Raw genomic sequence first — 57,671 nt, forward strand, 5'->3', positions numbered from 1 at the left:
AATCATTTTTGCAGCGAGGTGCCGGATACAATCGATGCCTATATTAAAGCTCAGTCAGAGGAAGTTCAGCTGCTTTTAAACCAGGTTCGTAATACGATCCGGACTGCATTGCCGGGTTCAGAGGAACGTATATCGTGGAAGATGCCAACTTACTGGAGCGGACATAATCTCATTCATTTTGCCGCATTTAAGAAACATATAGGAGTGTATCCCGGTGAGAATGCAATGGTCCATTTTGCAGGACGGCTGACGGAGTATAAAACAAGTAAAGGTGCGATACAGCTTCCTTATGACAGACAGCTTCCGCTGGAATTGATCGCAGAAATTGCGAAATGGTGTTATGAAACGGAGTGTTAATCTTCTTTAAAAATAATTGAATTATTCAACTAAATGAACTACAATAAGATAAATAATTCAATTAAGGAGGTTTCACATGCAGCAAAAAGATAATACGAAAAAAATACTAAAAAATTTTAAAGGTGACGGCATACCTAAAATTGATATGCATGCACATTTTTTACCCCAGGCTTACAGAGAAGCTCTGTTAACGAGAGGAGAGAAAAATCCGGATGGGTATCCAACTCCGGAATGGAATCCAGAAGCGCATTTAGAAGCAATGAAACATTTGGGTATTTCTACATCGATGTTATCTGTTTCCGTTCCCCATATAAATTTTGGAGATAAAAATGCAGCTAAAATATTGGCTAGAAAAGTAAACGAAGACGGAGCGGGGCTTGTAAAAAAATATCCTGAACAATTTGGTTTACTCGCATCTTTACCAATACCAGATATTAAGGACAGCATAGAAGAAATTCAGTATGCATTGGACGAGCTGCATGCGGATGGCTTTTCTTTGCCTACAAATGCGCTGGGTGTTTATCTGGGGGATCCTTGTTTAGATCCTATACTTGAAGAATTAAATAAAAATAAAGCAGTGGCTGTGCTGCACCCGTGCAGGCCCGGCTGTGTCACTGAACATGTTCTTGAAGACGTTCCGCTTCCAATACTGGAATATTTTTTTGATACTACCCGCACCGTAACCAATATGATTTTAAAAGGAACATTGAACCGTTTTCCTGATATTAAATTTGTCATCCCTCATGCGGGTGCATTTTTATCGGTATTTGCAGATAGATTTAATGCTGCAATGAAACTTTTACCTTCTTTATTTGCCAGTTATACTAAAAAAGAGATTGATGTATATGCTGCATTAAAAGGATTATATTATGATATAGCAGGAGTATGTCTGCCGGTGCAATTATCTGCACTTCTGCAAATTGCTGAAGTTGACCATTTATTCTATGGCAGTGACTATTCTTATACACCAGAGTTTGGCTGTGCTGCACTGGCTGATGCATTAGATAAAACGCATCTGATTACTGATGAACAGCGCTGCGCTATTTATTATGGTAATGCGCTAAAGCTGTTTCCGCGTTTAAATTGAACTGGCTGTTCTTTTAGGAGCGGCCTTTTTGTATCCCCTGGTCTGGTAAAATAGTAAAAAAATGAAGCTTGACGTATAATGGTAACAATGCTAATATATGAATGAACAAATTATTATTCATTCATATATTGCTGATTAAAGAAAGGACTTAATGAAAAAGGTTACCGCATTTATAGGAAGTGCCCAGAAAAAGGCTACTTACGAAGCAGTCCGTGAATTTGAGAGAAATTTGAAATCGCATGCGGAGATTGAATTTGAATATGTCGTTTTAAAGGATTATCGAATTGAGTTTTGCAGGGGCTGCAAGCTGTGTTTCAATAAAGGAAAAGAATTATGCCCTATACAGGATGACCGTGATCTGTTGATTGATAAGATGATCCATTCTGACGGGGTAATATTTGCCACTCCCAATTATGCTTTTCAAGTTTCGGCATCCATGAAGAATTTATTGGACCGGACAGCTTTCTTATTGCATCGGCCCTGCTTTTTTGGAAAGGCATTTACATCCATTGTTACTCAGGGAATTTACGGGGGAAACTCTATTATAAAGTACCTTGGAAATATTGGTGAGAATTTGGGGTATAGTACTGCAAAAGGCTGCGTATTAAAGACTTTGGAGCCGGTCACAAAAAATGTACAAAAAAAGAATTCATTTGAAATAAAAAAAGCCGCCGCAAGATTTAACCGGGTGCTGATGCGTCAAACAGCTCCATCTCCATCTTTTTTCAGGCTGCTGATGTTTAGAATCTCAAGAACAAGCATGAAAGAAATGTTAAACGATGATTATTATGACTATCGGCACTACAGGACAAATGGCTGGTTTGAATCGGATTATTATTACGATGTATCCCTGAATCCCATTAAAAAGCTGATGGGTCGGTTATTTGATTACATAGGACATCGAATGGCAGGGGTGGATTAAAAATCAGTTGTTATTTGACACAGGATATTCTGGAGGGCTGTATATTGAAAGATACGAAAATAATTTTATTTAATTGCGGAAAGGAGCTGTTCAGCCGAAACGGGTTTAAGGACACTAATATTTCGGATATTACGAAAATTGCGGAAATAGGAACAGGTACATTTTATAATTATTATTCCTCAAAAGAAGAGCTTTTCATGGAAATATATCTGGAAGAAAATGAGAAGCTTAAGAAAAAAATAATGAAATCAGTTAATATGGATCAGGATCCCGGGAGTGTGGTTAAGCAGTTGATGCTATTAAATTTAAAAGGTATGAAATCAAATCCGATTCTGAAAGAGTGGTATAACAAGGAGGCATCTGTTAAAATAGAGAAGTATTTCCGTGAACAGAAAGGACTGGACCGACTTGACTTTATGTATCGGGATTTTTATGAGATCATAAAAAAATGGCAGGCAGACGGGAAAATAAGGAATGATATTGACAGTGGTATGATTATGGCCATTTTTACATCAATCATTACGATCGAGATCCATAAGGAGGAAATAGGACTTGAGTATTTTCCGAAAATCTTGGATTACCTGACGGATTTTACGATGAAAGGTTTAGCAACTGGTGTGTCACAAAGCAGTGAATGAAACGGAGAACGGTGAAGATTTAATTATATGGGAGGTATAAAGAATGAGTACATTAATCGCATATGCAACGAAATATGGATTTACTAAAACCTGTGCTGAGATTCTCGCAAAAAAACTGGGTGAAAATGTTGATATCTGTGATTTGAGCAGGAATCATCCTGAACTGATGAAATATGATAAAGTCATCATAGGCGGTTCGATCTATGCAGGAAAGATAAGAAAACCGGTAATGCGTTTTTGCTCAGACAATCTTAGTACTCTTAAAGTGAAAAAACTGGGGCTTTTTATATGTGGAATGGCGAAGGAAGATGATGTACAAAAGCAGCTTGACTCCGCTTTCCCCAGGGAACTGTTGGAAGTGTGTGCTGCAAAAGGGTTCTTTGGAGGGGAATGCAATTATGACAAAATGAATTTCCTGGAGAAGTTTATTATGAAGAAGATAACAAGATCTGAACAGAGCCAGTCGCGGGTTGCTGAAGATAACATAACACGCTTTGCCGGTCTGATGAGGTAAGTCAAACTTATGAAACGCATTGCCATCATATCCGATACTCATGGCATCCTGAGAGAGCAGGTTATGTCTGAACTGGATGCAGCCGATTGCATAATCCATGCCGGAGATATCAATACCCCGTCAATCGCTGATACTGTCCGAACGATGGGAGAGACCTATATGGTACGCGGCAATAACGATATGGATTGGGCGAAAGATCTGCCGGCCAGTATTTCCGCCACAATTGAAGGTGTGAGATTCTTTATCGTTCATAACAGGAAAGATATCCCCAAACGTCTGCCCGGAGTGGACGTAGTGATCTATGGGCATTCTCACAAATATTCCTCTGAAGTTATAGATGGCGTGTTATATCTTAATCCTGGCAGCTGCGGTAAGCGGCGTTTTAATATGGAGATCACGATGAGCCGGATGACTGTGGATGCGGGGGAATATCAATATGAAAAGGTGATTATTCTCCATGACAGTCCATTAAAATAAATGATACGACTGGAACCACTTACAAAAGAGGAGAAGCAACATGAGTATATTGGATAAATTCAGGAAAAAAGAAAATAGTTCATTGAAACAGGATTTAACAAAGCAGGAGCACCCTGGTTCTGTTTTTGTCATACATTTGCTGATGAAAGAAAAGTGTGAAATGCCATCGAAAGAAAAGATGACTGCTGTCATGGAAAAGCATTTGGGAGAATTGGATTGTTTCTGCCATGACACGAAGGTCGCTGGATTTGCTCCAAAGAAATATAAGGTGGAGTTTAAAGAAGGAAGCATGCCGCCGCAGCTGATGGTCATGGAATGCATGAAAACAGATGGTTATCAGATTGATGAGATTGCAAAGAGCCAGATGTGGGATTGTGAAAACAGCGCGGAGATTTTGTCTGAATGCAGCTATCATGTAGTTGCAACGGATATGCTAGCCGGAGCCATGGCGAATTATAAGGACAGGGCGGATATGCTGATGAATTTTATGGAGGCACTGGTTGAACTATATCCGGAATGTGCTGCCGTGCAGTTCCAGACTTCCGGAAAGATGTTTACCAGGGATAAAATAATAAACCATCAGATTCCATTGGAAGACCGGTTTATCTACTTTGCTGTCAATGTCCGCTTTTTCAATATTGAGGGTACGGAAGATATGCTGGTGGATACACTTGGCATGAGTACTCTTTACCTGCCGGATCTGCAGTATCATTATCACGGAATGGATCCCAACTGGGTCGTCAACCATGCCTATAATCTGCTGAGTTATATGTATGCCAACGATGCGCCAGTCAAAAGCGGGGAAACGGTGGATGGGATAGCAGACGGGCACATGGAACAAACAATACAGTGGAAATGTCAGTATGAAAATGCTTTGATCCAGCCCGCCAGAGAGGTACTCGACATATGTATGAATGAGTATGCTTCCGGAAATCGGGAAATTTAAGGGAATCGGAGGAACAGGCTGTGAACAAAGAAGAACAGGTTATGTCGGAACTTTGGGATTTATTTAATAAGAAGATGTGGCTTGACAGCTTCAAAATGAAAACCAGACTGAAAGGGTATAATCCTTCAGAAGTACATTGTATCGAATACATTGGTGGGAATGAAGATTCCAATGTGACAAAACTTGCTGAGGCGTTTTATATGACAAGAAGCGCAATCAGTAAGCTGACAAAGAAGCTCATTGAGAAAGGTCTTATTGAAAGTTATCAGAAACCAGACAACAGGAAAGAGGTATATTTCAGACTTACAAAACCGGGAGATAAGATATACAAAGTCCATGAGGAACTGCATAGAGAATATAAAGAGCGGGATAAAGCAGTATTTGATGAAATAACAGAAGAACAGTATGACAGTATGCTTGGTTTTGCGGTAAAGTTTAATCAACATTTAGATGCAGAGATAAAAAAGCTGGGTGTAGATATTACATCTGGCTGGTGTGATAAATTATAACGGATGAGAGGCAGCCCCAATTAATAATAAGAGGCTGCTTTTTATTTTGTAAAATATTGTTGACAAGGACACAAAAAAATACTATGATAACAGTATGAGTCCTGGGACACAAAAACACAAATAATAGGAGGAAACCATATGAATATTATGGGAATCATTGCAAGTGAGCGAAGAGAAGGCAATACTGCCTTTATAGTAAATAAATTGCTGGAGGGCGCAAGAGAACATGGGGCACAAACCCAGTCTTTTAGTTTTAGCGACCTTGATATAAAACCATGCAGAGGCTGTTGGGCCTGCCATAAGAGTGATCAGGGTTGCGTTATCAGGGATGATATGCAGAAAATTTATAATGCAATGGAGAACACAGATGTTATCATTTTAGGCTTGCCGATTTACATGGGCCAGATGAGTGCTCAGGGAAAGATAGTTATCGACAGGCTGTTTGCACAGCTTTCACCTCGGTTCTCTCCCTTCTTTAAAGAAAATGCTGTCAAAAAACAAATAGTTCTTTCCTTTAATCAGGGCAATCCCAATGCGGATCTGTTTAAGCCGTATATAGATTATACCAGTCAGATGTTTAAAACTCTCGAATTTGATGTGAAAGAGATTCCCGTTGTCACTGGTCTTCGTAGTGGTTCCATATACGACAGAAAAGACTTGAGCAGGGACTTAAAAAGATTTGGTTCCGGTTTAGTTGTTCCTGATAAAAACCCGGCAGCATAATGGTCAGCGCTGCCGGGCGGATACTTAAATGATGCTTATGTTGCGTTAATCTGCATACATTACCTCCGGTGAAATTTTTGGAGGTATTCTTTCATTGTATTATTTACCAATTTGTCATACAATGATGTTAAATGCAAAAGGATCTGATTAAAATCTGGGAGGTAGTGTATGAGACTTGAAAAAGCAACACCAGAATCACAGGGAATCCATTCCTGTGGAATTCTGGAATTTTTAAACAAGGTAAACGAACAGGGATTAGAGCTTCATTCATTTATGCTGCTTAAGAACGGAAAAAATATTGCTGACTGATGGTGGAAACCGTATGGGCCACAGTACCGGCACCAGCTGTTTTCTTTAAGCAAAAGCTTTACATCCATGGCGATCGGTCTGGCAGTTGAGGAGGGCCTGCTGACGACAGATACCCTGATTGCTGATATTTTTACAGCTGAAATGAAAGAGCTGGGGGAAAAGGTTGATGAGAAAATTAAGAGAATGACCGTGAAAAACCTACTGACAATGGGAACAGGGATGACATATGAGAACTGGAACTGGGGTGATGAGAAGTATAATAACATTCTGGGTTTTTTAAGCTCCCATGTGAAGAATGAGCCGGGAAGCGCGTTTTTTTACAATACCATGGCTACCTATATGTGCTCTGCGATTATTACAAGATTAACCGGTCAGAAGCTTGTGGACTATCTTATGCCCAGGCTGTTTGTGCCGCTGGGGATTGACCCCGTCTGGGAAGAAGATAATTCAGGCATCAGCTATGGAGGCTTTGGACTGAATATCAAAACAGAGGATATCGCGGTTTTTGGGCAGATGCTTCTGCAAAAAGGAGAATACAATGGACGGCAGCTGGTACCTGCAGCATGGATAGAGGAAGCGACGTCCAAACAGATTGACAATGGAGACGAGCAAGATAACGATTGGGCCCAGGGTTATGGATACCAGTTCTGGAGATGTGTACCCGAAGGAGTATACCGCGGAGATGGTATGTATGGACAATACTGCATCGTTATGCCTGAATACAACTGTGTTCTTGCTGTAACAAGCAATGCAGATATGGGTAAATTTATGAGACTGATCTGGAGTGACCTTCTTCCGGCACTTGGCGGGGAAGCGGCTCTTCCACAAAGTGATGATTACAAGAAACTGGTTGAGTTTGGTACCAGCCAGACACATCTGAAGGTGAACGAAAATGCGGAATCCTATCCCGTATTCCGGGCGGCCTACCAGCTTTCTTCTGATACTGCAGCGGAGAAAGATTTCAAAATAGAAAAGATCAGATTTGATTTTGAAAATGGCGAATGTCTGATGGCCCTATATAACGGGGAAAACTCCCAACCCTTATATGTGGTCCGTTTTACAGAGAAAAAGTGGGTGGAGAATACGAAGCCGTTCTGGGAAGAAGAATGCTTTTATAGAGCAGTCTGCTATGGGGAGTGGAGTCATGATGAGTTTTCCGCCTGCATCTGGCATTTTGAGACCCCACTGAATACAAAGCTTAAGTTTACGTTCAGTGAGGAAAGGAACAGGCTGGTTTTGCAATTAACTGCACAGCAGGAAATGACACTTAACTATGTTAAAATATAAATAAATTAAGGTTCATTTTTACCCTCTTTGTTTTTAGCCGTAACCTCGCGGAATATACTGTCTGAATCGCTTTTTTGTGTTTTCTGGCAGCCTGTCATTAATTGGTTTTTCTGTGATATTTCCGCCATTATGGTAATAAAATCTTCCTTTGTCAGAGGTTTTTTATCATCCTTTAGTTCGTAGCCTATTTGACCGCTTACCTCTATGGTGGCTGTTTTTACATCTTTTATAGAGCTTACACCGTTTTGACGCATACGTGTTTCAAGCCTGTCAACCGTAAGCCGTAATTTTTTTAGATTTTTCAGAATGATCTCTCCATTTTCAATAACAATCACAGCTTTTCCTGAAAAGAGAGATTCGAAGATGTCAAACTTTATTTCCAGATATTCCGAAATAACCATAAGCATGGTGAATATGAATGCAATCAGCAATGTGCCCCAGATTTCATCTTCAGCGATCGGCTGTATTAAAAGAGAACCGATGCCAACCATGACAATGGTCTGAGTGATTGTCATTTGTGAGATGGATTTACGCCCTCCCAGTCGCAGTATAAATTTACCTGCGAGAAAAATAACAATTGTTTTCCATATTAAACTATAATCCATCACAAGATCTCCTCTGCGAATTTTTAAGTTATTGCTTATTATTAATTCATTTGGACATTATTATGTAACAGCTATTTAATTAGGGGAATGAGGAACCCCGGAAATTTTCAGCAATGAAAGGAACAATAATGGACGGAACAGTAAGAAAAGATATTAAAATCGGTGACCACGTTATGGTGGTGCAAAAACAGGATCAGAGAACAGGCAAGCTGACAGAAGGTGTGGTCCAGAGAATACTAACTAATTCTCCAAATCATCCAAGAGGCATTAAAGTGATGCTGGAGGGAGGAATTGTAGGGAGAGTACAGGGAGGGATGGACCGGAAATAGGAGGGTTCAATGATAAAATTAAGCAGGGAAGAGAAGTCATGGATACTGGTTGACTGCGGTAATTCGGCTTATTCCATGGCTGTCACCACCGCGTTACTGCCAATAATGTTTGGAATGTTTGACAATGTGAAACGCAGCATGGACCTGGGATACTTTAACTCTATTGCCAGTATACTGGTGGCGGCTTTAAGTCCTGTTTTAGGTGCTGCCGCCGATTATAAAGACAAAAAGAAGCGTTTTTTTGTATTTTTTACCTGTCTGGGTATTCTTTCGACAGCGTCGCTGGCATTTATACCTCCGTCCAGCGGGCAATGGCAGCTTTTAATTCTGTTTTTTATCTTATCAGCAATTGGATTTGCAGGATCCAATATTTTTTACGATGCATTTATTGTGGATGTTACCAGTGATGAAAGAATGGATAAGATATCTTCCCTTGGCTTTGCATTCGGATATATATCCAGTGTGATTCCCTTTGGCATTAGTCTGGTGCTTATATTTCTTCTGGGAATGGAAAAATCAATTGGATATCAGATTGGATTTATCATTACTGCTTTATGGTGGGGACTCTTTACCATCCCCATGATAAGAAATGTAAAACAGGTACATTATGTAGAACCCCATCAGGATATGGTAAAGAATAGTTTTAAAAGGCTGGCAGAAACATTTAAACAGATGAAACAGTATAAAACAGTTTTCTGCTTTCTGGGTGCATATTTTTTTTACATTGATGGTGTGGATACTATAATTAAGATGGTGATTCCATATGCCACCGCTGTTATGGGAAATGATGCGCTGGATACTTTCTCGCTGCTGGCAATTTTACTGATTATACAGATAATCGCATTTCCCTGTGCTATTTTCTATGGAAATATGGCGAAACGTTATTCTGCAAGAACCATGATTATCGTAGGGATATTTACTTATATTATTTCCTGCATTGCTGCATTTTTTGTATCATCCGTATGGCATATTTTCATACTTGGTGCCATGATTGGTTCTGCGCAGGGCGGGATTCAGGCGCTGAGCCGGTCTTATTTTGCAAAGATTATTCCAAAGGATAAATCCAATGAATTTTTTGGATTTTACAATATATTTGGTAAATTCTCTGCTATTATGGGACCAACGCTGATGTCCCTTACTACAGCAGTTACCGGCAATGCAAGGTGGAGTATTCTGGGAATTATTCCACTGTTTTTAGTGGGATTCCTGATTTTTGTAAGACTACCGATAGAAACAAAATTAAGGTAAAGGATGGTGAAATAGAAAATGAACAAGGGAAAAGCAAAGCATTTAATCGTGATCTCTTATGATGCATTTTCTGAAGATAACTGGGAAAAAGCAAGCCGGCTTCCTAATCTTTCCCGGTTAATAGAAAACGGGGCTTCCAGCACAAAATTAAAAAGTGTGTATCCGACCCTCACCTATGTCGTACATACCACCATGGTGACCGGAGTTTATCCGGATAAGCACGGAATCTATCACAATAACCCGCTCCAGCCATTTGTTGACGAAGAAGATCAGGCGTGGTTCTGGTTTAAAAAAGATATCAGGGTGCCTGCTGTGTATGAGGCACTAAAGAAGCATAGGATGAAATCAGCCGGAATTCTGTGGCCTGTTACCGGTAAAGCAGCCATTCGCTATAATATGCCGGAGATAAAGGCAATCGGACAGGAAAATCAGGCTCTGAAAATATTGAAAAATGGAAATCCGTTTTTTTGTATGGGGCTTGAGTTTAAATACGGAAAAATAAGAAAAGGGATTGAACAGCCTTATCTGGATGATTTTACAGTCATGTGTGGAAAAGATACCATATTAAGTAAAAAACCGGAGCTATTGATGATTCATTTTATTGATCTGGACGATGCAAAGCATCACCATGGGACAGACAGTACTGAGATTGACAAGGTTTTGATCCGCATGGATGAAAGAATCGGTAAGATGATGGAAGCAGTTACTGAGGCAGGCATTTCAGAGGAAACGGTTTTCATGGTACTGGGTGACCATGGTCAGAAAAATGTCAGATATAAGGTGAGACTGAATCAATTACTGAGAGAAGACGGCCTTATTTACGAAGAAAATGGGAGCATGCAATGGAGAGCGTATCTGCAATCCACAGGCGGGTCTGCCTATTTGCACGTAAAGGAGAATGATGAGGAGGTAAAGCAGCGCGCACTTCGGATTCTTCAAAAAGCGGCAGAGGAGGAAAACTTAGGTATTGAGAAAATCTATACCGGAGAAGAACTGGAACGGTTCCATGCCTTCCCGGTTTCCGGCTGTATGCTGGAAGCAAAACTGGGTTATAGTTTTGATGACAGCATTGCGGGCCCCCTTGTAACGGATTTAAAGGAAGAGAATAAAACGTATGCGACCCATGGATATTCTCCGGAAAAGCCAGAGTATGGATGCTGTTTTGTGGTATCAGGAAAAGGGATTAAAAAAGGATACCAGCTGGGAGAAATCCATATGGTAGATGTTGCTCCAACAATTGCGGCCATCCTTGGTGTTGAGTTTGGGCCTTGTGATGGCAGAGTGCTGGAAGAGATGTTTCTCAATACGTGAGGAAATCCAGGACTGTATTGACAGTTATGCTGAAATGGAATATAGAAAATCACAAAAAATCTTAGAAAAAGCCCCCAAAGATCCGATAAACATAATAAGAGATGCAGCAGGCTGGTTGCTGACAGTCTCTGAAAAATTCAGAACAGGGGGCATTTCTATGAGTAAAAACAAGTTTTTAAAAATTCTTTTCAGCGCTTTATTAATTATGACAATGGCATTTACAGCAACCACTTCTGCATATGCTGCAACAGGAACTAAGAAGGTAACTTCTTCCGGTAAAATGAGCATCGTGTTAAATAAGGGACAAACCGGTAATTCCAGTGAAGTTACATTCCGGGTTTCCGGTCTGCCTGCAAATGCTGTAATTACAAAGCTTGAGGTAAATCCGGGTTCGCTGAAAAGCTATTCAGGAGCCATGCTGACCAATTACCTTACTTTGTCTAGCAGCAACAGGAGCTCAGCAGAGAAGGTGAGCTGGAACGGTAAGGAAAATACAACATTGACAACTAGTGGGTTCTTAGCATCAAAAGCCAATGGAACGTATACAATTTCATTTAACTGCACTTGCTTAAGCGGTGCAATCTCTCACGGAATGATACTGGATATTGGTTCTAAGACATACTCTAATCCATACATTACAATATATTGGGACGACTCTTTTTAATTTCCTGTTATCGAAATAAACAGACATTAAAAGGAAAGATTTTCATATGACCAGCCCATATGGAAGTCTTTCATCAGATAAAAAAGATAAGGAGTACATAAGATGCGAATAGGAAATGAACAATCCTTAGCACAGAGCCGTCCGCTCACAGGAACACAGAAGCGGGGGAATGTGCCGTCACCAGATTATACCGATTTTCATTTTAACACAAAAACAGCTCCGGCAATGAGCGATGAAAAATATAAGACGGCTATAATCGAACAGGCAAAAAAGGATCAGGCAGCCGGAAAGTTCCAGTCAGATTCAGCTGGGTTTCGAAATCTGGTAAAAAGCTATGTATCTGCTGTTTCCCCCGATCGGAAAAGTATTATTTCAGAGGGATTAAAAGCAATATATAAAAATATCAGACAGGAGCCTAAAACCTTTAATTTGCTGGATTATATGTTCGGTTCCGTTAAATACAGCAGGGAAGCAAATGATGTATCTTACGCTGAATTTTACGACAGCAATGGAGAAATGGTAGCTTCTTACTCCAACGGCAGATGGATTTCCTATGGAACGAAAGCCGAAAATGCCCGTGAATCTGAGCTTTGGGGGATATATAATCAGGCATGGAATAGTGCTGCGAAAGCAAGTCAGGGGGCAGCGAATGGCAGTTCTGCGGCTTCCATTGATATTAAAGGTTGATTTTTATATATTATTTATAAATACACGGGAAAGGAATTCAGGCTGCTGAGTTTTGTACAGCATTAGAATTCCTTTTTGATTTGATTATTTAAGCTTGAGAGAGGGGGAACATGTATGACTGCAGATATAAATGTAAATTGGGGCATTAATGGAGAGCCGGTTGCCACTACACCAACAACATGGGAAGTGGCAGGAAAATATATTCTAAAACTGGTAAACACACAGAACTCTGCACTAAGTAATATAAGGCTTACTGCGGCACTTCATACTCATGGGGTTCCTGTGCCACATATTCTGAAAGCAATAGATGGCAGAGATTTTATAGTGGCAGAAGAGGGGTGCTATCTGTTAATGGAGAAGCTGGCTGGCGTCCATATTAAAGATGTGTTTAAACAGGATTACGCAGCCATTGCTTATGAGACAGGCATCATTGCTGCGAAAATCCACAGTGCACTTATGACAGTTACCAATAAACGGACAGATCTCACATTTTTTAATGAGGAACTGCAGGGCTGGGTTAGCAGTGGACTCTCCGACAGCATTTTGTTGACAAAAGAAGAATGGTCTGGACCAATAGAAGCATTATGCTGCATTTACCCCCGTTTACCGAAGCAGCAGATTCATCGGGATCTGCATTATGGTAATTTGCTGTTTGAAGGAACAACATTAACCGGTGTTCTGGATTTTGACTTAGGTAAGCAGGATGCCCGTTTATTTGACATAGCGTATTTTCTGTTAGGACAATTATCAGGTCAGAAGGATCTTATGGCAATTAAGGATAAATGGCTTATATTTATCAGTCAGTTTCTCGATGGTTATGAAACTATCATTGTTTTAGAAGAAGAGGAAAAGAATGCGCTGCCGCTTATGATGCAGTGCATTGAACTTTTATTTGTAGTCTTTTGGCAGCAGCAGGAGAATCAGGAAACTGCGCAAGAGACAGTAGGAATTTATAAATTTATCGGCATTTGTCAGGCATTGAATCAATCGCCAGAAGTATGAAAGTGGATGACTATGAGGCAGTCGGAATAGATTTGTGTTGAATTTTGTTTAAATAAATGATATTATATGCCAGGTGCGTTTTCGCATATATAATACGAAAGGATTTTTACAAATAATGTCAACCAAAACAGCTTCATCAATTCAGTCAACACCAACAGCTCCATCAACTCCCTCTTCTATTGCCAATCCGGCTCCTCTCGGACTTTTAGGATTTGGAATGACTACCTGCCTGCTGAATATTCACAATGCAGGATTTATTCCTTTATCCATTGTGATCGTTGCAATGGGATTCGGATTAGGTGGTGCCGCTCAGATCATAGCTGGTATTATGGAATTCAGGAAAAATAACACGTTTGGTGCAACAGCATTTACAGCCTATGGTTTCTTCTGGTGGTCTTTGATCTTAATCTGGATTAATCCGTTTAAAGGAATCCAGGCTGCTGACCCCATAAGCATGGGATTTTACCTCGGTCTCTGGTGTGTGTTCACCCTTTTCATGTTTATCGGAACTTTAAAACATAATCGTACCAGCCAGGTGGTTTTTGGCTCTCTAACTGTTTTATTCTTCCTGCTGTCACTGGCTGACTTTACCGGAGCAGAATCCATCCATACGATTGCCGGATATGTGGGAATGTTCTGCGGAGCGTCCGCTATCTATAATTCTATGGGACAGATTCTGAACCAGGAATTTAAAAAAACTATTTTACCTTTATAATTACCTGATAAACGGAGAATTTTCAATAAAGGTTTGTGGGCAGGCTGCGAATCAAAGCAGCAACAGACCACAATGCGTACACATCTATGAGACAGTATATTCCATAGATGTGTTTTTTTATATCATGGGAAGACATTGACAAACACCGGTTTCATAATGCTTCATATAATATTTAGAGTATATTCTCAGGAGAGAAATGATGAGTTATAATGAATATGGCGGTTATGTTCCCTATAATTATGGTTATACAAATCCATATATGTCTGTCATGAATGCATCAATGATGCAGGGCGAGCAGCAAACTGCTGATATATTCACTTTTCCGCAAAACCTGCCGAATGCACTTGCTTTGATTCAGCAGGCACTTGCAGGTGAAACTGAAGACAGACTGTTTTATACATGGCTAATTGAAAATGCTTCATCAAATGAAGACAAACAGATATTATCTGGAATTCGTGACGATGAGATTGGGCACTATGCTTTATTTAAGCAGCTGTTTGTCGAAATTACCGGAGCGATGCCCAGGCAGGTCCAGGGAGAACAGTTTGTTTTGCCGGAAAGTTATTGTGCCGGCTTGTCCCGAGCTCTGTTGGGAGAACAGAATGCTGTGGAGAAATATCGTAAAATTCTATACGCTATGCAGTTTCGTGAGCATATTAATATGATGATCGAAATTATAACAGACGAACTTAGACATGGGATTTTATATAATTATCTTTATTCAAAAAATGGTTGTGAAGGTTAGAAAAACTTCTAATGGGGCGGCTGATTTTCCTGTATGTAACTTAAAAGAAAGTCAGTCGCCCTTATTATTTGTCTCCGGCATGCTGCTATGAATTGACCGCAGACAGCAGGGCATATATAATTAATGATGACTTTTTAAATACCTATGGAAAAATGAGGTGGAATAATGACGATTTATGTAGATGCAGATGCATGTCCGGTAGTTCGTTTTGTTGAAAAAGCGGCAAAGGAGCATAAAATAAATGTGTGTCTTCTATGTGATACCAATCATGTGCTGCAATCTGATTACAGCGAGATCAGGGTTATTGGCGCGGGAGCAGATGCTGTGGATTTTGCATTAATCAATTTATGCAGATCAGGTGATATCGTGGTAACACAGGATTATGGAGTAGCGGCGATGGCGCTGGGAAAAGGCGCATATGGTATTCACCAGTCAGGAAAGTGGTATACCAATGATAATATCAATCAGCTTCTTATGGAACGTCACATTGCAAAAACAGCAAGAAGAGCAAAATCTAAAAATCATCTCAGGGGACCTGGAAAAAGAACAAAAGAAGATGATGAACGTTTTGAAGAATCCTTTCGAAAGTTAATTATATACGCAGCTGGAAAAGTGTGACTGGTTCTTGCATATCATTTTTAACGGGAGTAAAATAATTGGAAATATATAAATCATTATAAGGGGGAATTTAGTGATGAGAGGTGGCGTGACAGGGGTATGTCTGACTTTTATGCTGGCATTAACAGGCTGCATGGGAGTACAGACGGATAACGCTGGTCAGACGGCGGTAAGTACGTCTGCTGATTCCAACAATAATATTAGCAGTACATCAGTGGAGGATATTCTTGGGAGACTGACACTTGATCAAAAGGCAGCTCAGATGGTACAGGGAGCAGTGTACAATATACCGGAAAATATGATGAAGAAAAACTGCTATGGAAGTATCCTGTCCACATTTGGTGAGAATTCCTTAAATTCATCGGAATGGAAGGATATGATTCTGAAATATCAAAAAGAGGCCATGAGCTCAGAGGCAGGTGTACCTTATATCTACGGGAATGATGCGGTTCATGGCGTGGCTACCTGTGAAGGAACTGTTATATATCCGCATAATATAGGAATCGGTGCTGCCAACGATAAGGAGTTAACCTACCAGATGGGATTAGCAGTAGCAGATGAAGCAAAACTGACAGGTATGCTCTGGAGCTTTTCTCCGTGCTTATCTGCGGCTCAGGACCCCAGATGGGGGCGAACCTATGAGAGCTATTCCTCTGAAACAGGTATGGTTACAGAGCTTGGAGCATCCTTTACCAAGGGGTTAATCGATGGGGGAATTCTCCCCTGTGCAAAGCATTTTTTTGCGGACGGTAATGTTTTGTATGGGACAGGTGAAAAATCAGATGGAGAAAAACGATTGATTGACCGTGGCGATGCCACGCTTTCGGATGGAGAAATTCAGGATTTATTAAAGGTCTATCAGGCGCAAATCGATGCTGGTGTTAAGACCATCATGATCAGTCACAGCAGTGTAAATGGTATTAAGATGCATGCCAATGAAAAATATATATCCATGTTAAAAAATGATATGGGCTTTAAAGGTTTTATCGTAAGTGACTGGGATTCCATACATAATATACCAGGTGACAATCTAAAAGATCAGACGATTACTGCAGTCAATGCAGGTATTGATATGCTGATGGAAGATTGCAAATTTGAGGATTGCCGGAAATATATCGTTGAAGCGGTAAAGGAAGGCAAGATTCCGATGGACCGTGTGGATGATGCTGTCAGCCGGATTCTTACGGTGAAAAAGGAAATGGGGATTTTAGATGATCCAATGATGGAGAAGGTAACATCTGCAGAGAACAGTGTCGGTTCGCAGAAATACAGGGATTTAGCGAGGACATTGGTAGAGGAGAGCCTTGTATTATTAAAGAATGACAATGCCATACTGCCAATTAAGAAAGGAACAAAGCTATTTGTTACAGGGCCTGCCGCAAATGACGTGGGGGTACAGTGCGGGGGCTGGACTGTCACCTGGCTTGGCAGTTCGGATGTAGAAAACCAAGGTCACAAATGGATCCCGGAAGGAAAAACCATATTGGATGGTTTAAATGAACTTGCAAATGAATATGATCTTACGATTATCACTGATCCGGAAAAAGCAGCGGATGCCGATATGACCTTATTGTGTCTGGGAGAAAAGACTTACGCCGAATGGAAGGGTGACAGTGCGGATATCAGCATCACCGGCAGTCTCGGTCTCTCCGGCAACACGAAAGCGGTTGATCTGGCCAAAAGCCTGGGGCATCCGACCGTAGCCTTAATTGTAGCCGGCAGAAATGTTATCATAAGCGATTATATGGAACAATGGGACGGTATAGTAATGTGCTATCTGCCAGGAAGTGAAGGAGATGGCATAGCCAATGTTCTGACTGGAAAGAAAATATTTAAAGGAACCCTGCCTATGCCATATTATACAAGGGTTGAGGATATCAGAACAGACCAAGTCCTGTTTCCGGTGGGATATGGGTTAAAGTATTAAATACAGAAAAAAGCTCTCCATGAAGTCGATTGTAAATATATTACGAATCAGGAGAGCTTTACCGGTTTTATACTTCCTGCCTGGTAAAACGCTGTCCCATATCATAGGCATTGAGACAGTCCTTTGGAAACTGGTTTTCTCTGACCAATGCTTTATGGTGCTTGTCGAAAACCGTCACAACGTATTTATCATAGTCGTCAAACTGGTAAGTATCGTGGGAAAACAGTGATTCACTATGACCGAAGACCTTTTTGAGGAAATCTTCGTTATCGTTTAATGTTGAACGAAAACCGCGTTCCTCCATTTGTGCGGCAGACACGTTCATGGTATAGATAAGTCCGATCTTAATTTTTCGTTCAAACAGGCTTTTGTAGCCTTCCGTATATGTTATAAAAGGGAAAACCATGCGCTCCAAAAAGGCATGCATTTGTCCGGTAACATCATGAAGATAAATAGGGGAACCCAGTATAATGGCATCGGCCTCTTTGATTTTTTGAAGAATGGGACTTAATTCATCCTTCCAGGCACATGTTCCATAACTCGGTCCATCCTTTCTCTTACAGGCAAAACAGCTGGTACAGCCCTTATAGTTTAAATCATACAAATGAATAAGCTCTGTTTCAGCACCATTTGCCTGTGCTCCCTCCAATGCTTTTTTTAGCAGAGCAGCAGTGTTGTGATTTTTCCGGGGACTCCCGTTGATTGCGATCACTTTCATAGTTACATCCTCCTACTTGATTTTTACAGATAAATTATATATCCTTATACTCAATGAGAAAAGTATGCACATTGTTGTTAGTTACTAACTTTTTTGTTAGCTGGGAGGAATCGATGTCGGATTTTGAGAGAAATTACAGCAGCTGCCCGATGTACTACACCATGTCAGCTGTAGAAGGAAAATGGAAATGGATAATATTATGGAGGATTTATGAGTCAGGAATTATACGGTATAATAAATTGCGGGGAGAACTGCACCCAATTGCCCATAAAACATTAAGCACACAGCTGAAAGAACTGGAAGCCAGCAGCTTAATCCACAGGGAGCAATACAATGAAGTACCGCCCCGTGTGGAATATTCTCTGACAGAAGAAGGACGCACCCTGATTCCAATACTGGAACTGATGTATCAATGGGGTCAGGAGCATATGAAATAAAGGTATGGAAGAATTTCAGAGCATCTGAATGATAGCTTCCAATTCTTCAGATAAAACTTTTGCAAGCTCAAAATCAGTATTTTTTAAAGCAAGTTCAATTTTTGTTTCGACTGCCTTTTTCTTTTGTTCTAATTCTAAATAGTCTTTATCGAAATGTCTGGCGTATGTCATTTGTCTGAATTTACGCATGCTCATTTTTCTGATTGTCTTATCATCAATAATTAAGACATAGTCCGCACAGTTTACGATAGAATAAAAATCGTGGGATATCATCAGAACTGCACCCTTGTAATCCACAATCGCTTTTTCCAGTGCTATTTGTGAATAGGTGTCTAAATGACTGGTTGGTTCATCAAGAAGCAGCAAATCTGCTTTGCCTGCAGAGATTTTTGCTAACTGAAGTATATTTTTTTCGCCACCGGACAGAGCTCCTATTTTCTGATGAAGGATTGATTCATCAAATGTGTAGTTTGAGAGATAGGAGCTGATTTCATCGTACGTTTTGAAACCCAGACCGAAAAATTCCTCCAGTACTGTTTGGGACTCGTTTAACATTTCACCCTGAAGCTGGGATAAAAAGGCTGTTTTAACATTTTCCTTTATCTCTATGGAGTCTTGGTTATTTTTAAAGATATCACGGAGTAATGTGGTTTTGCCGGTTCCGTTGGGACCGATCAGGGCAACTTTTTCTTTGGATTTAATCTCAAAGTTAACGTTTTCTAAAAGCATTTCATCAAATGCCGCACTGTAATCTCTGACTTTTAAAACAGTTTCATTATCCAGTTCACTGGCAGTTGTGAAGTGGACTTCCGGCTGTTTGATATCCACAAATGGAGCCTGAATTCTTCGGGCTATTAACCGTTCCTGGATTTTCTTTCGTGCTTTTAAGGATTTTCCTCTGGCTGCTTCCGTATGTGTGGTTGCCAGTGATCTTAGATTGTTGATTATGATCTCATTTCTCTTAATCTCTTCCGTATCAGCAACAGCCAGTTCCTGTAATTCAATTTTCTTTTGAAGTAAAGAGAAGTTATAATCAATGAACCGTCCGTCAAATTCCTGGAGCAGTTTATTTTCCAGATGAATGATTTTGTCAAAACAGTGATTTAATAAATACCGGTTGTGTGTGATCACCAGCATGGTTCCTTTGTGTGAATTAATCAGATTTTTAAGAGAATTCAGATTCTCAAAATCCAGGAACACATCGGGTTCGTCCATAATAATTAAGTCAGGCTGGGTCAGCATTTCCTTTATTACCTGTACCAGCTTAAATTCTCCGCCGCTGAGCTGGGAGACTGGCAGATCTCCCTGTTTGCCTAAGTCTGCCAGACTTAACTGCTTATTCATGTTGCTTTCAAAATTATCTCCGTCAATTGCCTGAAAGGCATCCAGGGCCTGCTGGTATTTTTCCAGAAGGGTATCGATGTCTGATGAAGTCTCCATCTCAGTACAGATGGATGTTATTTCATTCTGCAGTTTCATAAATTCCTCACCAATATATTGGGAGACGGTTATTTCCTTTGTATGATCCAGCTGAGAGAACTGGCTTACATATCCAATTCTGCAATGGGGAGATATCTCCAGTTTTCCCTCAAACATATATTTTTCAGGATCCATAAGGATATCGACCAGCGTACTTTTTCCGCTGCCGCTTGTGCCGATAAAGGCACAATGCTGGCCTTCTTCTAAAGTGAACGAAATGTTATGATACAAATCCTTCTGTGGAAATGAGTAGGATAGATTTTCAATTTTTATCATGTAATTCCTCCATGTGTGAATTTACCTTTGGTAGCATACCATCTTTTGTTAATTATTTCAATTAATTCATACCAATGGTTTTATATACTCTTTTCCCCATTCGCACATTGCGAGCACTATGGGAATAAGGCTTTCACCTTTCTGCGTCAGACAGTATTCAACTTTGGGCGGAACCTGTGGATATTCTTTCCGTGCAATCACATCCTCTTTCTCCAGTTCCTTTAGCTGTGTACTCAGCATTTTATGAGTAATACCGGATATATTTCTTTTTAAAACTCCGTATCTGACTGGTGACGTACAGGCCAGAAGGTATATGATTTTTAATTTCCATTTACCGCTTACAATGGATAGTGTGTATTCAAATGGCTCTTTATTGCTGACAAAACATATTTTTTCAGTCATTGACTACTCCCCTTTTCGTGAGTATGCTACAAAAAAGTGCATACTTTCTTTATTTCATAAACTCATTATAATAGGAGCTGATGATAACATCAAGTATAAGGAAAGAGGTTGAAAATATGGTTATTGATGGACATTCCCATGTAACTTTACCAATTGAGGAGCATATTAGTTCGATGAATAAGGCAGGAATTGATAAAACGGTCTTATTTTCTACAACATTTCATCCGGAGACATCTGTAAATTTTGACGAGGTCAGTACTTCAATTAAATTTTTGAATGATTTACTGGCTGGTAAAAAAGGCTCCATGATAGAAGCAAGGAAAAAGGCCGCATCAGAGCTTGCATCAGCAATTGCACGATATCCGGACAGATACATCGGTTTTGGTGCTGTTCCTATTGGATTAGACTTACAGGAAACTTTGCAATATGTGAGTGATGTGATCTGTAAGAACAGTTTGACCGGAATGGGAGAATTTACCCCAGGCAGCGGTCAGATTCATTTAATGAAGAATATTTTTTGCGCTTCTCAGGAATTTAATAACCTGCCGGTCTGGATTCATGCATTTTTTCCACTGACAATTCAGGATATTAATGAAATCGCAGCACTGGCCCTTGGTTATCCGGAGACTCCGGTCATTCTGGGACATCTGGGCGGCTGCAACTGGCTAGAAACCATAAAGCTGGTAAAGGATGTACCTAATTTGTACCTGGATACGTCTGCTTACTACTCCACATTTGTTTTATGGACTGTTATTAACGAAGTACCAAGCAAATGCCTTTTCGGTGTGGACCGTCCATTTGGCGATTTGCAGATATCAAAAGATACAATTTTGCGTTTGGCAAATACGGCGGAAATTTCTGATGCGGTTTTAGGCGGAAATATAGCCAGGCTTTTGCACATTACAGAATAAATTATTATATATACTTTGATATTTGCTGTATCTGTTATATACTGTTTGAGGTGATATAATAAAAATGTGTTATCACCTACCACGATTATATCCAATTTAATACGAATTGAGAGTATATTGAATGAAAAAAACAGAAAGACAGAATGGAATCATTCATTTGTTAAGAATGCGAAGTAAAATGACGGCCAGAGAACTGGCTGATTATTTTGATGTAAGTGAGCGGACCGTATACAGAGATATTGATGCGCTCAGCCAGCTTCATGTTCCCATTATTTCCTATGAGGGGCTGGGCGGCGGATACGAAATAGATTCTTCCTATTTTCTGCCAAGTATTAAACTTAGCGAGCAGGAAATATTAATGCTTTTGATGGTGCTGAAAGCAGGGGAGGAGTTTCGAATTCCCAATATGGCCACTGATTATAACCTGTTAAGCAGTAAGTTACTTAATGTTTTGCCGGACGAAGAAAGGCAAAAGGCTGCTCAGGTCATATCACACATAAATTTTGACATATTGCGGATTATACCCGGAGGGTATACAGATGATGTTTTAAAAACCATATTGGAGGCATTGTGGAGATCCCGCGATCTGCAATTAAGTTATTATCATCCACAGCGGAACACCACAGAGTCCAGGCGCTTTTCACCTGTAGAACTGCAGTTTGGAGATGGAGGATGGTACATAATCGGCTATTGCCACTTAAGAGAAGAAAAGCGAACCTTCAGACTTGACCGGATTGTGTCACTTACATGTATGGATGAGGAAAACCTCTATATAAACAGGGAGCTGTCCCTGCCAGAGCACGACAAGTTCCGCTGGAATACATATGAACTGATCGTTGATTCCGCTCTTTACAGGATTATCAGGGATGATGTTTATCTCCAGGATGCGCAGGTACAATCCATAGAAAACAAAATGCATCTGACTGTCAGGACTCCTTATAAAGATGAAATATGTAAATTAGTTTTATGCCATCCTGAGCAGGTGACCGCTTTAAAGCCAGAAGAATTCATTGAGGAAATAAAAAAAATAACCACTAATATCTGCAATAAATATTTAAAACTCTGACAGCCTTATGTCAGAGTTTCTTTGTTATGATGATGGAACGTAACAAATGGACACTCACATAAGGCTTTCGCAGGTGGAGGATATTTAGATGAATAAAGTACTTTTAGTAATAGGCAGGATATTTTTATGGATCTTTTTGGCTATCGTTTCATTAACTGTAATTTCAGGAATTTGCCAGGCGCTCATCATGGTATGAGCTATAAGAAATCAACCATTATAATCAGCCAAACGGTTGATTTTTTTATTTATAAAATCCCGTATGATATCCATAGCAAACAAATAAGGAGAGATAGAATCTATGGATAATCTAATGACAGTCAGCAATTTAAAAAAGAGTTTTAAAGAAAATATTGTCCTGAAAGGAATCAGTTTTGAAATACGCAGGGGTGAAGTGTTGTGTATATTGGGCCCAAACGGTGCAGGAAAGAGTACCACTATTAATATTCTCACCGCTGTACTGGGAAGTGATGAGGGGGATATCCGCTTTAAAGGCACAAAAATCAGTAAAATACTTCGTACCTATAAACAGTCAATCGGCATTGTTCCCCAGGATATAGCATTATATGAAGAATTAAGTGCAGAACGGAATTTAAGGTTTTTTGCTTCTCTTTACGGACTTTACGGCAGCAGGCTGAATGAAGCGGTAGAGGAGGCACTTACGTTTGCCGGTTTAAAAGACCGAAGAAATGATAAAGTGAAGACCTTTTCAGGCGGAATGAAGAGACGTCTTAATATTGCATGTGCAATAGCCCATCACCCGAAGCTGGTCATCATGGATGAGCCTACGGTGGGTATTGATCCCCAGAGCCGCAATCATATTCTTTCTTCCATTAAGAAACTGCAAAATCAGGGCATGACAGTTATTTATACCACTCATTACATGGAAGAGGTGGAAGTGATATCAACCCGGATTATTATAATGGACCATGGCGCTATTCTGGCAGAAGGAACCAAGGAAAGCTTAAAGGAGGATATTCAGAATGAAAAGAGGTATATCATAGAGGTTGAGGAAAATGGCACCATCGGGCACGATGAATTTTTTGCGGTGGAAGGTGTTAAGTCTGTAAAAATAGATGGTAAGACCTTTGAAATCACATCACTGAAAGGCATAGAAAATCTTGACCGTATCATCTCCCTGTTAAGCGATCATGGCGAAAAAATACGGAATATTACAAGCGAGGCTGCAAGCCTTGAGACTGTTTTCTTAAAATTAACAGGACGCAAGCTGCGTGACTGAGAAAGGAGAGTAGGATATGCGTCGTTTTATGACAATTTTTAAAATGGATTTCAGCAATTTGTTTAAAAATCCGGTTCTTGTAGGATATAATTCAGCATTTGCAGGTTTATTGATATTGATCCTGGGTTACTTGTGCGGAGGGGATTATGCTGACAGTAACACTGCATATCAGTATTATACAGTTTCTCTTATCATCTATGGTATGTTAAACGGAGCCATGACTGCCTCCAACTGTTTTATGGAGCGCGATATTAAACGGGCAAATCTTCGGATTATTTATTCCCCGGCCGGAGGTTTTTCAGTTTATTTTTCGAAAATGACCGCGTCGTTTCTTTTTAATTATATCCTGCATTCGCTGCTGCTTGTAATTTTGTGCCCGCTGCTTCATGTCAGCCTGGGGAGCAATCCGGTCTTCTTTATTCTTTTAATGGCACCGGTAGAATTTGCGGCAGCAGCTCTTGGAATCTTCTTCTGCTGTGTGTTCCACTGTGAAGAAACCACCAGTACATTGCTTAGTACGGTGATTAGTCTGCTTTGTGTTTTGGGCGGAACCTTCTTTTCCCTTGATGGAATGGGCAGTCTGATGGCCTTTGCCACAAAGATATCACCTGTAAAATGGCTGAATGAAGCTTTCTTTACTCTGTCCTGTGACAACAGTTACCAGTATTTCTGGCCGGTATTTATCACTGCGTCGGTGCTTTCTGTGCTGCTGACATTGGGATGTGGATTATTTTTCAGAACGGAGGATTATATATGAGGACCTTTAGAACCACCATTACTAATATTTATGAGCGGACCATTCCCCGCATTGTTACGTTGATTTTATTAACAGCATTTACCCTTGCCTCCATGGTGCTTGCAGTTCATTTGACGGAGGTGCAGCAGGTAAAAGGCCGGATTGTTCTGGTAACAGACAAATCTGCTGAAACTTTACCTCAAAGCCCGGCAAGACTTAATATCGTAGTATCTCCGGAAAAACCGCCTCACTCAGCACTGGTAGAGCAAAAATATGATGCTTATGTGACAATCGGTAAAAACGGTGATTATCAGATCGAGACACTTCGCAGTGACAGTTATAAAAATATGGTGCTGACACTGCTTAAAAACCCGGATGCCATTCTTAAAGATAGTAAAACAGCCCGGGGCGTTGGCGCAAATATCATAGGTTTCATGATGATGTTTCTTCTCATGGAGGTTTTCGCCAATCTGTTTGCCTTTGCAGATGATAAGGAGCAGGGACAATTGCGGCGGATTACGGCAGCGCCGGTTTCTTTTAGCGGTTATCTTGCAGCTCATTGCGTCTACTGCCTGTCCATGTTTCTGCCGGAATATATCCTGCTTATTATTTTAAAATACTGTGGATTTGATATTGGCTTCACACTTTTACAGTATGCTGGTCTGCTTGCAGTAATGGGATTATTCGGCATTTCGTTTGCACTGGTGTTAAATACACTGATTAATAAACCGGATAATGCGTCCATGCTGGGCAGATCTGTCATCGTTTTAACATCAATGCTTGCAGGCAGCTTCTACTTATTCACCAAAAAAAATATGCTGCTGGATCTGATCATTAAGGTACTGCCGCAAAAACAGTTCATGAATTTTGTTGAGTACATGGAACGGGGAGAAGCATGGCAGCACAGCTTCAGCATTATTTATGTAATTGCACTTTCCATAGTACTGTTTCTAGTTTCCTGCTCCGTTTTACGAATGAAATATATGAAAAGGGTATGAAAGTGATACATTTCTTGTCAAAGCCGGCTCCCTGCATTACAATGATAGTAATAAATAAACGACAGGTGAATAAACGATGGAGCATTCCTCAGATATATTACTTCTTACGACTAAATTAAAAATACCGGCACCCCGCAAAAATTATATTGTGCGCCATGGATTGTTTGAACAGCTTTCCAGGTGCAGGGATATGAGTATTATCTTTCTGAGCGGTGGTGCGGGTACTGGCAAAACAACACTTCTCTCATCATTTATTCATGAGAAGGAACTTAAAAATGTATGCTGGCTGTCACTGGATTTTACAAATACCAATGTGTATACCTTCTGGCTCTATTTCACTGCGTCAGTCAGCCCCCTTTTACAGGATGATGGAAGTCTTTTCAATCTGATGAGAACCAGTCCGGACACAAAATATATGGAGAATCTGCTGATTACGCTGATTAACCGGTTATGGGGAGACGAAGAGTATTACATGGTGTTAGATGATGTTCATTGCATCCATGATGAGGCTCTCATACGAACCTTTGAGTTTTTTATTGAGTCAATGCCTTCCAACTTTCACTTTTTTATGCTTTCACGGGAAGACCCGCCTGTATATTTAGGCCCGATGGCAGTATCCGGCCGTTTGCTGTTTGTTGATGGAAAACAGATGCAGCTGACGGAAGAAGAGGGGCTGGCCTTTCTTAAAGATACAATGAAGCTGGCGGGCAGTGAGGAAGAACTGAATCAGTTAAACCACTTTGCGGAAGGATGGATTGGAGGCCTGCAGCTTGCGGCGGCGGCGAAAGCGGCGGGAAAGTATTCCGGCCAGCTGCTGCGTGCCGGGGGCGGGATTGCTTCCCAATACCTGACCCGTGAAATTATTGATGCTCTCACGGAAAAAGAACAGGATTTTCTGATAAAAACGGGATATCTTTCTTATTTTGATGCGGACATCTGCAATAAGCTGTTCCAGGGTTTTACAAAACCGGAATTCGATCAGATGATGGAGCGGTTCATGGAAAAAAATCTGTTTCTTATCTGCCTGGACGAACAAAACGGAATATACCGTTATCACAATATATTATCGGAATATTTAAAGCAGCAGTTTAGCTGCCTCCCTGAAGAGCAAAAAGCAGAATGCTACAGAATAACAGCAGGAGCATTTGAAGAAAAAGGGGATTTTGAGGAAGCCTTACAGGAGTATTGTGAGGCTGGCAATTATAAAGAGGTTCTGCGTGTGGCGAAAGCAATGGAAGGCAGGATAGAAGCGTGGAATTATCTTGATAAGGTTCCGATTGAGCTTTTATTTCAGGATACGGATCTGGCGGCCCAGTGCTTTATTTATAATCTGGGAAATCTGAATATGGAACGTTGCCGGGTTATTTATGAAAAGTTTAAGGAATTGTATGAAGATTCAGATTTGTTTAGTATTGTTGACTTCGCTCAGATCTATTTTACCAATGAGAATGGGATTTTGCCTCAATATCCTGCGCTGACAGATAAACAGATTGATCAAGTTCCATACGGACCTGTGGTGAAAGCGGTGTTACTGATTGAAAATGCTGGCGCATTATTGGAAAAGATGCAATATGAGGAAGCGGAAAACTGCATCATAAAGGGGATTAAAATTGCTTCCGGTTTAAATCCTTTTATCAGTTTTTTCGCTTATAATCAGTTAGGTCAGGTTTACGAAGAATTGGGACGGTTAAATGACAGCTTTTCCTGTTATGCCAAATCAAAAGAAGTACTGAAACCGATTAATGGATTAATGGGTATAGAAACCAATTATTACTTCGGTCTGGCCGGAGTTTATATGCGCAGAATGGAGCTTCAGCAGGCGGAGGATGTGCTGGAGCAATCCAGACAGCTGTTGGAGGAACGTCATATTCATGTGGATATCACAGACATGACGCTGGCATACCATCTGGCTGAAATGAAGTTTCTTCGCGGCGATAACGACACAGCGGTCTCTTATGTGGAAGGAATTTTGTCTGAGTATCCTAATTATAGTGTACTCACTCTGGGACGTCTGCTCTATGAGCTTGTCTGCATTGACAGACTTTCAGAAAGTCTTTCTGATAAATTCCTAAAAGAGCTGGAAGCTGCGAAGAAATATAACCAGCAGCCCTTTATGAAACTGCTGCATGCACGGATTCTGTTTAAGCTTGGCAGTACGGCAGAGGCATTGAAAGAGACCGAAGACATACTGATCTCATCCCGTCTGCAGCATAATAAGCTTCGTCTTGTAGAAGCCGGCATTTTGAAAATATATATGCTTTCTCATGTGCCGGTGAAGGTTGCCGTCAAGCGGGAAATCAGCAATCTGCTGGTTGAAGCGATTCATTATGCGCAGGAAGACCGAATTCTTATGCCATTTTATCTTGATCGTGTTACATTGCTGCCTATACTGAAGGAATTGTATCAAAAATCAGCTGGCAGTCAGTTAATGAGTGCTGCGGAAACAGCATTTTTAGGTGAAACCATTGTAATTTGCGGGGGTGAAACTGTTAAGGAGAGTAAGCCGGAGATATTGTCAGCCCGTGAATATGAGGTATTAAGCCAGTTGTCTCTGGGGATTACCAATCGGGAGATTGCGGATAAGCTTTGCATATCCCAGGCTACGGTGAAAACCCATGTACTCAGTATTTTTGGTAAACTTGGAGTATCATCCAGGATGCTGGCTGTGGAAAAGGCCAGGAAAGAAGGTCTTATATAAAATCACCTAATTAGTACTTGCAAAAATAATTTTTCTACTGTAGAATAAATACATCATTTTGAGAGGAAACAGACTATGAAGCCATTTTACATGAACAGCTTAAGACGCAGAGAAAGACGTAAGCTCTTGTAACTGATGCAAAGATATTCGCATGGTTACAGGATTGATACGTCTTGTTTCTGTGCGGGGATGTTCATAGTTTATAACAGAACCGTAATCGATTCAGCATATGCTGATCTGTTTCGGTTCTTTTTTTATTCTCTTATAGAAAATGAAGAAAAATGGAGGTAATAATATGAAGGATGAAATCTGTAAATGGATTGCAAAGAGTCTGGTAAATATAAGCGAACAGGAGGTGACAAAGTTTATGGAAGTTCCTCCGGAGGAGAAAATGGGAGATTTTGCACTTCCATGCTTTTCTTTCGCAAAAGTATTGCATAAGAATCCTGTTAAAATAGCAGAGGAACTGAATTCAGCAATGATAGAAGTACAGGAAGCACTGGGGATTGAAAAATCAGAGGCAGTAAACGGGTACTTAAATATATTTATGAATCGGGAAAAATACGTGAAGCACTGGATCGATAAAATGAGGAAACCTGATTTTGGACTGGAAAAGACAGGGGCAGGGAAAACGATATGCATGGATTATTCCTCTCCCAATATAGCAAAATATTTTCATGTGGGTCATTTGCGTACGACTGTCATTGGTAATTCGTTGTACAGGATTTACGAAAAATTAGGATTTCATGTTGTACGTATCAATCATTTGGGGGATTGGGGGACCCAGTTTGGTAAGCTGATTGTTGCTTATAAAAAATGGAGCGATGAAGAAACAGTGAAAGAAAAGGGGATTGAGGAGTTGCTCCGGATCTATGTGAAATTTAATACAGAAGCAGAAAAAGAACCTGAATTGATGACACAAGCCAGGAGCTGGTTTGTAAAGATGGAGCAGAATGATGAAGAGGCACTGGGGATATGGAACTGGTTTAAAGAGATCAGTTTAAAGGAATATTCCCGTGTGTATAATCTGCTGGGAATCACATTTGATTCTTATGCCGGGGAGAGCTTTTACCGGGATAAGGTACCGGCTTTAGTAGAAGAATTGAAAAGCAAAGGGCTGTTAAAGAAGAGTCAGGGAGCAGATATCATTGATCTGTCAGAATATGATATGCCGCCATGTCTCATAACCAAAAGTGATGGCAGTTCGATCTATCATTCCAGGGATATTGCCGCCGTTTTATATCGGAAAGAAACTTATGATTTTAACCAGTGTGTATACGTGACCGGACTTGAGCAAAGCTTGCATTTTAAACAGGTATTTAAGGCAATAGAAGTAATGGGATATCAATGGGCGGATAATTTAATTCATGTTCCTTACGGATTAGTAAGTCTGAAAGGAGAAAAGTTATCTACCCGCAATGGCAATATTGTTTATGCTGAGGATATTTTAAATGAAGCTATTGAGCGTGCATTACATGCAATTCAGGATAAAAATCCTGATTTAAGGAATAAAGAAGAAACAGCGAAAATAGTAGGGGTTGGTGCAGTTGTTTTTCATGATTTATTTAATCAACGGATAAAAAATGTTGATTTTTCATGGGATGCTGTATTAAGTTTTGATGGAACCACCGGTCCTTACGTCCAATATACCTATGCACGCGCAAAAAGCATAATGAGAAAAAATAATAAGAAGGTCGATTATGAAAATATTGATTTTCATGTACTGACCGAAGATATGGGATATGCACTGATTAAGGCACTGTCCGGTTATGAGGAAGCTATAGAAAAAGCGGCAGAGCGTTATGAACCGTCTGTTATTGCAAGATATTTAGTTACTGTTGCCGCTGCATTTAATAAATTTTACCACGAGTGTCCTATTTTACACGCTGAAGAGAATATAAAGCGGGCCAGAATTATTCTTACAGATCTGGCTCAGAACGTAATTTTGGATGCCTGCGGCCTGCTTGGTATGTCCTGTCCGGAAGAAATGTAAGAGTAAAGATCACAGATCTCAAATAACGTGGTATAATCAGGAAAATGGATTTATAGAAATATAGGAAGACTTCTGGAAGCATATATTATGAGGTGATGGCAATGAGCGATTCTCATATCCGGTATAAAGTTGAATCATGGGACAGCCTACAGCATTTATTTAAAGTGAAAAAGATAAATGATCATACATTACATTTTCTGGCAGCGTTTGAAAGTAAGTTAGATTATAGTCGCCTGTGGAAATCTCTTGCTGTGGCAGCTGAGGCTTTCCCTTTGCTCAAATGTCGTTTTAACGAAGACGGAAGACGGCCATACTGGGAGAGCTGCAGTTATACTGAGGATGAAATGCTGACTTTGATTGAGACGGAAGATGTTAATAGTGCTGTGAACCAATTCCTTGTTTCCGAGGTTGATGAGTTAACCGGACCTCAGATAAAACTGGGTGTGATCCGGAATACACAGGCAGATACTCTTGTAATATTAATGAATCATATGCTGTGTGATGCTGCCGGGTTCAAAGATTATCTGTATCTGCTTAGCAGCATCTATAACAATATAGAGAAAGATTCTGATTTTCATCCTCCAGTCTCAGGAAGCCGGAGATTATCTCAGATCAATCAGATGTTTTCCCTGAAAGACAGAATGAAAATTCTGTTTAGTAAGAATGACATGTCTGCACATGACCCGGCCAGGCTTCAGCTGGAAGGAGATTTAAATAATCCCTTTATAGAGATCAGAAGCATCCCGGAAGAAATTTTTTTGAAACTGAAGGAATATGCCAGGAGGCATAATGCAACGATAAACGATATGATACTTTCCGCATATATCCGAACCCTTTATGAAACTTTTGGTTATGCTTTTCCAATTCCCAGCACGGTTGATTTAAGAAAGTATTTACCTGGTCATAAAGCAGAGGGTATCTGTAATCTGTGTACCAATCTTACCTGCGACATAGGACCAGATATTGGAATATCGTTTGAAGAAACCCTTGAAAAAGTCAGGGATAGCATGAATAAGGAAAAATCCAGTAACGCCTGTATGAAAAGCATAACTATGCTTGAGAAAGTGTTTGATGTATTGCCTTACAGGCTGGCCGAAAGCATTGTGAATAAAAGCTTTAATAATGCACCCATTGCCTTTACTAATATTGGGATAATAGAAAAAAAACGGTTTTATTTTGATGAGTTGAAAATTAAAAATGCATATATGACCGGTTCCGTGAAATACAGCCCTTATTTTCAGCTTGCCGTTTCTACTTTTGACAATAAACCTGCCCTGAGTGTCAATCTTTTTGGGTCAAAGGCTGATCAGGATAAGATATCTGTTTTTCTGGATAAAGTTGTTTTGGAACTGTATGGAGTGTGAAGGGAATACAGGGAAGGAAAGGGCACCATAGAATGACTTGACAAAAGCGTATAGTAACCATATACTTGTGGTATGGATAAATTTATAAATGACAAACATAAAATTGCATATGATTCGCTGCATTACGCATCTGCCTTGTTCGAACTGGATAAGAAGACTCGTTACTACGGAACAGATGTGCCGATTTTTCACTCTGAGATACATGTAATAATGGCTATTGCCGAGAATCCCGGCATCCATGTAGGTGGATTGGCCGATATCCTGGGGGTAACAAAAGGAGCTGTTTCCGAAATTCTCAAAAAGCTGGAGAGAAAGGCTCTGATTATAAAAGAAGTCGATGATCTTAATTTGTCCAGATATTCGTTGTATCTGACGGAAAAGGGAAAAAAGGCTCATAGCAATCATTTACATTACCATACTGTCTTAAACAATATGGTTGAGGAACAGCTGGAAGATGCTTCCGAACACGATTTAGAATTTTTATCAGATTTTTTAACGTCCCTGATTAGTAAAATCAAAGTTTTTAAGGATAACTTCGAGGAATAAAATTTTACCATAGTGTATGGTAACCATACACATTCTGCGTATTTGAGTTAGGAGGTACTAACATAAAAAAGAAAATATTAAAACCAAATAAGAAACCTGGCGCCAGTGAATTGGAGGAGCGAAGGTATAAACAAAAATTTGCAGCGGATGAAAGAGCTTTACAGAACATCTTTCATGCATTTACTTCGTACCAGCCTTTTTATTTTAATTCATATGAATTCCCAATGTTTCCCCCAATGAATTATATTGATTATAAAAAAGAATTAAAAAGGCGCGATGAATAAAAGTTGTATCATAGAGTATGGTAACCATACACATTTTACAGGAACAGCAGGAGGATAAGCGATGTACCAGAATATGCATTATAGTTCAGAGAAAAAACTCAGCCCGTCAAAGGAGGAATACTTAAAGGCTATTTTCCGGTTATCAGAAAAGGAACAGGCAGTACGTTCCATTGATCTGGCTGCTTATTTAGGGGTTTCCAAACCAAGTGTAAATAATGCCATAACAATATTGCAGGAGAAAGGGCTGGTGGTGAAGCCGCTGGGCGGTGAAATCCATCTCACAGATGAAGGGCGTACACAGGGTAAAATGATTACAGCAAAGTTTCAGGTGCTGAAACAATTCTTAGTTAGCTGCTGTAATGTTAATGAGGAGACAGCCAGTAAAGATGCCTGCAAAATAGAGCATTTTATCAGTGACGAGACTGTTTTGGCTTTAGAAAAATATTGTAGTGGGATAAAATAAATTGTTTCTGAAAGACTGCTGTTTACATTTTCAGTCAATTTCACTTTCTATAAGACGAATGCATTCAAACAAAATGATTGAGGAGGATTATGTATGTTGAAAGTGAAAAGAGTGCTGGCCTTTGCACTCAGCATTATTCTGGTGCTCTCCATGGTGCCGGAGATTCCCGCGCTGGCGGCAAATGCAATGACAGTAGATTGTGCCAATGTACTCAGAGAAGTGACCCATTGTGCCAATGGCTCTCTGTATGGAATGACAGAGAGTATTCCGGCTGATGTAAACGGTCTTGTAGCACCCTTAAAGCCCTACGTTTTGAGAAATCCTGCCAGGGGCGGCAGCGGAAATCAGCATCCGTTTGGAGATGCGATTCTGGTTTCCCAGAAGCTGGCGTCTGTTCCCAGTGCAAGAGTATCCATAGATTTAGCAGATATGCTGCCGGGCTGGCCGTACCGCTGGCCGGGAATGTCCAGCTGGCTGAATCAGGTAAAATCTTTTATTAACGATAAGAAAGCATCAGGCCGTAATAATTATTATGGTTATGAAATCTGGAACGAGCCTGGGGGAACCTGGAATTCGTCCAACGGCAGTTTTAACGATATGTGGAAACAGACCTATGATGTGATCCGTGCCAATGATCCAGGCGCTAAAATCATAGGGCCATGTGAGAGCTATTATAACAATTCCCGCATGAAGGATTTTCTTACTTTTTGTAAAGCCAATCACTGTCTGCCGGATATCATGAGCTGGCATGAGCTGTCAGGGGGACCGAAGACAATTGCCCCCAACCTTAGAACCTATCGGGCTCTGGAGGTTTCCCTGGGAATTAATCCGCTGCCAATCAGTATCAATGAATACTGTGACCCCGATCATGATCTGGAAGGTCAGCCGGGATCGTCCGCCCGCTTTATTGCAAAATTCGAACGCCATAAGGTGGAAAGCGCCTGTATCACCTGGTGGTTTGTACCGACTCCCGGAAGGCTTGGCAGTCTTCTTGCAACCAATACGGAAAAAGGTGCAGGCTGGTATTTCTATAAATGGTATGGAGATATGACTGGAAATATGGTTTTTGTTACTCCGCCAGGCGATGACAGCGATCTGATAGATGGTGCAGCCTGCGTAGATTCCAATGCGAAATATGTAAGCTTTATTTTTGGAGGACCAAATGACGGGACTGTTAGTACAACCTTCAAAAATATTCCTTCCTTTATCGGTTCCACCGCTTCAGTAAAAGTGGAAAAGATCGACTGGGTCAGCAAAGATACCGTATCCAGAGGACCGGTAGTTCTGTCCTCTTCCAATTATCCTGTTGTAAACGGACAGATTTCCGTGAATTTATCCGGATGCAACAATAGTTCCGGTTACCGCATCTATATTACTCCCGGCACAGGAACAGATACGGGGATTGTTTCCGGTGAATCTTATAAACTGATCAACAGGGGCAGCGGCAAAGCTCTGGATGTTACCAACGGGTCCACCGCGGACGGCGCGGATGTGATTCAGTGGGGCTATAGCGGTCAGAACAATCAGAAATGGATTCTGACAGATACAGGAAATGGGTATAAGCTGAGCAATACAAAAAGTGGTAAGGTTCTGGATGTTTATAAGAGCTCCACATCAGACGGAGCGGACGTAATCCAGTGGACAGACAACGGACAGAATAACCAGAGATGGAACTTAATTGATCTGGGAAATGGCTATTACAATCTTGTAAATGTAAACAGCGGAAAGCTTCTGGATGTAGAAAAGGGCTCTGTGGCTGATGGCGGAAATGTAATTCAGTGGAGCAGCAACAACGGGTATAATCAGCAGTGGCAGATTACTGCGCCATAATAGAAACAAAATAGGGCACCCTGTAAGATATTTGGACAGGGTGCCCATTCGTGTGTTGTTTTTTTGCATCACGCTTTTTTCCTGGCATGCTGGATCTGGAAACCGGCAACTTGCTTCCTGCCATATTGTGCCTCACATTTAAATTTGATATATTAAATTTGAAGGGGGGAGCAGCCTTGAAAATTATAATCCAGACAAATGAGACGGTGAAGGATACAGAAATTACGATTGTGTGCAGTACCATCACACCTGAGATCGAAAAAATTATTTCAAAATTGAAGGTATTAGAGAAACAGCTGGTGGCGGTAAAAGGAAATGAAACATTTTTCCTTGATATTTTAGAGCTGCTTTATATTGAGACGGTTGATAAAAAAACGTTTGTATACACGGTAGATAATGTTTATGAAACGGAGATGAAACTTTACGAGTTGGAAGAACAATTTGAACAATTTGGATTTTTCAGAGCAGGAAAATCATGTATCGTAAATCTAAAACACATTAAGTCGCTGAAAGCAGAATTTGACAGAAGGATAAAAGTGACGATGGAAAATGGAGAGCAGTTAATTGTATCCAGACAGTATGCGGATGAATTTAAAAAGAGACTGGGGGTTAAATAAATGCAAAATAAGAAGACTATTTTTGATTTTTTGGTGCAGGGCTTCTGCCTGTTCGGAGTCACTGTGGTAATTTTAAATGTGATATGTGTTATGATTGGGGATAGTGCGAAAGAAATTTCCAGTATGTTTTCCCTGGGGGGAGAAGGGCTTTCAGCAGAAACCATGTTACAGTTTCTTATTGTATCATTACTGATAACCGGAGCCAGATTTATATATTTTAATGATGTGGTTGTAAAAAGGGCTTCCATTGCGGTCCGCACGGCTATGCTGCTGATCACGGTTATTGCAGTAATTGCTGTATTTATTTATAGCTTTGGGTGGTTTCCGGTGAATATGTGGCAGCCCTGGGTGCTGTTTTCAGCTGGATTTGGAATTTTATTTTTATCAGGAACGGCAATAACTTATTTAAAAGAGAAAGCAGATAATAGAAATATGGAAGAAGCCTTAAGGAAACTGAAGGAAAGACCGATTCCATAATCATTAAGTACGAAAAATGGCAATAGAATGAAGTTTAAGTTGTTAGTTGCTCAATGAGATGATAGAATGTTCACATGCAGTCTTGAAATCAGATGACTGCACCGTATTAACGGAATGAGAGGATCAAAAATGATTCAGAATAAATTCGGCAGTTTTTCTTTGAGCAACGAAATCCAAAAGGCACTTCGTGTTTTGGCTTATGATATACCCACGGAAGTTCAGGAACGTGTCATTCCACTGGCATTAGAAAAAAAAGACCTTATTGTGAAAGCAAAGACAGGCAGCGGGAAAACCGCTGCCTATGCAATTCCCATCTGTGAGATGATCAAATGGCTGGAAAACAAACCCCAGGCACTGATTCTTACTCCCACAAGAGAACTGGCGGTTCAGGTGAAAGAGGACTTTACCAACATCGGACGGTTCAAACGGATAAAAGCAGCAGCAATCTATGGCGGCCATCCGTTTGCTATTGAGAAGACAGAGTTAAAGCAAAAAACCCATGTAGCAGTGGGTACTCCCGGGCGTGTGATGGATCATATAAGAAAAGGGACTCTGCCTTTAAGTATGATCAGCTGCCTGGTCATAGATGAGGCGGACCGGATGCTGGATATGGGATTTATTGACCAGGTAGAGGAAATTATAAAAGAGCTTCCTAAGGACAGGGTTACCATGCTGTTTTCTGCCACGATGCCTCAGGAAATAAAAGATCTGTCATTGAATAAGAGCAGGACGCCAGTCCAGATCGATATTCATGAGGAAAAGGATTTGACAGCGGATATCGATCACTCCCTTTTTATTACGTCAGAGGAAGATAAATTTGAACTGCTTACTGATATTACAATTATGGAAAATCCTGACAGCTGCATCATCTTCTGCAGCACAAAGGACCGGGTGGATCTGGTATGGGAGCGGTTAAAACAGATGAATTACCATCCACAAAAGCTGCATGGCGGTATGGAACAGGCGGACCGGATCTCAGCCATACGCCGGTTTAAAAGAGGGCAGTACCGGTACCTGGTTGCTACGGATGTGGCGGCAAGGGGTATTGATGTGGAAGATATATCCCTTGTTATTAACTATGATATTCCTCTTGAGGCGGAAACCTATGTCCACCGGACCGGAAGGACCGGACGGGCGGGTCACAAAGGGAAGGCGGTTTTGCTGGCGACTCCCTCCCAGGACCGATTCGTCAGGCAGATTGAATCATTCATTGGATTTGAGATTAAGGAGCGGGCAGTATATGAGAAAGCTGAGGTATTTAAGGCCAGGCTCATTTTTGATAAAAAAATAAAAGCAGCACCTGAGATCAGACAGTTAAAAAGCGATCAGTTAAACAAAGGGATCATGAAACTGCGGTTTAACGGCGGTAAGAAAAAGAAACTCAGAGCAACGAACTTTGTGGGGGTCCTGTCTAATTTAGAAGGCATGTCAGCGGAAGATATCGGAATCATAACAATTCAGGATACACTTACCTATGTGGAAATATTAAACGGAAAAGGTCCAATGGTGCTGGAAGCCATGAGCCATACCACGGTAAATGGAAAACAATTAAAGGTAACAAAAGCATTGGATAAATATTAATGGCGTGTTATAGTAAAGCATGAATATAAATTAAATACAAAGGGGTTTTTATGGAAAATATCGATATATTGAAGAGATTAAGATATGCACTGGATATCAAAGACAGTGATATGGCGGAGATTTTTAAAATGGGAGGAGTTACGCTTACAAAAGCGGATGTGCAGGAGCTGTTAAAGTACAATGACAGCAGTGATGCGGCTGCGTTAAAAAAAGACAACCCATCCCCGGGAAATCAGATATGTAATAATCATATGCTGGAATCATTTTTAAATGGTTTTATTATTTTTAAACGGGGAAAAAAGGAACCAAAACCAGGGGAATCCGGGGATTCAAATTTTATGATAAACGACGACCGGAATGTGAACAACGTTTTTCTTAAAAAGGTTAAAATAGCACTGGCTTTTACCGGCGATGATATGCTTGCAGTTTTTAAAGCCGGAGGAGCGGAACTGTCAAACGGGGAATTAAGTGCTCTGTTAAGAAGAGAAGGCCAGCGCAATTACAAGGTCTGCGGGGATCGTTATGTCAGAGTTTTCTTAAAGGGGCTTGCAGAGCGATGCAGGAAGAAATAACAGGATCATTTAAGTGCCAGCTTTTGTTTGAAGGGGTAAAGAGCCATGGTGACGTTAAAGGAAATTGCAAAAAGATGTGATGTATCCGTATCGACGGTATCCAACATTTTAAATGGGGTACCAAAAGTGAGCGAGGAGACCAGGCAGAAGGTATTACAGGTAATAAGGGAAACCGGTTATCAGCCCAATTATATAGCCCAGGGACTGCGTAAGAAAAAGACTAAATTAATCGGAATTATTGCCGAGGATATTTCACTTTTTTCCACTCCCATAATTATTGAAAGCATTATGTCTTATTGTGAAACCAAAAATTACAGAACAATTATGGTGAATCTCCGTTTGTATGCCAGATGGAATGAACAATGGTATCATGATGAAGAGGAATATGATTCTGTCTTAAATCCGGCAATTCAGGAACTCCTGTCAATTAAAGTAGACGGGATCATCTATGTACCTGGCCATGCCAGAAATATGCGCTGTTTTGGCGAGGATTTTAAAATACCCGCAGTCATGACATACGGCTATACCCATACGCCTGAGTTCCCTTCCGTTGTCATCGATGATGAGAAGGGCGGATATGATATGACGGAATATCTTCTGAAAATGGGACACAGACGGATTGGCATTATCGGAGGCAGGAAAGACAACATCCATATGGATAAACGGCTTCTCGGGTATCAGAGAGCTTTGTTTGACAGGCAGATCTTTTACAATCCGGACCTGGTATGTTATGGAAACTGGGATCGGGAATGCGGTTATGAAGGTGCAAAAATACTGATAAAAAAGAATGTTACGGCGATCTTCTGTTTATCGGATGTGATTGCAGGGGGAGTTTATGATTATCTGGAAGAGAATGAACTGGAGGCCCCGGAGGATATCTCCGTGGTGGGATTTGACGATCAGGTGATTGCACAGTATTTCCGGCCTTCGCTGACCACTGCAGCACTCCCTTTAAAAGAGATTGGAAAAAAGGCGGCAGAGTTACTGATCCGGTCATTAGACGGGGACGAAGAACAGACAGAAAACCAGTCTGGTGAAGTTGCACTGCCATGTTCCGTTATTATCAGAAAATCAGTAAAAAAATTATTGTAGTAAAAATACAGGGATAAATTCAAAAACAGATGCGGAGATTGTCAAACCGTATCTGTTTTTGAATTTATCCCTGTTACTTTGTAAAACGAATGGTTGTGTAAAACGATTTATACATAAACAAAAAGAAAAAAACATAGTAATAAAGTATAATATTAAAGAATAAAACTTGTTTAAAATATACAAATGATACAATTTAAACCTGATATTTATTGACTATATTCACATACTGGAATATAATTCCAATTAATAGGTAAAACGATTTACAAAAGGGGATACGTATCCTTAAAATGTCGTGAAACTGTAAGAACAGGAAAGGATGGTTTTCATGAGAATGTTTACTGACAGGAAAAAGGCAAGGGCATTCAGAGAGTTTATGTATGTGTTACCATTTCTGCTTTTAGTTGCTGTGTTTTCGTATTATCCGCTATACGGCTGGGTCTATGCATTTTTTGATTATAAGCCGCCGTTTCCGCTTCGCATGGATCAGTTCGTGGGGCTCAAATGGTTTTCGTCACTCTTTACCAATGATGTGAAGTTAAAGCAGCTGCTGGCCGTTTTAAGAAATACCTTTGCGATCAGCGGGCTCAGCCTGATATTTTCCTGGTTTCCCATGATTTTTGCGGTCTTTTTAAATGAAATCAAATGGAAGCCATTTAAAGTTTTTGTACAGACCGCCACTACATTACCGAATTTCATCAGCTGGGTTCTGGTGTATTCCATAGCATACTGCGTATTCTGCAGTACCGGTGTGGTAAACAGTTTACTAATGAATCTGGGAATTATAAATACTCCCCAGCTTTATCTCCAGTCTGCAAATCATATATGGTTTAAAATGTGGCTGTGGCTTACATGGAAGAATGCCGGCTGGGCTGCGATTATGTATATAGCGGCCATATCCGGAATCGATGAACAGCTCAAAGAAGCAGCCAGAGTGGATGGGGCCACACGAATGCAGGTGATCAGGCATATCACAATCCCTGGTTTGATTCCCACATTTTTTGTGCTGGTGATGCTCAATCTCGCTAATTTCCTGACAAACGGAATGGAGCAGTACTTCGTTTTTCAGAATGCTTTCAATAAGGATTATATTCAGGTATTGGATTTGTATGTTTACAACATCGCAATGGGTAGCGGGGGATATTCCCTGTCAACTGCCATCAGTATGTTTAAGAGTATCGTAAGCGTATTGCTGTTATGTGCGACAAACCAGATATCCAAAATGGTCAGAGGGGAAGGGTTTGTATAATGAGGCAGAAAGGGGAAGCAATGAGAGATAATGTGAATAAGCATAAAAGAAAACAAAGCTTTGAAGATTATGTGATTGATACAATTACCTGTATTGTCTATTTATTTTTTACATTCATTTGCGTTTATCCGTTCTACTACATATTCATTAATACCATCAGTGCCAATGATTTAAGCGAAAGAGGGAAAATTCTTCTATGGCCCGTTGGAATCCATTTTAACAATTATGCTTCCGTTCTTAAGATTCCCGGACTGTTTTCAGCTCTTAAGATCTCTGTTGCCAGGACGGTGATCGGGACAGTGGTCACTGTATTTATCGCTGCTTTTCTTGGATATATGTTTACAAAGGAATCCATGTGGAAGAGGAAATTCTGGTATCGTTTTGTGGTGGCGACCATGTATTTTAATGCAGGTATTATTCCCTGGTACATCACAATGCGGAATCTTCATCTGACCAATAATTTCTGGGGATATATTTTGCCGGTTGCGGTATCTCCCTTTTATATTGTTCTGTGCAAGACGTTCGTTGAGTCCATTCCGGGGGAATTGCAGGATGCGGCGGAAATTGACGGGGCCGGTACTCTTAAGATATTCTTTCAGATTATTACTCCTTTAATTAAACCAATCCTTGCCACAGTCGCAATCTTTACGGCTGTAGCGCAATGGAATGCGTTTCAGGATACGCTGCTTCTGGTAACGGATAACCGGCTGTACACTCTGCAGTTTACCCTTTATCAGTACATCAATCAGGCAAGTTCTTTAAAATCACTTGCCAATAGCAGCACCTCCTCAGCACAGATGGCGGCAAGTCTGGCACATTCCCAGACGGCGACCTCCATCCGTATGACCGTTACGATAGTAGTTGTGGCACCGATCATATTGATTTACCCCATATTCCAGAGATTTTTCGTAAAAGGGATCATGATTGGTGCTGTGAAAGGATAATAACAATTGCATAGAAAAGAAGGGAGCAGTGTATGAGAGTAAAAAGGAGAGTTTTTAAGGTGCTGTCAGCAGCTATGGCGGCAGTTATGGTGGCAGGATGCGCAAGTCCTGCGGCAACCAAAGCGACAACAGCGGCAACAGCCGCCGGTACAGGAAACTATGACGAACCGATGACATATGATATTTATGATGTTGCGGCAAATTATCAGGGGACTCAGGCCGGGTGGTTTGCAAAGGTGGTGAAGGATAAGTTTAACATTGAACTGAACATGATTTCGCCGCAGGTTGCCGGGAACGGGATTTACCAGACCCGCTGCAGTACAGGAAATTTAGGAGATATCGTGCTGCTGGAGCGCACGGATTTTACGGACTGTGTAAAAGCAGGTTTAATTAAGGATATCACGGATGATATCAAAAATTACCCCAATTTAATGACCTATCAGGATCAGATTACCGTATTAAATAAGGCTTTGCCAGAAAATAAGGATGGAAAAATCTATGGAATTCCATGCCAGATGACCAATACTTCACCCACCGCATACTCTCAGGATGTAATTAAGTCCAGTCCGCTTTTAAGATGGGATCTCTACTCGGAGCTGGGTTGCCCGGATATCAAGAATACGGATGATCTGTTAGATGTTCTGGAAAAAATGATGAAGGCACACCCCACCAACAAAGCCGGTGATCCGGCTTACCCCCTGTCTTTGTGGTCTGACTGGGATGGCGGAGACGGAATGTTAGGCATAGCCAATGTCACACAGCTGACAACCTGGTATGGGGAAATAATCAAGGGCTCCAATATTTTAAAGCCGGATAACACATTTATTCCCGTAAACAGCAAAGATGGTGCTTATTATAAGATGCTTCATTTCTTAAATGATGCAAACAGAAGAGGAATTGTAGATCCTGATTCCGGTACCCAGGACTGGAATACGGCCTGCGATAAGATGAAGACCGGCAGAGTGTACTTAATGTGGTATAACTGGCAGGTGGGTTTCTGGAATACACAGGATCGGTTAAAGGATGGCACAGCATTTATTTATACGCCGGTTAAGGATCAGATCTATTATGCAGATGCAGATACCTATTATGGCAGCGGACGTGTTTTTGCCGTCGGTTCTCAGGTAGATGGTGCAAAATATAAGAGAATTATGGATTTTTTGGATTGGTATGCAAGTCCCGAGGGCTTGACCTATCAGCACATCGGATTAAAAGGATTTAACTATACCGTAGGCAGTGACGGAAAATATACATATATCAACGACAATGCTTTAATGGATAATGTCACTGTACCGGATGAATTTGGCGGCGGCGGATTCAATGACGGGAATAATGCAATCAATCAATGGATGCTGGATGCCATCAGTACAGATCCGGATACAGGAGAACCCTATAACAAAGATTATTGGAGCACTTATAAGGCAGCCACAATGACACAGATGAAAAAAGACTGGGCGGCGAAGTTCGGTGCAGCGGAACCAGTCGATTATATGAAGAAGAATAACATCCTGTTAATCAGCCCCAATGTAAGCGTATCCCTTCCCAGCGATCCGGCGGATATATCCATAATCCGCAATCAGTGCAGCGATCTGTTCAGTGATTATTCCTGGAGAATGATTTATGCTAAAGATGATGCAGAGTTTGATTCCCTGTGGAGTGAGATGTGTACACAGATGGATGGAATGGGCTTTCAGGAGCTGTCCAAATTTGACAAGGAAAAGTACCAGATTGAGCTGGATGCCAAACTGGCTGTAAAACAATAGAAAAAGGACTTACAGGAGAGGGAAAATCATGGATATAACGTCAATACTTCCGGAGGGCAGAAGCTTCGCATTCTGGGAGCAGGAACAAAGATATGAGCAGGAACTGCATGTCGACTGCAATCAGGGGGGAGCGCCGGGAGAGCGTGACGGAAGTATCCAAAAGCCCTTTCAGACGATTAATGAAGCAGCTGCAGCTGCAGTTCCGGGAACCAGGGTATGGATCCATGGCGGTGTGTACAGGGAGTGTGTACGCCCTGCCATGGGCGGTACCGGTCCGGATCAGATGATCTGCTATGAAGCCTGGCAGAAGGAACCGGTATGTATTAAAGCTTCTGTTGAGGTGAAAAATTTTACTCCCAGCCAGGGCTGGAGACTGAACCATTTTTCCTCTGACGCTTTATCGGAAGGAATTTCTATCTGGGAATTGAAACTGAACCCGGAAGATTTTAAAGGGTATAATCCATTCTGCGCAGTAAATATTCTTCATGACAGATTGTTTCTGGAATACGATAAAACCGATATGACCACGTATTTAAACAGACGGGGAATGGTATTTAGCGACGGAAAGCCTCTGGTGCAGGTGTCGCTTTATCAACAGCTGGGCACACAGGAGAATACGTATTGGGTGGAAGCCAATGGCCAGACTGTCCATTTTCGGTTAAGAGGTGATGATGACCCGGGAAAACATCTTATTGAGGTTACATGCCGGGAACAATGCTTTGCACCGGAGATTCCCTTTTTATCCTATATAAAAGTAAAGGGGATCACCTGTGCACATGCGGCCACCGGTGCGCCGGTTCCCCAGAGAGGTTCCATCTCCTGTTACAGGGGCCATCACTGGATTATTGAAGACTGTGAAGTGGATTGGGCAAATGGTGTGGGTATTGATATTGGGAACGAATGCTGGCATCACTGCGTGCCGGAGGATCAGATCATCGGAAACACCATAATCCGCCGCTGCCGGATTAAGAATGCAGGAGTATGCGGCATAGCTGGATTATTTGCCCAGGATCTTTTAATAGAAGACAATCTGATCGAGGGCACAGGCTGGCAGCGGATGGAACTGTCCTGGGAAGCCGGAGGCATGAAAATACATAATTGCAGAAACAGTCTGATCAGAAGAAACATTTTCACTAAGACATTCCGGGCTGACCATTTGTGGCTGGACTGCAGCAATGAAAATAACCGGATTACACAGAATCTGTTTTTGGACGGAATAGAACAGCGGGAAGCTGTTTTCATTGAATGCACCAGAGATGGTATTAATTTAATCGATAATAATATTTTCTGGAATGTGGAAGGCAGATTTGATGCAGGAAGTGTCCCGAAGGAGACTGGTTCTTCCGGATGGTATAAGATGGAAGAGGACGGAATTGTAAATGGATATGCAATTTATGCCGAAGGAACCGACCATTTATACATCGCCAATAATTTAATCGCAAAATGCAGAAGTGCCGGATATTTTGCAAAGCCGGTTGCATTTCGCATGCATGGAAATCTCAGGGGAGGTACATCAAGAGATGCCCGCTTCATGAACAATATATTTTATGAATGCGGGGAAGCAGCAATCAAAATGCCCACTGAGAAAAACCAGGCAGAAGGCAATCTTTACGTTTCCATGAACGGGGGGTATTTGAGAATTCTATATCCGGCTCCCCCTTGCTGCCTTGATCTTCCTGCATGGCAGGAATTTTATGGATTTGATAAAGAGGGGCAGGAGGGAGTCTTTCAGATTGATCTGGATACGGAGCAGTATACGCTTAAGTTCCGTTCTTTGGATCAATATCCATGGGATACGATGAGAGGAAGAGAACGGCATCATTACGTGATGAAGCCGGAGGATATTAAAACGGTAAAGAAAGATCTGCTGGTTTCCAGTGATTTCTTCGGAACGCTTCTTGGAAGCGATCATTGCAAGCCTGGGCCGTTTGAAGAACTGGTATCCGGCAGAGTCTATCATATTGATCCAAGAAAAATGTAAAGCCAGGAAGGGAGGCTATCATGATTCGTATAGTAAAAACGGAAAATGGTCTGGTGAGAGGAATTGAGGCAGCCGATCCCAGAATTACTGCATTTAAGGGAATTCCATTTGCAGCACCGCCTGTGGGGGAAAACAGATGGCGTGAGCCGAAACCATGTGAAAACTGGGATGGAGTTCGTGACTGTTACCGGTTTGGTCCCATATCCATGCAGGGAGTGCCGGGGCTGGGAGATAATATCTATGACAGGGAATGGCATGTGGACCCGGAGATAGCAATGAGTGAGGACTGCCTTTATTTAAATGTCTGGACAGGAGCAAAGAAGGCGGATGAAAAACGCCCTGTTCTGGTATGGTATTTTGGAGGCGGGCTGCAATGCGGATATACCGCTGAAATGGAATTTGACGGAGAAAGACTGGCACGAAGAGGGATCATTGTGGTTTCTGTCAATTACCGGGTGAATTTGTTTGGCTTCCTTTCACATCCGGAGCTGACCGCCAGTCAGCCGGATGCTCCGGCCAATTTCGGTCATCTGGACCAGCTTGCGGGTTTGAAATGGGTGATCAGAAACATTGAAGCATTTGGCGGTGATCCGCAAAATATAACCATAGCAGGACAGTCCGCAGGCGGCGGCAGTGTTATGACGCATCTGACTACTAAAAGAAGTGAAGGCCTGTTTCAAAAAGCAATCGTGTTAAGCGGAGTTTTCTGCCGCCCATACGACAAGAATCCGGATCCGTTCAGCCACACACTGGCTGATGCAGAAAAAACAGGCGAAAAGTTCTTTGAATTTATCGGAGCAAAGGACCTTACCCAGGCCAGAGCAATGGACGGGAAGCTGCTGCATGAAAAATATGAGCAGTTTGGCGGATTCATGGGAACTGTTATTGATGAAAAATTCTGTTTTGGAAATTCTTTTCAGCTCTTTATGGAAAATAAAAGAGCCATGGTTCCCGTAATGGGGGGGAATACCTCAGATGAATTTTTTGATTCCATCCATGCAGATTCCCATGAGGAACTGAAGGAAAAGGTAAAGACGCTCTTTCCCGGACAGGAGGAGGAGTTTCTCCGGCTGCTGGGAAACGAATTACGGGATACAGATGGGAATGCCGGTTCCGTAAGCAGCATAGAGTTTGCTGTAAGAGGATTGTTTCACGAAAATGCCCGGCAAAACAACCCGGTTAATTGCTATTACTATACCTTTGATGCGGATATTCCCGGCTGGGATCATCCGGGGAACTTTCATTCCGTGGATTTATGGTTCTTTTTTGAGACATTGGCAAAATGCTGGCGTCCGTTTGAAGGAAAGCATTACGATCTGGCGAGACAGATGGCAAATTACTGGACAAATTTTGTGAAGACAGGCGATCCAAACGGAGTAGACGCAAATGGAAATCCAATGCCGGTGTGGCATCCGTTTACGGAAGAACATCCGGACGGAATGTTGTTTTCCACAGAGAAAACTGGTATGAATCAGCAGAAGGAACAGGAACTGATGGCGTTTTTATTAAACAGTCTGAAAGAGAAATTTAAGTAACAGCAGGTGATTGCCGGAATGGAGAAAAGATGAAAAAATATGCAGTAAATCCCTATTTACCTTCATGGGAATATATCCCTGACGGAGAACCATATGTGTTTGGGGACAGAGTTTACGTATATGGTTCCCATGACCTTTTTAATGGTTATGTTTTCTGCCTGGGAGATTACGTCTGCTGGTCAGCACCGGCAGATGATCTTGGAAACTGGCGGTATGAGGGTGTGATTTATCCAAAAACCAGTGACCCTATGAACAAGGATGGGAAGATGTGTCTTTATGCACCGGATGTGGTAAGGGGGTCCGATGGAAGATATTATCTTTACTATGTCCTTGATAAGGTGCCGGTGGTATCGGTTGCAGTTTGCGACACCCCGGCAGGAAGATATGAGTTTTATGGATATGTCCGGGATAAGGACGGGGGGCGTCTGGGAGAGAGGCCGGGCGACCAGCCCCAGTTTGACCCAGGAGTTTTAAGAGAGGATAACAAAATCTATCTCTACTGCGGTTTCTGCGGTCCCCAGGATGAAACCAGAATCGGGGCCATGGTGACGGTGCTTGCAGATGACATGGTAACCATTTTAGAAGAACCGGTTGTGATTGCACCCAGTAAGCCTTATAGCGCAGGCACTGGTTTTGAAGGGCATGAGTTCTTTGAAGCACCATCTATCAGGAAAAAGGGCAGTACCTATTATTTCATCTATTCCTCTGTAGCCATGCATGAACTGTGCTATGCAGTCAGTGACAGTCCGGTGGGCGGATTCACCTATGGAGGAGTCATTGTCAGCAATTGTGATGAGGGAATTGATACTTATAAGCCAGCCGGGATGCATACGGCTTTTGCTGCCAATAATCACGGAAGTCTGGTAGAGATTCTGGGAAAATGGTATATTTTCTATCACAGGCACACCAATGGAACCTGGTTCAGCCGTCAGGGCTGCGCGGAACCTGTCTCGATTCTGGAAGATGGAACGATTCCCCAGGTGGAGATCACAACCAGCGGGATGGGAGGTCTTTTGCCAGGAAAAGGTGAATATAGCGCTTATCTGGCCTGTAATTTGTTTCAGACGGAACAAAACCCGGAAGTGCTTATTCCCAGGATCATGCAGGATGGAAGAGATGGAGATGAAGAGCCGGGATATATTGCCCATATAACAGATGGGGTTACTGCCGGATTTAAATATTTTAAATGTGAGGATATAAAACGTATAACAATTACTACGAGAGGTTATGCAGCCGGGTATTTTGAAGTGAAAAATGCATGGGACGGGGAAGTACTTGCTAAAATCCAGATACAGTATACCAATGTATGGGAGAGCTGCTCAGCTGATTTGGAGATGGAAAATGGGAAGCAGGCCATCTATCTGACTTACAGGGGTAATGGGGATGCAAGTTTATTATCCTTCTCGCTGGAGTAAATGAGTTTCATATGTTAAATGATTAAAAACTGCTGCAGGCAGGAATTACTCAACTGCAGCAGTTTTTTCTGCTGATAAGCCGTTAATACAAAACAATTGCTAATTAACAGAAATATCGGGTACAATAAGAGGAATAAAGAGACTTAACTGATTGAAAGGAGTAGCGATGAAAGCATTTAAAAAAATTTCAATTGTAACCGGTTTTTTGGTATTCTGTGTGGGTGCATCCGCTGGCTGTGGGAAAAACAGGATAAAATCACCGGATCAGACAACTGCTCCGACGAATGTGTCAGTTAGTACTGAAGTCGTAACAGCAGCAGCTTCCTCTGCTGCAGCAGAGACCACTGCTATGAGCGATTCACAAAATACAACAGAGGAAACTTTAAAGGAACTGGGGTTCATTTACAAGGAAAATACAATTACTCTTTTAGACATAACAGATGACCAAAAGATTGAAGGCATGCTTGGAAAAGCAGAAAATATTAAAACTCACACATATTCTTCTTCTGATGGATTAAACATGGACCAGCTGACAGGAAAGACAGAAAAGCAGTACCTTTATCCCGGACTTGTTATTAAAACAATTAATGCAGCGGAAGATAACAAGTTCTATATTTATCAGATTGAAATAACCAGCCCCCAATATATGACTGTGAGAAACGTTAAGGTGGGAGACAGCTTTGAAACGTTGAAAGAAACTTATCCGAAAGGCAATTTACCGGGTGGAGAAATAAGTAACGGGGAAGACGATTTCCGCATTGAGGAAAAAGATTATACAAATGTAATGAACTTTCACATAAAGAATAAGAAAGTGGCAAGTATCCAGATCTATTCTCTCATAGATTAATTAAAAGTCCCGGAAAAGAAAGGTAGAATTTATTATGAAGAAATTAGTTGCTATTATGTTAAGTGCAGTTTTGGCTTTATCATTTACCGCGTGCTCAAAACAATCAGCAAAAGTCCAGATGCCCAACCCCTTAGAAGATTGCAAAACAATAGAAGATGCAGAAAAAATCGCAGGTTTTCATGTTACAGCCCCGGATAAAATCCCGGAAGGCTATACTCAGAGCATCATACAGGCAATTAAGGACGATCTTGTACAGATTATTTATAAAGATGGTGAGAATGAAATTACATTCCGTCAGGGGAAAGACAGTGAAGGAAACGGTGACATCAGCGGTGATTATAACCAATACAAAGAAAAGAATACAATAATGACCGGAGACTTGAAAGTCTTGATCAGGGGAAATGACGGTAAAGTGAGCAATGCTGTCTGGACCAATGGGAAACATGCATTTTCAATCACGGCAAACCCGGGGGAAACCGGTCTTGATAAAAATGTTATAGTCAGTATGATCGATAGCATCAGGTAATTAAATGCATTATTGTTATGTTATGGCTGATATGAGAACTGCGTAATAGATTCACTGTTGCTTCAATGCAATACACTCACCGTATTTAACAGTTGTTTCTATTCCTTTTTTCATATTTTCAATGATACGTTCATCCATTTGAATGATTCCCCTTTTAAGAAGAATAATAATTGTTGATCCTCCAAATTCAAAATATCCTTTTTCAGCGCCGCGTTCTGTATAGATATGGTTATTGTGATTGCGAATTTTTCCGACAATGAGCGCTCCGATTTCCATTTGTATAACAGTATCAAAGTTCTTCGTATTAATAATTGTATACTCCCTGGAATTTTGAATGTATACAGGGTAAGTGTTTAAAGCTATGGGCCGCACGCAGTGAAGAATACCGGGTATGGATACCTGTTTCACTGCCAGACCATGATCTATATAGCAGTATCTATGATAATTTTGAGGAGCCAGACGAAAAATCAGACAGGTGCCATTCTGATATTCAGCGGCCAGTTTCTGATTTTGAAGTAATTGTTCGATGGAATAGCATATATTCTTAATCCGGAATGTTATTTCTGTCTGGATGGGATAAACGCTTAGGAAGCCGTCACAGGGGCTTACAAACCGGAAAGCCGCCTGCTCAATATCCTGTGGCAGAATGTTTCTCTTTCTGGTAAAAAAACTATTAAAGCTGGGATAATTCTGATATTCACAGTTTTCTGCCGGTATATGATGTTTTTTGATATATAGTGGAACCAGCCATCCGGATGCCGGTGAATTTAAATATCTGGCTGCCAGTCTGGAAAAACCAGGCTGCGTCAGCCATTTGAGAAAGCAGCGTCCCAATGCTGTTTCGTAAAGAAATCGTATGTAAAGTGATTCTTTCATCCTGGTACCTCCAGCAGCATTTTTAAAATAATTATTCCAGCAGCCATTAATCCAATTTTCCCCTTCATTTCAGGCTTTTTTATTTTAACAGGGGATATAAATAATACTGCCATAATAAACAACAGAGCTGTAAAGATACCGGGTGCCAGCCCGGGACATATTTTTTGAAGTATGTACACTACGGGAAGAATCAGAGCGACGCTTGTGACAGGAAGTCCATCATATTCACTTCGTATTTCTGTACTGGAGTTCTGGCGCTTTTCTTCCACGACGTTAAAATATGCAAGACGAATCAAAGCACACAATGTATAAGTACAGGAGGCGAGCATGTTTAATAAGCTTCCGGGAAAAATGAAATATACAAACAATGCCGGAAGGATTCCAAAGGCGATCAGATCACTCAGGGAATCTATCTGAATGCCGAATTGCTTTTCCATGTGGTTCCGCTGTTTTGTTGCGGCGATGCTGCCGTCAAACATATCACAAAGGCCGGAAATCATGAGGCATAGGATTGCCGGCTTTTGGATATTGTTTATTAAAAAAATTATCCCAAGAAATGCAATCAGCATTCCTGAATACGTCAATATAACAGTATAGTTATAAAATCCTAACAGATGTTTGTTCATAAGATTCCTTCTCCATTTCATTTATAAGATTTCTGCAAAAATCAGGCTATAGGCCAGAATGCACCAGGGTTTGGCTAAAATAATAATCCATATAAATTTTTTTGAACTTATATTGGTCAGTCCGGAAAAATAGCAGAGAAAATCATCTGGGAACAGCGGAAGGAGGATTGAGGCAAATAATAGAATGGAAAAACGCTTGCTGTCACCAAGCCTGGCTGACCAGATTTCATATTGTTTATTTGTGAATAAGGCTTTGACCAGACCGATGCCGAATTGTCGTGCCAGAAAAAAGGCAATAATGGAGCCGATGCTGATTCCAATGTAGTTATACCAAAAACCCCCGAAGGAGCCAAAGAGAAGTGCGCCGACTGCACAACCGAAAAAACCTGGAAGAACCGGAAGTACTACCTGAGCTGCCTGTAATAATATAAGTACAGCAGGAGCCATTATTCCAAATCCTTTTATATAATTCCTGAGAGAATCAAGGGAATGAAATTGTCCCTGTGCATATGCATTTATAAAGAAAAGTAAAACAACGGTCAGTAACAGTAGAAATCCCGCAGTTACTACCTTTTTTCTTTTTATTGTAAAGTCGTATTTAAAGTTATTTACCATGTTTGAAATAGTTTCCTCCTTTCCTGTGCAACTATTGTTGCATGGAAATATTAATCCATCCTGAAATAATTCTTAACAATTCTGAAGCATATCAAAAAGATGGAAAGTGAAATTTAGATCTTCAGAAAATTTAAGAATTATTTAGCAGATTTTTATGATAAAAAAAGTATAATGAAAGTGGTGGTGAAAATATGAATAGTGGAAATATTTTAATGGTGGAAGATGACTCAGATATCAGGGAAGGCGTAAGAGTATTACTGGGCAGTGAAGGATATACGGTTACGGAGGCGGAATCAGGAAACAGGGCATTGGAGATGCTTACCGAAGAGTACGACCTGATTATTCTGGATATTATGATGCCGGGGATATCCGGAATCCGGACATGCGAGGAAATACGTAAAATTTCCAATGTTCCTATCCTTTTTTTAACAGCAAAAGCCAGAGAGTCGGATAAATTGCTGGGATTAATGGCAGGTGGAGACGATTATCTGCCCAAACCATTTTCTTATGCAGAACTTTTGGGAAGAGTTAAGGCATTGCTGCGCAGGTATCATGTATATCAGGGGAAAAATTACGAAAAAACAGAAGAAGCAACTTTTGTGGAATGGAAAGGAATACGTGTTTCCATTGCTTATAATGAAGTATTAATTGAAGGGCAGAATGTGGAACTGTCAGAGATTGAATATCAGATTTTAAAACTGCTGGTGCAGTATCCCAACAAAATATTTTCAGCCGAGAATATATATGAAAGCGTGTGGAAGGAACCGTATTTTTATGGTTCCAACAATACCATTATGGTGCATATACGAAAACTGAGACTGAAAATCGAGAAAAATCCTCAGGAACCGAAACGGATTTGTACTGTGTGGGGAAAGGGGTATCGGATTGGGTAAAATTTGGATATATGCAAAAGAAAAAATGGGCTGTTTTGTTAAAAGCCTTGTTGGAGAACTGATTCTTCTGCTTTTTGCAAGCGCGGCTGTTGCATGCCTCCTTTTTTTTATACTGAATATAGTTGTGGGAGCAGGTATTAATTATTTTTTTACTACTACCTCTTATCTGGAAAAAGTAGAATTAAAAACAGTTCAGAAACTGCAGGATTATGTGATACAAAATGATCTTAGTCCTTCTGACAGCCGTAAATTGTCGGAATGGGTAAAAAATCAATCGGTGATATATCTGGAAATATATCGGAACGATACTTTGTTATATGTATCAGATCTGTTAGACGACGAGGATGATTATAATGAAATGGAAGTTCCCTACTACAGAGATAGTTATTATCAGCTCAATTTTGCGGATGGAAAAGCAGAGGTGTATCTGCAGGGTGCTTTTACTTATCGGTACCATATGTATGCACTTGTTGCGGAACTTTTAATCAGTTTTCTTGTATTTATGATATTATTTATCTTGGGAGTCAGAAAGCGGATACGTTATATCCAAAGCCTTCAGAATGAGGTTGGTATTATGCAGGGCGGTTGTCTGGAGCATCCGGTTACTGTAACAGGAGAAGATGAATTAGCAGGGCTTGCAAATGATTTAAATCAGCTTCGGCGTTCACTTATAGATAACTTTGAGAGAGAGAATGAACTCCGGCAGGCGAATCAGAATCTGATTATAGGCATTGCCCATGATTTGAGAACTCCGCTTACTGCGTTGACCATGTATGTGCAGATTCTTATGTCTGAGGTCTGTAAGGATAAAAATATGAATCAGTATTATCTTGATAAAGTTATGCTGAAAGCAGTGCAGATGAAGGAGTTATCAGACCGCCTGTTTGAATACTGTCAGGTCATGGATAAAAGCAAAGAAGAAAATCTGGAAGAAACCAGGACATTTCAAAGTGTATTCAGTGATTATTTATCTGAGATGGTATTGTTTCTGGAAAGCCAGGGATTACATACAGTGACTGAGTTGGATTGGAAGAAAACGGCTGTTGCAGTCAGAATGGATTATATAGCACGTATTATGGATAATTTAAGCATGAATCTTGTACGGTATGCCAGTCGTGAAGAGATGATCACGATCTGCACTGTTTATGAGGATAATGCAGCTGGAATAGAAATTTGTAACAGGATACGGCATCAGGATCCGCCTATGGAAACTTCGAAAATCGGCATGGAAAATGTACGTTATATGATGGAGGCAATGAATGGAGAATGCCTGGAAGAAATAGATGAAGAAATATACAGGCTTCGGCTCCTGTTTCCAAACCTGGAATAGGAGAGTAAAAAAGAGCAGTTTAGCTGTTTAAAAACATGCACATTTTTGTTCAGGAGATAAGTTCAGAATTGTTAAGATATGAATCACAAATAATTAAGGAAAGACTGTTAGAATGTGAACTATCAAAGCAAAAGAACTTTGAAAAAGCATAAAGCAGGAGGATAACAATGAAACAATTATTAACGAAAATGGCAGTTTTTATGATGGCAGCTGCAATGTCTGTATCGGTAGCAGCATGTGGTAATCAGGATAAGAAAGCGGATGGAAAACAACAGCCAGAGACAACTCTTTCTTCAAAGGTCACAAAAGAAAAGAAAAAGGCTCCGGAACAGAAGAAAGAAACAAGTGCCGCTGTAAAGAAAGCAGAGCAGGAAACAACACAGGCTGCAAAAACAGCAGACGAGAAAAAAACAACACAGGCTGTAAAAACAACAGAGCCGGCAAAAAGCACAGATAATAAAAAGACAGATAATAAAACGACAAAAAGTAAAAGCCAGGAGAGCACTACTAAAAAGAAATAAAAAAACAATTAGAAATTTAAGCAGGCAGAATTCTGATAGAGGAAGCTGCCTGTTTAAGCCGTTAAAGAGAAGTGGAGTCAAAATGAGAGAATTTGGGAAAATAATCGGATTTTGGGGAATTTTTCTCCTGTTGTTAATTCAGAGTTCTTATTTGTTTATTCCTAAAAAGAATACGGTGGAAGACGGAATGGCGGACAGAGATATACATGCAAATGGAGTCCTGGCAGAACCTTCCAATACTCTGGATGTGATTGTTGTGGGCGATAGTGAGGGATATTCAGCAATTTCCCCCATGGTGATGTGGAAAGATCATGGTATAACATCCTTTGTCTGCAGCCAGTCGGGACAGCGCTCCGTGGAAGCATATTATATGCTTAAAAAAGCATTAAAACATCAAAATCCCAAGCTGGTAATTCTGGAGACAGATTTATTCTATCACCACCGGGATGTACAGACAGAAATAAATCATGCGCTGGATAAGACGTCACAGTATTATTTCCCAGTCTTTAGATATCATGACAGGTGGAAAAAACTCACTGCCCGTGATTGGAAACAGGAGTGGGACTTTAGCCAGCGGGATTGTATGAAAGGGTTTCTTCATAGTAAAAAGGTAGCAGTTTATAAGGGCGGTGAATATATGAATCAATCTGATGGGAGAGAGCCGCTTGACCAGACAGTGACCTTCTGGACAGACAGGATCGTGAAACTGTGCCGGGAAAAACAGATCAGCCTGCTGTTAGTAGGAGTCACTGCACCAAAAAACTGGGATTACAGCCGCCATAATACAGTGAATGATTATGCCTTGAAAAATAAAGTTCCCTATCTGGATTTAAACCTTTTCACTAAGGAATTAAAGATGGACTGGAGCAGGGACAGCAGAGACGGAGGGGACCACTTAAATACCAGCGGAGCCCATAAGGTAAGCCGGTATTTAGGCAATTATCTGGCTGCACATTATGGATTGACGGATCATAGAGGTGATTTAAAGTACATTGAGTGGAACAAAGAGCTGAATCAATACCTGATCAATATATCAGATAAGGGAACATCCAGCTAATAAATCCACTTTTCAGGGGCAGCCATCCCTGACTGAAACTTCTCAAGAAATAAACCTACATGATATCCGTCTGCTACGGCATGATGAACGGTAATAGAAAGCGGCATCCATTTTCTGCCGTCTCTGTCATAAAATTTGCCGGCTTCTATAACAGGAAAATAATAGGAGCTGATGCTGGTATAAGGGACCGGTGTATAACTGGTAAATTTGATCCATGGCAGCATTCCTATCATAAAATTATTTTTGGGTGCCATATCCGGCTTAGCTAATATACCGTGGTTATCTGCATACTTATTTTGGTCACTCATGTAATTGTTATAAAAAGTATCAAAATCGGAATCATATTCCGTCCACATGCTGGACATGGTTTTGTTGTCCTGATGGAAACATGCATAAGCAGGATGCAAAACCTCATAATAACCCAGCTTTCCGTCTGATTCGGCAATTCGAAACTCATTTTGTTCCGTTATGAGCTTTGAAGCCAGGTATAAAAAAGCGGGAAAAAACTTTCTATTCTGCTTTTTTATCATATCGAAGGTATTGGTTATATCTGCCTCAATACTGATGGAATAACCGGTAGGCATCATTTTGGTAAAATAATGAAAATACTGTTTTCTGTCCCAGTTATCGAAGTCAATTGGATGAAAGGCAGTGTTTATGTCTGACATTTGCGTTCTCCTTTCTTTTATTCAGCCTCAGGCTTCCAGTACCGCGAGCCATCCGGTTCCCGGCGCAGAAGCCTTTTGTCAATCAGTTCTCTTCTGAGCAGGAAGTGATCTCCGAATGTATGCCATTCATCACAGATGGAGTTTACTTCTTTCTCAGTATAACTGCGGTCTGACCGGAATTTTTCAGCCAGATAACAAAGAGTTTCCGTTCTTAAACGGTTCTTTTGAGATAATTGCGTAATCTTTCCGGAATCATCAAGAAAGTTACTGATTTCAATGGTCCGTTCCCCCATTATTGATCTCCTTCCAGCAATTTTTCTTTCCACAGCTCCATGAGTGTGTTTATATCATCTGAAAACTGACGATCTGTCTGAGTGTCCTTTTTTTCTATTTCCTCCACTATTTCAAAGGAAAAGGCGGATGCCCCATATTGTTTCCAGGCTTTTAGCATACATATTTCAGGGCAGGAATCCGTTGTTTTTGAAAAAGTAAACCGATTCTTAGATCCCTGCATATCGAAACTGGCACGTAACCAGTATGAATCATCTCCGCTGCATTGAATGCGGTATATCCCCCCGGTAAGAACTCTGTTTTTGTATTGCTCTTTTAATACTTTTCTGTTTGAATTTTCCATTTTTCATAACCTTTCTGAAAAAGTCTGTCTGCTGTCCTTTCCACATCATTTTAGCTCCTGGCTATGGTCTTTTCAATAAACGCTTCGTAGAGTTTCCTGTTTGTTTCTAAATATAAGGATAGAATAAGAATAAAACAGGATACTAAATAAGTAATCTGCCTATGATAGAACAAGGAGTTTTTTAAAATGGCGAATATAATTAACTACGCAGAAAATGAATTATCGGATTTTAGCAGAAAACCGTTTCATTCTGTTGACAGCCTGATTCTTTCCAAATTTTCATACATTGGTCTTGCTTCTTTTGTACCTGGATTTCAGTCAGGTGCCACATTCCCAACCATTGGCTGCCTGCTGAAAGCTGAACATTTTAAAGAGATGTTTCGTGATGTCTGGGCTGAAGAAAACAGTTTAAGGCTTTTATTTGCCATGGCTGCCAGTCCGCGCTATCGTGATTTAACGCTGGGATTTTACCGGGAAGAACAGGACTGCATACTGGAAAAACAGTTTTGTGCTGTAACCGTTTTTCTGGATGAAAATACGGCTTATGTTGCATTCCGCGGAACGGATACTACTTTAGCAGGGTGGAAGGAAGACTTTAATATGGCGTTTAAATGCCCGGTGCCCTCACAGGAAGAGGCGGTCCGTTATGTAACAGAGGTTGCCTCACATTTTAAAGGAAACCTTATATTAGGCGGACATTCCAAAGGAGGTAATCTGGCTGTATATGTTTATGCGAAGCTAAACCGGCTGTTAAAGGACCGGATTGTGAAGGTCTATTCTCATGACGGACCTGGGTT

Annotated in this window: 60 protein-coding genes and 1 pseudogene (2 of these 61 running past the window's edge); 51 read left to right on the top strand and 10 right to left on the bottom strand. The window is 40.9% G+C overall.

The features are described 5' to 3' along the window. The 11 genes and pseudogenes from V7D18_RS08870 to V7D18_RS08920 form a co-directional block, all read left to right on the top strand. Positions 1 to 357, top strand: the 3' portion of a protein-coding gene (locus V7D18_RS08870) for an iron chaperone (protein ID WP_426153485.1). 48 nt of this gene lie to the left of the window's left edge; 357 of the gene's 405 nt are visible here — the last part of the coding sequence; its start codon lies off the left edge, out of view; its stop codon occupies positions 355 to 357. A 76-nt stretch (positions 358 to 433) separates the two neighbouring features. Then, on the top strand, positions 434 to 1,444 hold the full coding sequence (locus V7D18_RS08875) for an amidohydrolase family protein (protein ID WP_426153487.1): 1,011 nt from the start codon (positions 434 to 436) through the stop codon (positions 1,442 to 1,444). A 151-nt stretch (positions 1,445 to 1,595) separates the two neighbouring features. Further along, complete coding sequence (locus tag V7D18_RS08880) at positions 1,596 to 2,366, top strand: flavodoxin family protein (RefSeq protein ID WP_426153489.1); 771 nt, start codon at positions 1,596 to 1,598, stop codon at positions 2,364 to 2,366. Positions 2,367 to 2,410: 44 nt separating this feature from the next. Beyond that, a complete protein-coding gene (locus V7D18_RS08885) occupies positions 2,411 to 3,004 on the top strand; it encodes a TetR/AcrR family transcriptional regulator (protein WP_426153491.1) in 594 nt (197 codons plus the stop codon). Positions 3,005 to 3,047: 43 nt separating this feature from the next. Then, complete coding sequence (locus V7D18_RS08890) at positions 3,048 to 3,518, top strand: flavodoxin domain-containing protein (protein ID WP_426153493.1); 471 nt, start codon at positions 3,048 to 3,050, stop codon at positions 3,516 to 3,518. Between the two features lie 9 nt (positions 3,519 to 3,527). Continuing rightward, on the top strand, positions 3,528 to 3,995 hold the full coding sequence (locus V7D18_RS08895) for a metallophosphoesterase family protein (RefSeq protein WP_426153495.1): 468 nt from the start codon (positions 3,528 to 3,530) through the stop codon (positions 3,993 to 3,995). A gap of 40 nt (positions 3,996 to 4,035) precedes the next feature. Beyond that, complete coding sequence (locus V7D18_RS08900) at positions 4,036 to 4,941, top strand: DUF4261 domain-containing protein (RefSeq protein WP_426153497.1); 906 nt, start codon at positions 4,036 to 4,038, stop codon at positions 4,939 to 4,941. A gap of 20 nt (positions 4,942 to 4,961) precedes the next feature. After that, positions 4,962 to 5,450 carry a MarR family transcriptional regulator gene (locus V7D18_RS08905; RefSeq protein ID WP_426153499.1) on the top strand — a complete coding sequence of 163 codons (489 nt, stop codon included), beginning with the start codon at positions 4,962 to 4,964 and terminating at the stop codon, positions 5,448 to 5,450. Between the two features lie 138 nt (positions 5,451 to 5,588). Beyond that, the gene (locus V7D18_RS08910; protein WP_426153501.1) at positions 5,589 to 6,173 is read left to right on the top strand and encodes a flavodoxin family protein; all 585 of its coding nucleotides are present in this window, start codon (positions 5,589 to 5,591) and stop codon (positions 6,171 to 6,173) included. A 168-nt stretch (positions 6,174 to 6,341) separates the two neighbouring features. Next, entirely contained in the window at positions 6,342 to 6,482 is a 141-nt protein-coding gene (locus V7D18_RS08915; RefSeq protein WP_426153503.1) for a hypothetical protein, read from the top strand. A gap of 18 nt (positions 6,483 to 6,500) precedes the next feature. After that, a pseudogene (locus tag V7D18_RS08920) lies at positions 6,501 to 7,769 on the top strand (serine hydrolase domain-containing protein); the annotation flags it as partial. Between the two features lie 5 nt (positions 7,770 to 7,774). Here V7D18_RS08920 and V7D18_RS08925 read toward each other — a convergent pair. After that, a complete protein-coding gene (locus V7D18_RS08925; RefSeq protein ID WP_426153505.1) occupies positions 7,775 to 8,374 on the bottom strand; it encodes a DUF421 domain-containing protein in 600 nt (199 codons plus the stop codon). A gap of 113 nt (positions 8,375 to 8,487) precedes the next feature. Here V7D18_RS08925 and V7D18_RS08930 point away from each other — a divergent pair, with 113 nt between their 5' ends. The 10 genes from V7D18_RS08930 (at position 8,488) to V7D18_RS08975 (ending at position 17,620) form a co-directional block, all read left to right on the top strand. Next, positions 8,488 to 8,703 (top strand): YwbE family protein, encoded by a 216-nt coding sequence (locus V7D18_RS08930; protein ID WP_426153507.1) that lies wholly within the window; start codon positions 8,488 to 8,490, stop codon positions 8,701 to 8,703. 9 nt (positions 8,704 to 8,712) lie between these two features. Beyond that, the gene (locus V7D18_RS08935; protein WP_426153509.1) at positions 8,713 to 9,951 is read left to right on the top strand and encodes an MFS transporter; all 1,239 of its coding nucleotides are present in this window, start codon (positions 8,713 to 8,715) and stop codon (positions 9,949 to 9,951) included. 18 nt (positions 9,952 to 9,969) lie between these two features. Further along, positions 9,970 to 11,262, top strand: a complete 1,293-nt coding sequence (locus tag V7D18_RS08940) for an alkaline phosphatase family protein (protein ID WP_426153511.1) — start codon at positions 9,970 to 9,972, stop codon at positions 11,260 to 11,262. Further along, positions 11,225 to 11,926, top strand: coding sequence for a hypothetical protein (locus tag V7D18_RS08945; protein WP_426153513.1), 702 nt, complete (start codon positions 11,225 to 11,227; stop codon positions 11,924 to 11,926). Before V7D18_RS08940 ends, V7D18_RS08945 begins: the two co-directional genes overlap by 38 nt. A 102-nt stretch (positions 11,927 to 12,028) precedes the next feature. After that, the gene (locus tag V7D18_RS08950; protein WP_426153515.1) at positions 12,029 to 12,613 is read left to right on the top strand and encodes a hypothetical protein; all 585 of its coding nucleotides are present in this window, start codon (positions 12,029 to 12,031) and stop codon (positions 12,611 to 12,613) included. Positions 12,614 to 12,727: 114 nt separating this feature from the next. Further along, positions 12,728 to 13,615 (top strand): phosphotransferase, encoded by an 888-nt coding sequence (locus V7D18_RS08955; protein ID WP_426153517.1) that lies wholly within the window; start codon positions 12,728 to 12,730, stop codon positions 13,613 to 13,615. A gap of 115 nt (positions 13,616 to 13,730) precedes the next feature. Then, positions 13,731 to 14,330, top strand: coding sequence for an acetate uptake transporter (locus V7D18_RS08960; protein WP_426153519.1), 600 nt, complete (start codon positions 13,731 to 13,733; stop codon positions 14,328 to 14,330). Positions 14,331 to 14,529: 199 nt separating this feature from the next. Beyond that, entirely contained in the window at positions 14,530 to 15,075 is a 546-nt protein-coding gene (locus V7D18_RS08965) for a rubrerythrin (protein ID WP_426153521.1), read from the top strand. A 165-nt stretch (positions 15,076 to 15,240) separates the two neighbouring features. Then, on the top strand, positions 15,241 to 15,693 hold the full coding sequence (locus tag V7D18_RS08970) for a YaiI/YqxD family protein (protein ID WP_426153523.1): 453 nt from the start codon (positions 15,241 to 15,243) through the stop codon (positions 15,691 to 15,693). Between the two features lie 76 nt (positions 15,694 to 15,769). Next, complete coding sequence (locus tag V7D18_RS08975) at positions 15,770 to 17,620, top strand: glycoside hydrolase family 3 protein (protein ID WP_426153525.1); 1,851 nt, start codon at positions 15,770 to 15,772, stop codon at positions 17,618 to 17,620. Positions 17,621 to 17,687: 67 nt separating this feature from the next. Here V7D18_RS08975 and V7D18_RS08980 read toward each other — a convergent pair whose 3' ends face one another. Next, positions 17,688 to 18,338 carry a flavodoxin family protein gene (locus V7D18_RS08980; protein WP_426153527.1) on the bottom strand — a complete coding sequence of 217 codons (651 nt, stop codon included), beginning with the start codon at positions 18,336 to 18,338 and terminating at the stop codon, positions 17,688 to 17,690. A 113-nt stretch (positions 18,339 to 18,451) separates the two neighbouring features. On the opposite strand from V7D18_RS08980, the gene V7D18_RS08985 reads away from it, so the two are divergent. Beyond that, complete coding sequence (locus tag V7D18_RS08985; RefSeq protein WP_426153528.1) at positions 18,452 to 18,775, top strand: winged helix-turn-helix transcriptional regulator; 324 nt, start codon at positions 18,452 to 18,454, stop codon at positions 18,773 to 18,775. Positions 18,776 to 18,790: 15 nt separating this feature from the next. Here the strand turns inward: V7D18_RS08985 and V7D18_RS08990 are convergent, their stop codons facing one another. After that, the gene (locus tag V7D18_RS08990) at positions 18,791 to 20,530 is read right to left on the bottom strand and encodes an ABC-F family ATP-binding cassette domain-containing protein (protein ID WP_426153529.1); all 1,740 of its coding nucleotides are present in this window, start codon (positions 20,528 to 20,530) and stop codon (positions 18,791 to 18,793) included. A gap of 66 nt (positions 20,531 to 20,596) precedes the next feature. After that, positions 20,597 to 20,932 carry a winged helix-turn-helix transcriptional regulator gene (locus V7D18_RS08995; RefSeq protein WP_426153530.1) on the bottom strand — a complete coding sequence of 112 codons (336 nt, stop codon included), beginning with the start codon at positions 20,930 to 20,932 and terminating at the stop codon, positions 20,597 to 20,599. Between the two features lie 116 nt (positions 20,933 to 21,048). On the opposite strand from V7D18_RS08995, the gene V7D18_RS09000 reads away from it, so the two are divergent. From V7D18_RS09000 to V7D18_RS09115, 24 genes are all read left to right on the top strand, one after another. Continuing rightward, entirely contained in the window at positions 21,049 to 21,843 is a 795-nt protein-coding gene (locus tag V7D18_RS09000; protein ID WP_426153532.1) for an amidohydrolase family protein, read from the top strand. A 121-nt stretch (positions 21,844 to 21,964) separates the two neighbouring features. Beyond that, positions 21,965 to 22,909 carry a helix-turn-helix transcriptional regulator gene (locus tag V7D18_RS09005; RefSeq protein ID WP_426153534.1) on the top strand — a complete coding sequence of 315 codons (945 nt, stop codon included), beginning with the start codon at positions 21,965 to 21,967 and terminating at the stop codon, positions 22,907 to 22,909. A 298-nt stretch (positions 22,910 to 23,207) separates the two neighbouring features. Next, a complete protein-coding gene (locus V7D18_RS09010; protein ID WP_426153536.1) occupies positions 23,208 to 24,146 on the top strand; it encodes an ABC transporter ATP-binding protein in 939 nt (312 codons plus the stop codon). Positions 24,147 to 24,162: 16 nt separating this feature from the next. After that, on the top strand, positions 24,163 to 24,903 hold the full coding sequence (locus V7D18_RS09015; RefSeq protein ID WP_426153538.1) for an ABC transporter permease: 741 nt from the start codon (positions 24,163 to 24,165) through the stop codon (positions 24,901 to 24,903). Continuing rightward, a complete protein-coding gene (locus tag V7D18_RS09020; RefSeq protein WP_426153540.1) occupies positions 24,900 to 25,880 on the top strand; it encodes an ABC transporter permease in 981 nt (326 codons plus the stop codon). The genes V7D18_RS09015 and V7D18_RS09020 overlap by 4 nt, the downstream gene beginning before the upstream one ends. A gap of 76 nt (positions 25,881 to 25,956) precedes the next feature. Beyond that, positions 25,957 to 28,578 (top strand): LuxR C-terminal-related transcriptional regulator, encoded by a 2,622-nt coding sequence (locus tag V7D18_RS09025; protein ID WP_426153542.1) that lies wholly within the window; start codon positions 25,957 to 25,959, stop codon positions 28,576 to 28,578. A 295-nt stretch (positions 28,579 to 28,873) separates the two neighbouring features. Beyond that, positions 28,874 to 30,571 carry an arginine--tRNA ligase gene (gene argS / locus V7D18_RS09030; protein WP_426153544.1) on the top strand — a complete coding sequence of 566 codons (1,698 nt, stop codon included), beginning with the start codon at positions 28,874 to 28,876 and terminating at the stop codon, positions 30,569 to 30,571. Between the two features lie 101 nt (positions 30,572 to 30,672). Next, complete coding sequence (locus V7D18_RS09035; RefSeq protein ID WP_426153546.1) at positions 30,673 to 31,935, top strand: hypothetical protein; 1,263 nt, start codon at positions 30,673 to 30,675, stop codon at positions 31,933 to 31,935. Positions 31,936 to 32,007: 72 nt separating this feature from the next. Further along, complete coding sequence (locus V7D18_RS09040) at positions 32,008 to 32,481, top strand: MarR family winged helix-turn-helix transcriptional regulator (protein ID WP_426153548.1); 474 nt, start codon at positions 32,008 to 32,010, stop codon at positions 32,479 to 32,481. A 345-nt stretch (positions 32,482 to 32,826) separates the two neighbouring features. Continuing rightward, on the top strand, positions 32,827 to 33,228 hold the full coding sequence (locus V7D18_RS09045; protein ID WP_426153550.1) for a metal-dependent transcriptional regulator: 402 nt from the start codon (positions 32,827 to 32,829) through the stop codon (positions 33,226 to 33,228). Between the two features lie 93 nt (positions 33,229 to 33,321). Continuing rightward, positions 33,322 to 35,058 carry an RICIN domain-containing protein gene (locus V7D18_RS09050; RefSeq protein ID WP_426153552.1) on the top strand — a complete coding sequence of 579 codons (1,737 nt, stop codon included), beginning with the start codon at positions 33,322 to 33,324 and terminating at the stop codon, positions 35,056 to 35,058. 176 nt (positions 35,059 to 35,234) lie between these two features. Continuing rightward, positions 35,235 to 35,675 (top strand): LytTR family DNA-binding domain-containing protein, encoded by a 441-nt coding sequence (locus V7D18_RS09055; protein ID WP_426153554.1) that lies wholly within the window; start codon positions 35,235 to 35,237, stop codon positions 35,673 to 35,675. Continuing rightward, a complete protein-coding gene (locus V7D18_RS09060; RefSeq protein ID WP_426153555.1) occupies positions 35,676 to 36,152 on the top strand; it encodes a hypothetical protein in 477 nt (158 codons plus the stop codon). A 129-nt stretch (positions 36,153 to 36,281) separates the two neighbouring features. Beyond that, positions 36,282 to 37,733 carry a DEAD/DEAH box helicase gene (locus tag V7D18_RS09065; RefSeq protein WP_426153557.1) on the top strand — a complete coding sequence of 484 codons (1,452 nt, stop codon included), beginning with the start codon at positions 36,282 to 36,284 and terminating at the stop codon, positions 37,731 to 37,733. A 50-nt stretch (positions 37,734 to 37,783) separates the two neighbouring features. Next, the gene (locus V7D18_RS09070; protein WP_426153559.1) at positions 37,784 to 38,305 is read left to right on the top strand and encodes a DUF1456 family protein; all 522 of its coding nucleotides are present in this window, start codon (positions 37,784 to 37,786) and stop codon (positions 38,303 to 38,305) included. 45 nt (positions 38,306 to 38,350) lie between these two features. Further along, the gene (locus V7D18_RS09075) at positions 38,351 to 39,397 is read left to right on the top strand and encodes a LacI family DNA-binding transcriptional regulator (protein WP_426153561.1); all 1,047 of its coding nucleotides are present in this window, start codon (positions 38,351 to 38,353) and stop codon (positions 39,395 to 39,397) included. A gap of 325 nt (positions 39,398 to 39,722) precedes the next feature. Then, positions 39,723 to 40,643: an ABC transporter permease subunit gene (locus tag V7D18_RS09080; protein WP_426153563.1), complete on the top strand. Its 921-nt coding sequence runs from the start codon at positions 39,723 to 39,725 to the stop codon at positions 40,641 to 40,643. Further along, positions 40,643 to 41,587, top strand: a complete 945-nt coding sequence (locus V7D18_RS09085; RefSeq protein WP_426153565.1) for a carbohydrate ABC transporter permease — start codon at positions 40,643 to 40,645, stop codon at positions 41,585 to 41,587. Before V7D18_RS09080 ends, V7D18_RS09085 begins: the two co-directional genes overlap by 1 nt. A 32-nt stretch (positions 41,588 to 41,619) precedes the next feature. Further along, positions 41,620 to 43,350, top strand: a complete 1,731-nt coding sequence (locus V7D18_RS09090; RefSeq protein ID WP_426153567.1) for a sugar ABC transporter substrate-binding protein — start codon at positions 41,620 to 41,622, stop codon at positions 43,348 to 43,350. 28 nt (positions 43,351 to 43,378) lie between these two features. After that, positions 43,379 to 45,331, top strand: a complete 1,953-nt coding sequence (locus tag V7D18_RS09095) for a right-handed parallel beta-helix repeat-containing protein (RefSeq protein WP_426153569.1) — start codon at positions 43,379 to 43,381, stop codon at positions 45,329 to 45,331. A gap of 20 nt (positions 45,332 to 45,351) precedes the next feature. Beyond that, positions 45,352 to 46,866 carry a carboxylesterase/lipase family protein gene (locus V7D18_RS09100; protein ID WP_426153571.1) on the top strand — a complete coding sequence of 505 codons (1,515 nt, stop codon included), beginning with the start codon at positions 45,352 to 45,354 and terminating at the stop codon, positions 46,864 to 46,866. 29 nt (positions 46,867 to 46,895) lie between these two features. Next, complete coding sequence (locus V7D18_RS09105) at positions 46,896 to 48,281, top strand: family 43 glycosylhydrolase (protein WP_426153572.1); 1,386 nt, start codon at positions 46,896 to 46,898, stop codon at positions 48,279 to 48,281. 166 nt (positions 48,282 to 48,447) lie between these two features. Beyond that, positions 48,448 to 49,128, top strand: a complete 681-nt coding sequence (locus tag V7D18_RS09110) for a hypothetical protein (protein ID WP_426153574.1) — start codon at positions 48,448 to 48,450, stop codon at positions 49,126 to 49,128. Between the two features lie 34 nt (positions 49,129 to 49,162). Next, positions 49,163 to 49,654, top strand: a complete 492-nt coding sequence (locus V7D18_RS09115) for a DUF4367 domain-containing protein (RefSeq protein ID WP_426153576.1) — start codon at positions 49,163 to 49,165, stop codon at positions 49,652 to 49,654. Positions 49,655 to 49,705: 51 nt separating this feature from the next. Here V7D18_RS09115 and V7D18_RS09120 read toward each other — a convergent pair whose 3' ends face one another. From V7D18_RS09120 to V7D18_RS09130, 3 genes are read right to left on the bottom strand one after another with little or no spacing between them, the layout of a single operon-like run. Continuing rightward, on the bottom strand, positions 49,706 to 50,530 hold the full coding sequence (locus V7D18_RS09120) for a phosphatidylserine decarboxylase (protein WP_426153578.1): 825 nt from the start codon (positions 50,528 to 50,530) through the stop codon (positions 49,706 to 49,708). Next, the gene (locus V7D18_RS09125) at positions 50,527 to 51,156 is read right to left on the bottom strand and encodes a CDP-alcohol phosphatidyltransferase family protein (protein WP_426153579.1); all 630 of its coding nucleotides are present in this window, start codon (positions 51,154 to 51,156) and stop codon (positions 50,527 to 50,529) included. Before V7D18_RS09125 ends, V7D18_RS09120 begins: the two co-directional genes overlap by 4 nt. A 21-nt stretch (positions 51,157 to 51,177) precedes the next feature. Continuing rightward, complete coding sequence (locus V7D18_RS09130) at positions 51,178 to 51,771, bottom strand: TVP38/TMEM64 family protein (protein ID WP_426153581.1); 594 nt, start codon at positions 51,769 to 51,771, stop codon at positions 51,178 to 51,180. Between the two features lie 191 nt (positions 51,772 to 51,962). On the opposite strand from V7D18_RS09130, the gene V7D18_RS09135 reads away from it, so the two are divergent. The 4 genes from V7D18_RS09135 to V7D18_RS09150 all read left to right on the top strand — a co-directional run bounded on the left by V7D18_RS09135 (position 51,963) and on the right by V7D18_RS09150 (position 55,572). Next, positions 51,963 to 52,664: a response regulator transcription factor gene (locus tag V7D18_RS09135; protein ID WP_426153583.1), complete on the top strand. Its 702-nt coding sequence runs from the start codon at positions 51,963 to 51,965 to the stop codon at positions 52,662 to 52,664. Continuing rightward, on the top strand, positions 52,657 to 53,994 hold the full coding sequence (locus V7D18_RS09140; RefSeq protein ID WP_426153585.1) for a histidine kinase dimerization/phospho-acceptor domain-containing protein: 1,338 nt from the start codon (positions 52,657 to 52,659) through the stop codon (positions 53,992 to 53,994). Before V7D18_RS09135 ends, V7D18_RS09140 begins: the two co-directional genes overlap by 8 nt. Before the next feature lie 167 nt (positions 53,995 to 54,161). Further along, positions 54,162 to 54,515 (top strand): hypothetical protein, encoded by a 354-nt coding sequence (locus V7D18_RS09145; RefSeq protein ID WP_426153587.1) that lies wholly within the window; start codon positions 54,162 to 54,164, stop codon positions 54,513 to 54,515. 82 nt (positions 54,516 to 54,597) lie between these two features. Next, on the top strand, positions 54,598 to 55,572 hold the full coding sequence (locus tag V7D18_RS09150) for a hypothetical protein (protein ID WP_426153589.1): 975 nt from the start codon (positions 54,598 to 54,600) through the stop codon (positions 55,570 to 55,572). On the opposite strand, the gene V7D18_RS09155 is transcribed toward V7D18_RS09150, so the two are convergent. The 3 genes from V7D18_RS09155 to V7D18_RS09165 are packed head-to-tail and all read right to left on the bottom strand — an operon-like array spanning position 55,569 to position 56,874. After that, a complete protein-coding gene (locus V7D18_RS09155; protein ID WP_426153591.1) occupies positions 55,569 to 56,240 on the bottom strand; it encodes a CatA-like O-acetyltransferase in 672 nt (223 codons plus the stop codon). The genes V7D18_RS09150 and V7D18_RS09155 overlap by 4 nt on opposite strands. Before the next feature lie 17 nt (positions 56,241 to 56,257). Then, the gene (locus V7D18_RS09160) at positions 56,258 to 56,533 is read right to left on the bottom strand and encodes a DUF2087 domain-containing protein (RefSeq protein ID WP_426153593.1); all 276 of its coding nucleotides are present in this window, start codon (positions 56,531 to 56,533) and stop codon (positions 56,258 to 56,260) included. Next, positions 56,533 to 56,874, bottom strand: coding sequence for a GIY-YIG nuclease family protein (locus tag V7D18_RS09165; protein WP_426153595.1), 342 nt, complete (start codon positions 56,872 to 56,874; stop codon positions 56,533 to 56,535). Before V7D18_RS09165 ends, V7D18_RS09160 begins: the two co-directional genes overlap by 1 nt. 186 nt (positions 56,875 to 57,060) lie before the next feature. Between V7D18_RS09165 and V7D18_RS09170 the strand changes: the two genes are divergently transcribed. Beyond that, a protein-coding gene (locus tag V7D18_RS09170) for a DUF2974 domain-containing protein (protein ID WP_426153597.1) crosses the window boundary here: on the top strand, positions 57,061 to 57,671 show its 5' portion. 484 nt of this gene lie beyond the right edge of the window; the window shows 611 of its 1,095 coding nt (coding positions 1-611); it begins with the start codon at positions 57,061 to 57,063; its stop codon lies off the right edge, out of view.

This window comes from Lacrimispora sp. 38-1, from assembly GCF_049890855.1.
Classification (GTDB): domain Bacteria; phylum Bacillota; class Clostridia; order Lachnospirales; family Lachnospiraceae; genus Lacrimispora.

Bases quoted from the DNA above. Each gene is read 5' to 3' on its own strand.
- V7D18_RS08980 (WP_426153527.1), bottom strand. From the start codon at position 18,338: ATGAAAGTGATCGCAATCAACGGGAGTCCCCGGAAAAATCACAACACT.
- V7D18_RS08960 (WP_426153519.1), top strand. From the start codon at position 13,731: ATGTCAACCAAAACAGCTTCATCAATTCAGTCAACACCAACAGCTCCA.
- V7D18_RS09020 (WP_426153540.1), top strand. From the start codon at position 24,900: ATGAGGACCTTTAGAACCACCATTACTAATATTTATGAGCGGACCATT.
- V7D18_RS08875 (WP_426153487.1), top strand. From the start codon at position 434: ATGCAGCAAAAAGATAATACGAAAAAAATACTAAAAAATTTTAAAGGT.
- V7D18_RS08935 (WP_426153509.1), top strand. From the start codon at position 8,713: ATGATAAAATTAAGCAGGGAAGAGAAGTCATGGATACTGGTTGACTGC.
- V7D18_RS09005 (WP_426153534.1), top strand. From the start codon at position 21,965: ATGAAAAAAACAGAAAGACAGAATGGAATCATTCATTTGTTAAGAATG.
- V7D18_RS09080 (WP_426153563.1), top strand. From the start codon at position 39,723: ATGAGAATGTTTACTGACAGGAAAAAGGCAAGGGCATTCAGAGAGTTT.
- V7D18_RS09110 (WP_426153574.1), top strand. From the start codon at position 48,448: ATGAAAGCATTTAAAAAAATTTCAATTGTAACCGGTTTTTTGGTATTC.
- V7D18_RS09060 (WP_426153555.1), top strand. From the start codon at position 35,676: ATGCAAAATAAGAAGACTATTTTTGATTTTTTGGTGCAGGGCTTCTGC.
- V7D18_RS09155 (WP_426153591.1), bottom strand. From the start codon at position 56,240: ATGTCAGACATAAACACTGCCTTTCATCCAATTGACTTCGATAACTGG.
- V7D18_RS08930 (WP_426153507.1), top strand. From the start codon at position 8,488: ATGAAAGGAACAATAATGGACGGAACAGTAAGAAAAGATATTAAAATC.
- V7D18_RS08895 (WP_426153495.1), top strand. From the start codon at position 3,528: ATGAAACGCATTGCCATCATATCCGATACTCATGGCATCCTGAGAGAG.
- V7D18_RS08975 (WP_426153525.1), top strand. From the start codon at position 15,770: ATGAGAGGTGGCGTGACAGGGGTATGTCTGACTTTTATGCTGGCATTA.
- V7D18_RS09145 (WP_426153587.1), top strand. From the start codon at position 54,162: ATGAAACAATTATTAACGAAAATGGCAGTTTTTATGATGGCAGCTGCA.
- V7D18_RS09105 (WP_426153572.1), top strand. From the start codon at position 46,896: ATGAAAAAATATGCAGTAAATCCCTATTTACCTTCATGGGAATATATC.
- V7D18_RS08910 (WP_426153501.1), top strand. From the start codon at position 5,589: ATGAATATTATGGGAATCATTGCAAGTGAGCGAAGAGAAGGCAATACT.
- V7D18_RS09135 (WP_426153583.1), top strand. From the start codon at position 51,963: ATGAATAGTGGAAATATTTTAATGGTGGAAGATGACTCAGATATCAGG.
- V7D18_RS08900 (WP_426153497.1), top strand. From the start codon at position 4,036: ATGAGTATATTGGATAAATTCAGGAAAAAAGAAAATAGTTCATTGAAA.
- V7D18_RS09065 (WP_426153557.1), top strand. From the start codon at position 36,282: ATGATTCAGAATAAATTCGGCAGTTTTTCTTTGAGCAACGAAATCCAA.
- V7D18_RS09125 (WP_426153579.1), bottom strand. From the start codon at position 51,156: ATGAACAAACATCTGTTAGGATTTTATAACTATACTGTTATATTGACG.
- V7D18_RS08970 (WP_426153523.1), top strand. From the start codon at position 15,241: ATGACGATTTATGTAGATGCAGATGCATGTCCGGTAGTTCGTTTTGTT.
- V7D18_RS09075 (WP_426153561.1), top strand. From the start codon at position 38,351: ATGGTGACGTTAAAGGAAATTGCAAAAAGATGTGATGTATCCGTATCG.
- V7D18_RS08990 (WP_426153529.1), bottom strand. From the start codon at position 20,530: ATGATAAAAATTGAAAATCTATCCTACTCATTTCCACAGAAGGATTTG.
- V7D18_RS08965 (WP_426153521.1), top strand. From the start codon at position 14,530: ATGAGTTATAATGAATATGGCGGTTATGTTCCCTATAATTATGGTTAT.
- V7D18_RS09035 (WP_426153546.1), top strand. From the start codon at position 30,673: ATGAGCGATTCTCATATCCGGTATAAAGTTGAATCATGGGACAGCCTA.
- V7D18_RS08890 (WP_426153493.1), top strand. From the start codon at position 3,048: ATGAGTACATTAATCGCATATGCAACGAAATATGGATTTACTAAAACC.
- V7D18_RS09025 (WP_426153542.1), top strand. From the start codon at position 25,957: ATGGAGCATTCCTCAGATATATTACTTCTTACGACTAAATTAAAAATA.
- V7D18_RS08955 (WP_426153517.1), top strand. From the start codon at position 12,728: ATGACTGCAGATATAAATGTAAATTGGGGCATTAATGGAGAGCCGGTT.
- V7D18_RS09040 (WP_426153548.1), top strand. From the start codon at position 32,008: ATGGATAAATTTATAAATGACAAACATAAAATTGCATATGATTCGCTG.
- V7D18_RS08985 (WP_426153528.1), top strand. From the start codon at position 18,452: ATGTCGGATTTTGAGAGAAATTACAGCAGCTGCCCGATGTACTACACC.
- V7D18_RS09150 (WP_426153589.1), top strand. From the start codon at position 54,598: ATGAGAGAATTTGGGAAAATAATCGGATTTTGGGGAATTTTTCTCCTG.
- V7D18_RS09115 (WP_426153576.1), top strand. From the start codon at position 49,163: ATGAAGAAATTAGTTGCTATTATGTTAAGTGCAGTTTTGGCTTTATCA.
- V7D18_RS09120 (WP_426153578.1), bottom strand. From the start codon at position 50,530: ATGAAAGAATCACTTTACATACGATTTCTTTACGAAACAGCATTGGGA.
- V7D18_RS09070 (WP_426153559.1), top strand. From the start codon at position 37,784: ATGGAAAATATCGATATATTGAAGAGATTAAGATATGCACTGGATATC.
- V7D18_RS09090 (WP_426153567.1), top strand. From the start codon at position 41,620: ATGAGAGTAAAAAGGAGAGTTTTTAAGGTGCTGTCAGCAGCTATGGCG.
- V7D18_RS09100 (WP_426153571.1), top strand. From the start codon at position 45,352: ATGATTCGTATAGTAAAAACGGAAAATGGTCTGGTGAGAGGAATTGAG.
- V7D18_RS09045 (WP_426153550.1), top strand. From the start codon at position 32,827: ATGTACCAGAATATGCATTATAGTTCAGAGAAAAAACTCAGCCCGTCA.
- V7D18_RS09095 (WP_426153569.1), top strand. From the start codon at position 43,379: ATGGATATAACGTCAATACTTCCGGAGGGCAGAAGCTTCGCATTCTGG.
- argS (WP_426153544.1), top strand. From the start codon at position 28,874: ATGAAGGATGAAATCTGTAAATGGATTGCAAAGAGTCTGGTAAATATA.
- V7D18_RS09010 (WP_426153536.1), top strand. From the start codon at position 23,208: ATGGATAATCTAATGACAGTCAGCAATTTAAAAAAGAGTTTTAAAGAA.
- V7D18_RS09000 (WP_426153532.1), top strand. From the start codon at position 21,049: ATGGTTATTGATGGACATTCCCATGTAACTTTACCAATTGAGGAGCAT.
- V7D18_RS09160 (WP_426153593.1), bottom strand. From the start codon at position 56,533: ATGGGGGAACGGACCATTGAAATCAGTAACTTTCTTGATGATTCCGGA.
- V7D18_RS09165 (WP_426153595.1), bottom strand. From the start codon at position 56,874: ATGGAAAATTCAAACAGAAAAGTATTAAAAGAGCAATACAAAAACAGA.
- V7D18_RS08995 (WP_426153530.1), bottom strand. From the start codon at position 20,932: ATGACTGAAAAAATATGTTTTGTCAGCAATAAAGAGCCATTTGAATAC.
- V7D18_RS08915 (WP_426153503.1), top strand. From the start codon at position 6,342: ATGAGACTTGAAAAAGCAACACCAGAATCACAGGGAATCCATTCCTGT.
- V7D18_RS08880 (WP_426153489.1), top strand. From the start codon at position 1,596: ATGAAAAAGGTTACCGCATTTATAGGAAGTGCCCAGAAAAAGGCTACT.
- V7D18_RS09130 (WP_426153581.1), bottom strand. From the start codon at position 51,771: ATGGTAAATAACTTTAAATACGACTTTACAATAAAAAGAAAAAAGGTA.
- V7D18_RS08940 (WP_426153511.1), top strand. From the start codon at position 9,970: ATGAACAAGGGAAAAGCAAAGCATTTAATCGTGATCTCTTATGATGCA.
- V7D18_RS09085 (WP_426153565.1), top strand. From the start codon at position 40,643: ATGAGGCAGAAAGGGGAAGCAATGAGAGATAATGTGAATAAGCATAAA.
- V7D18_RS08945 (WP_426153513.1), top strand. From the start codon at position 11,225: ATGGCAGAGTGCTGGAAGAGATGTTTCTCAATACGTGAGGAAATCCAG.
- V7D18_RS08950 (WP_426153515.1), top strand. From the start codon at position 12,029: ATGCGAATAGGAAATGAACAATCCTTAGCACAGAGCCGTCCGCTCACA.
- V7D18_RS08925 (WP_426153505.1), bottom strand. From the start codon at position 8,374: ATGGATTATAGTTTAATATGGAAAACAATTGTTATTTTTCTCGCAGGT.
- V7D18_RS09015 (WP_426153538.1), top strand. From the start codon at position 24,163: ATGCGTCGTTTTATGACAATTTTTAAAATGGATTTCAGCAATTTGTTT.
- V7D18_RS09050 (WP_426153552.1), top strand. From the start codon at position 33,322: ATGTTGAAAGTGAAAAGAGTGCTGGCCTTTGCACTCAGCATTATTCTG.